40 protein-coding genes (1 of these 40 only partly in view) are annotated in these 52,776 nt (G+C 65.3%); 14 read left to right on the forward strand and 26 right to left on the reverse strand.

What is annotated here, in order from left to right; all coding sequences use genetic code 11:
- Nucleotides 1-1,428, reverse strand: the 5' portion of a protein-coding gene (locus D1Y85_RS09255) for a sensor histidine kinase (protein ID WP_124150741.1). Its footprint begins 363 nt before the window's first position; the window shows 1,428 of its 1,791 coding nt (coding positions 1-1,428); it begins with the start codon at nucleotides 1,426-1,428; its stop codon lies beyond the left edge, outside the window.
- A gap of 424 nt (nucleotides 1,429-1,852) precedes the next feature.
- On the opposite strand from D1Y85_RS09255, the gene D1Y85_RS09260 reads away from it, so the two are divergent.
- The 4 genes from D1Y85_RS09260 (at nucleotide 1,853) to D1Y85_RS09275 (ending at nucleotide 11,674) form a co-directional block, all read left to right on the forward strand.
- On the forward strand, nucleotides 1,853-3,055 hold the full coding sequence (locus D1Y85_RS09260) for an ammonium transporter (protein WP_124150742.1): 1,203 nt from the start codon (nucleotides 1,853-1,855) through the stop codon (nucleotides 3,053-3,055).
- Between the two features lie 791 nt (nucleotides 3,056-3,846).
- Nucleotides 3,847-5,235, forward strand: coding sequence for an MdtA/MuxA family multidrug efflux RND transporter periplasmic adaptor subunit (locus D1Y85_RS09265; protein ID WP_124150743.1), 1,389 nt, complete (start codon nucleotides 3,847-3,849; stop codon nucleotides 5,233-5,235).
- 6 nt (nucleotides 5,236-5,241) lie between these two features.
- Nucleotides 5,242-8,373, forward strand: a complete 3,132-nt coding sequence (locus D1Y85_RS09270; RefSeq protein WP_124150744.1) for an MdtB/MuxB family multidrug efflux RND transporter permease subunit — start codon at nucleotides 5,242-5,244, stop codon at nucleotides 8,371-8,373.
- Between the two features lie 4 nt (nucleotides 8,374-8,377).
- Entirely contained in the window at nucleotides 8,378-11,674 is a 3,297-nt protein-coding gene (locus tag D1Y85_RS09275; RefSeq protein WP_124150745.1) for an efflux RND transporter permease subunit, read from the forward strand.
- A 171-nt stretch (nucleotides 11,675-11,845) separates the two neighbouring features.
- Here D1Y85_RS09275 and D1Y85_RS09280 read toward each other — a convergent pair whose 3' ends face one another.
- Together D1Y85_RS09280 and D1Y85_RS09285 are read right to left on the reverse strand one after the other, a co-directional pair.
- The gene (locus D1Y85_RS09280; protein WP_246024839.1) at nucleotides 11,846-12,388 is read right to left on the reverse strand and encodes a peroxiredoxin; all 543 of its coding nucleotides are present in this window, start codon (nucleotides 12,386-12,388) and stop codon (nucleotides 11,846-11,848) included.
- A 188-nt stretch (nucleotides 12,389-12,576) separates the two neighbouring features.
- Nucleotides 12,577-13,911 carry an EAL and HDOD domain-containing protein gene (locus D1Y85_RS09285; RefSeq protein WP_124150747.1) on the reverse strand — a complete coding sequence of 445 codons (1,335 nt, stop codon included), beginning with the start codon at nucleotides 13,909-13,911 and terminating at the stop codon, nucleotides 12,577-12,579.
- A gap of 348 nt (nucleotides 13,912-14,259) precedes the next feature.
- Here D1Y85_RS09285 and D1Y85_RS09290 point away from each other — a divergent pair, with 348 nt between their 5' ends.
- Together D1Y85_RS09290 and D1Y85_RS09295 are read left to right on the forward strand one after the other, a co-directional pair.
- Complete coding sequence (locus D1Y85_RS09290; protein WP_124150748.1) at nucleotides 14,260-16,128, forward strand: putative bifunctional diguanylate cyclase/phosphodiesterase; 1,869 nt, start codon at nucleotides 14,260-14,262, stop codon at nucleotides 16,126-16,128.
- Nucleotides 16,129-16,176: 48 nt separating this feature from the next.
- Nucleotides 16,177-17,622, forward strand: a complete 1,446-nt coding sequence (locus D1Y85_RS09295; RefSeq protein ID WP_124150796.1) for an HDOD domain-containing protein — start codon at nucleotides 16,177-16,179, stop codon at nucleotides 17,620-17,622.
- Nucleotides 17,623-17,748: 126 nt separating this feature from the next.
- Here the strand turns inward: D1Y85_RS09295 and D1Y85_RS09300 are convergent, their stop codons facing one another.
- The 15 genes from D1Y85_RS09300 to hpnI form a co-directional block, all read right to left on the reverse strand.
- On the reverse strand, nucleotides 17,749-19,068 hold the full coding sequence (locus D1Y85_RS09300; protein WP_124150749.1) for an EAL and HDOD domain-containing protein: 1,320 nt from the start codon (nucleotides 19,066-19,068) through the stop codon (nucleotides 17,749-17,751).
- A gap of 525 nt (nucleotides 19,069-19,593) precedes the next feature.
- The gene (astE, locus tag D1Y85_RS09305; RefSeq protein WP_124150750.1) at nucleotides 19,594-20,634 is read right to left on the reverse strand and encodes a succinylglutamate desuccinylase; all 1,041 of its coding nucleotides are present in this window, start codon (nucleotides 20,632-20,634) and stop codon (nucleotides 19,594-19,596) included.
- Nucleotides 20,618-21,958: an N-succinylarginine dihydrolase gene (gene astB / locus D1Y85_RS09310; RefSeq protein ID WP_124150751.1), complete on the reverse strand. Its 1,341-nt coding sequence runs from the start codon at nucleotides 21,956-21,958 to the stop codon at nucleotides 20,618-20,620. Before astB ends, astE begins: the two co-directional genes overlap by 17 nt.
- Before the next feature lie 9 nt (nucleotides 21,959-21,967).
- Nucleotides 21,968-23,431, reverse strand: coding sequence for a succinylglutamate-semialdehyde dehydrogenase (gene astD, locus D1Y85_RS09315; RefSeq protein ID WP_124150752.1), 1,464 nt, complete (start codon nucleotides 23,429-23,431; stop codon nucleotides 21,968-21,970).
- A gap of 10 nt (nucleotides 23,432-23,441) precedes the next feature.
- Nucleotides 23,442-24,467, reverse strand: coding sequence for an arginine N-succinyltransferase (gene astA, locus D1Y85_RS09320; protein ID WP_124150753.1), 1,026 nt, complete (start codon nucleotides 24,465-24,467; stop codon nucleotides 23,442-23,444).
- Complete coding sequence (gene aruF / locus D1Y85_RS09325; protein WP_124150754.1) at nucleotides 24,464-25,543, reverse strand: arginine/ornithine succinyltransferase subunit alpha; 1,080 nt, start codon at nucleotides 25,541-25,543, stop codon at nucleotides 24,464-24,466. The genes astA and aruF overlap by 4 nt, the downstream gene beginning before the upstream one ends.
- A gap of 38 nt (nucleotides 25,544-25,581) precedes the next feature.
- A complete protein-coding gene (locus D1Y85_RS09330; RefSeq protein WP_124150755.1) occupies nucleotides 25,582-26,796 on the reverse strand; it encodes an aspartate aminotransferase family protein in 1,215 nt (404 codons plus the stop codon).
- Nucleotides 26,797-26,964: 168 nt separating this feature from the next.
- On the reverse strand, nucleotides 26,965-27,936 hold the full coding sequence (locus D1Y85_RS09335) for a GlxA family transcriptional regulator (RefSeq protein WP_246024840.1): 972 nt from the start codon (nucleotides 27,934-27,936) through the stop codon (nucleotides 26,965-26,967).
- A gap of 175 nt (nucleotides 27,937-28,111) precedes the next feature.
- Complete coding sequence (locus D1Y85_RS09340; RefSeq protein ID WP_425466909.1) at nucleotides 28,112-28,882, reverse strand: ABC transporter ATP-binding protein; 771 nt, start codon at nucleotides 28,880-28,882, stop codon at nucleotides 28,112-28,114.
- Nucleotides 28,883-29,060: 178 nt separating this feature from the next.
- Complete coding sequence (locus D1Y85_RS09345) at nucleotides 29,061-30,041, reverse strand: patatin-like phospholipase family protein (protein WP_124150757.1); 981 nt, start codon at nucleotides 30,039-30,041, stop codon at nucleotides 29,061-29,063.
- A 15-nt stretch (nucleotides 30,042-30,056) separates the two neighbouring features.
- A complete protein-coding gene (bamE, locus tag D1Y85_RS09350; protein WP_124150758.1) occupies nucleotides 30,057-30,626 on the reverse strand; it encodes an outer membrane protein assembly factor BamE domain-containing protein in 570 nt (189 codons plus the stop codon).
- A 101-nt stretch (nucleotides 30,627-30,727) separates the two neighbouring features.
- Nucleotides 30,728-31,768, reverse strand: a complete 1,041-nt coding sequence (locus tag D1Y85_RS09355) for a lysylphosphatidylglycerol synthase domain-containing protein (protein WP_124150759.1) — start codon at nucleotides 31,766-31,768, stop codon at nucleotides 30,728-30,730.
- Nucleotides 31,765-32,661 (reverse strand): hopanoid biosynthesis-associated protein HpnK, encoded by an 897-nt coding sequence (hpnK, locus tag D1Y85_RS09360; RefSeq protein ID WP_124150760.1) that lies wholly within the window; start codon nucleotides 32,659-32,661, stop codon nucleotides 31,765-31,767. The genes D1Y85_RS09355 and hpnK overlap by 4 nt, the downstream gene beginning before the upstream one ends.
- The gene (gene hpnJ, locus D1Y85_RS09365; protein WP_124150761.1) at nucleotides 32,661-34,082 is read right to left on the reverse strand and encodes a hopanoid biosynthesis associated radical SAM protein HpnJ; all 1,422 of its coding nucleotides are present in this window, start codon (nucleotides 34,080-34,082) and stop codon (nucleotides 32,661-32,663) included. Before hpnJ ends, hpnK begins: the two co-directional genes overlap by 1 nt.
- A 103-nt stretch (nucleotides 34,083-34,185) precedes the next feature.
- Nucleotides 34,186-35,433, reverse strand: coding sequence for a bacteriohopanetetrol glucosamine biosynthesis glycosyltransferase HpnI (gene hpnI / locus D1Y85_RS09370; RefSeq protein WP_124150762.1), 1,248 nt, complete (start codon nucleotides 35,431-35,433; stop codon nucleotides 34,186-34,188).
- 709 nt (nucleotides 35,434-36,142) lie between these two features.
- On the opposite strand from hpnI, the gene D1Y85_RS09375 reads away from it, so the two are divergent.
- Nucleotides 36,143-37,138: an LLM class flavin-dependent oxidoreductase gene (locus tag D1Y85_RS09375; RefSeq protein WP_124150763.1), complete on the forward strand. Its 996-nt coding sequence runs from the start codon at nucleotides 36,143-36,145 to the stop codon at nucleotides 37,136-37,138.
- Between the two features lie 117 nt (nucleotides 37,139-37,255).
- Nucleotides 37,256-37,768, forward strand: coding sequence for an MFS transporter (locus tag D1Y85_RS27480; RefSeq protein WP_342773459.1), 513 nt, complete (start codon nucleotides 37,256-37,258; stop codon nucleotides 37,766-37,768).
- Between the two features lie 149 nt (nucleotides 37,769-37,917).
- Here the strand turns inward: D1Y85_RS27480 and D1Y85_RS09385 are convergent, their stop codons facing one another.
- Both D1Y85_RS09385 and D1Y85_RS09390 read right to left on the reverse strand, forming a co-directional pair.
- Nucleotides 37,918-38,274, reverse strand: a complete 357-nt coding sequence (locus D1Y85_RS09385) for a SpoIIAA family protein (RefSeq protein WP_124150764.1) — start codon at nucleotides 38,272-38,274, stop codon at nucleotides 37,918-37,920.
- Nucleotides 38,275-38,395: 121 nt separating this feature from the next.
- Complete coding sequence (locus D1Y85_RS09390; protein ID WP_124150765.1) at nucleotides 38,396-38,740, reverse strand: putative quinol monooxygenase; 345 nt, start codon at nucleotides 38,738-38,740, stop codon at nucleotides 38,396-38,398.
- 225 nt (nucleotides 38,741-38,965) lie between these two features.
- Here D1Y85_RS09390 and D1Y85_RS09395 point away from each other — a divergent pair, with 225 nt between their 5' ends.
- On the forward strand, nucleotides 38,966-39,592 hold the full coding sequence (locus D1Y85_RS09395; protein WP_185218938.1) for a TetR/AcrR family transcriptional regulator: 627 nt from the start codon (nucleotides 38,966-38,968) through the stop codon (nucleotides 39,590-39,592).
- Nucleotides 39,593-39,855: 263 nt separating this feature from the next.
- Here the strand turns inward: D1Y85_RS09395 and D1Y85_RS09400 are convergent, their stop codons facing one another.
- Nucleotides 39,856-40,941: an alpha/beta fold hydrolase gene (locus D1Y85_RS09400; protein ID WP_124150767.1), complete on the reverse strand. Its 1,086-nt coding sequence runs from the start codon at nucleotides 40,939-40,941 to the stop codon at nucleotides 39,856-39,858.
- 492 nt (nucleotides 40,942-41,433) lie between these two features.
- Here D1Y85_RS09400 and glgC point away from each other — a divergent pair, with 492 nt between their 5' ends.
- The 4 genes from glgC (at nucleotide 41,434) to D1Y85_RS09420 (ending at nucleotide 46,022) form a co-directional block, all read left to right on the forward strand.
- Nucleotides 41,434-42,699, forward strand: a complete 1,266-nt coding sequence (gene glgC / locus D1Y85_RS09405; protein ID WP_124150768.1) for a glucose-1-phosphate adenylyltransferase — start codon at nucleotides 41,434-41,436, stop codon at nucleotides 42,697-42,699.
- 214 nt (nucleotides 42,700-42,913) lie between these two features.
- The gene (gene glgA, locus D1Y85_RS09410) at nucleotides 42,914-44,386 is read left to right on the forward strand and encodes a glycogen synthase GlgA (RefSeq protein WP_124150769.1); all 1,473 of its coding nucleotides are present in this window, start codon (nucleotides 42,914-42,916) and stop codon (nucleotides 44,384-44,386) included.
- A gap of 175 nt (nucleotides 44,387-44,561) precedes the next feature.
- Nucleotides 44,562-45,425 carry a pyridoxal kinase PdxY gene (gene pdxY / locus D1Y85_RS09415; protein WP_124150770.1) on the forward strand — a complete coding sequence of 288 codons (864 nt, stop codon included), beginning with the start codon at nucleotides 44,562-44,564 and terminating at the stop codon, nucleotides 45,423-45,425.
- Between the two features lie 135 nt (nucleotides 45,426-45,560).
- A complete protein-coding gene (locus D1Y85_RS09420) occupies nucleotides 45,561-46,022 on the forward strand; it encodes a hypothetical protein (protein ID WP_124150771.1) in 462 nt (153 codons plus the stop codon).
- A 40-nt stretch (nucleotides 46,023-46,062) separates the two neighbouring features.
- Here the strand turns inward: D1Y85_RS09420 and D1Y85_RS09425 are convergent, their stop codons facing one another.
- Nucleotides 46,063-47,988: a DUF3857 domain-containing transglutaminase family protein gene (locus D1Y85_RS09425; RefSeq protein ID WP_124150772.1), complete on the reverse strand. Its 1,926-nt coding sequence runs from the start codon at nucleotides 47,986-47,988 to the stop codon at nucleotides 46,063-46,065.
- A 309-nt stretch (nucleotides 47,989-48,297) separates the two neighbouring features.
- Nucleotides 48,298-49,548 carry an aspartate aminotransferase type Ic gene (locus D1Y85_RS09430; protein WP_124150773.1) on the reverse strand — a complete coding sequence of 417 codons (1,251 nt, stop codon included), beginning with the start codon at nucleotides 49,546-49,548 and terminating at the stop codon, nucleotides 48,298-48,300.
- Between the two features lie 119 nt (nucleotides 49,549-49,667).
- Here D1Y85_RS09430 and D1Y85_RS09435 point away from each other — a divergent pair, with 119 nt between their 5' ends.
- Entirely contained in the window at nucleotides 49,668-50,537 is an 870-nt protein-coding gene (locus tag D1Y85_RS09435) for a LysR substrate-binding domain-containing protein (RefSeq protein WP_124150774.1), read from the forward strand.
- A gap of 14 nt (nucleotides 50,538-50,551) precedes the next feature.
- On the opposite strand, the gene D1Y85_RS09440 is transcribed toward D1Y85_RS09435, so the two are convergent.
- From D1Y85_RS09440 to D1Y85_RS09450, 3 genes are all read right to left on the reverse strand, one after another.
- Nucleotides 50,552-51,208: a hypothetical protein gene (locus tag D1Y85_RS09440; RefSeq protein ID WP_124150775.1), complete on the reverse strand. Its 657-nt coding sequence runs from the start codon at nucleotides 51,206-51,208 to the stop codon at nucleotides 50,552-50,554.
- A gap of 233 nt (nucleotides 51,209-51,441) precedes the next feature.
- Nucleotides 51,442-52,137, reverse strand: a complete 696-nt coding sequence (hutC, locus tag D1Y85_RS09445; protein ID WP_124150776.1) for a histidine utilization transcriptional repressor HutC — start codon at nucleotides 52,135-52,137, stop codon at nucleotides 51,442-51,444.
- A 19-nt stretch (nucleotides 52,138-52,156) separates the two neighbouring features.
- A partial coding sequence (locus tag D1Y85_RS09450; RefSeq protein ID WP_185218939.1) for an aromatic amino acid lyase occupies nucleotides 52,157-52,776 on the reverse strand: 620 nt, incomplete at its 5' end.

The raw sequence follows: 52,776 nt of genomic DNA on the forward strand, positions 1-52,776 counted from the left end.
CTGAAAAAGCCGCGGCAGGGCGATTTCGGGAATACCTAGCCCGTTGTCGCGGACGTAGAAAATCTGCAGCGATTCGACGCCAGGCGGTGCGGACGCCGTGCCGATTTCGACTTGCCCATCGCGGGCGGGGTCCAGGTAGTTGAGCGCATTGCCGATCAGGTTCCCGAAAACCTGTTCGAGCGCCGTCGGATCGCCCCAGACATCGGGCAACGGACGCACACGCACCTGCGCGCCGCGCGAGCGGATCGAGCCGTGCATCGCATCGACGACGCGCTGCACCAGTTCCCCCACGTTGACGCGCTGCCGCCGGTACTCGACGCGCCCCACGCGCGCGAGGCGCAGGAGCGCGTCGATGATGTGCGACGCGCGCAGCACGGCGGTCTGCAAATACCGCAGCGCTTCGCCGATTTCCTCGTTGATGAGGTGCTCGACGCGCTCGCGCGCCTGCGGCGCGAGCGACGAGCGCGCGACCAGTTTGCGAAGGTCGTCGAAGGCATGGTGCAGCTCACGCGAAAAGCCCTGGAGATTGACGAGCGGCGCCCGCAGATCATGCGACACGCTGTGGATGAACATCTCGTTTTCCTGCGTCTGCTGCCACAGCGTTTCATTGATGCGCGCGAGCTGGTCCGCACGGCGCGCAAGGTCCGCCTGGAAGCCGATGCGCATACGCTCGGCTTCGATCAGACGCTGGCTGATCTGATGTAGCGTGAGGTCGAGTTGTGCGATTTCATCGTTGCCGCCCGTGAACGGCGCGAGCGGCTCGTTGCCCGCGATACGGCTCGCATTATCGGAGAGCGCGTTGAGCCGGCCGCGCACGCCGCGCGTGAAGAGCCACACCGACAACGCGACCAGCACGATCGACCCCAACACGGCCGCCATCACGAGCGTCTGCTGGCGGGCACGCGCGGCTTCGGCCACCGTCACGCGCATGACATCGAGCCGCCGCTCCTCCGACTGGAACGACGTAATCTGCGCACGCACGTGGTCGAGGACGTCGGTGTCCGCGAGCAGGCGAAAGCGCTCGGTCAGTTCGTGGCGCCGCTTCGCGTGCAACAGGTCCTGCATCCGGTCCGACCACTGCCGGTAGTTCTCCACGGCCTGGCGGATCTGCACCGCGCGCTCCACCTGGCCGGGATTATCCGAGACGAGTTCGACGAGACGGTCGATGCGCTGATCGACGTCCATCCACATGGACTCCGGTGTCCTGAACTGGATGTCGCCGGCCACCACGGCCCCGCGCAGCCTCACCGACTCGATCAGGACCGGCTCGAGCACGCGCCCCGCCTGCGCGAGCACGTCCTGGCTGTGCTGACTGGCGCGATCCGCCGCTTGTGCATCGGCGTCGGCCTTCACGATGCCCGATAACAGCGTCAGTTCGAAAACGGCGGGAATCGCGATCAGCAGAAACCCTTTCGTCGTTAGTCGCATGCAATGAGCGGGTTCGGGGATCCCGGAAGGCGTAGTGACCAGGTCCGGCCATTATGTCGGCGTTTGCGCCCCATGTGGGTTCTGCGTGAGGGGGACGGGACCCGCTGCAGTCGCCTGCGCCCTCGGCATTTTTTCGATTTCCCGACATCGCATGATTTGAGAAAGGTAAATCGAAACAATCGCCCCGCTCTGGCGCATGACCTCACCATGTTCGCGCGTCGGCACAGGAATTGTGCTGACATGCCCCGCGCGCGACGCCCGTCGCGCATGATCATCGCCCGGAGACAACCCTCCGGCATCCGCCGCGGTGCACGCACGCACCGACGCAATGCCATGCACCATGGTCCGCCTCACCGCTTTGGCGCAGCGCTGGCCCGTATCTTGCTCAGATCGCCCTCTTTTCGGGCAACCGCAGGACACAAGGATGGAAAATCTCAAGACAGGCACCGACACGCTCTTTCTGCTGCTCGGCGCCGCCATGGTGCTCGCGATGCACGCGGGGTTCGCGTTCCTCGAACTCGGCACGGTGCGCAAAAAGAATCAGGTCAATGCGCTCGTGAAGATCCTCGTCGATTTTTCGGTTTCGACGATTGCCTACTTCTTCATTGGCTACACGATCGCCTACGGCGTGCAGTTCTTCTCGCACGCCGACGTGCTCGCGCAACACGACGGCTACGCCCTCGTGCGCTTCTTCTTCCTGCTCACTTTCGCGGCGGCGATCCCGGCGATCGTGTCGGGCGGCATCGCCGAGCGCTCGAAGTTCCATCCGCAGCTCTTCGCGACGTTCGTGCTCGTCGGGTTCATCTATCCGTTCTTCGAAGGCATCGTCTGGAACGGCCGGTTTGGCATTCAGAACGCCATCGCCCAGTTTTTCGGCGCACCGTTTCACGACTTCGCGGGCTCGGTGGTCGTGCATGCCTTCGGCGGCTGGGTGGCGTTGCCGGCCGTGATCCTGCTCGGCGCGCGCCACGGGCGCTATACGCGAGACGGGCGCATCGCCGCGCACCCGCCTTCGAGCATCCCGTTTCTCGCGCTCGGCGCGTGGATACTCGCGGTGGGCTGGTTCGGCTTCAACGTGATGAGCGCGCAGAGCATCGACAAGATCAGCGGCCTCGTGGCCGTCAACTCGCTCATGGCGATGGTGGGCGGCACGCTCGCCGCCTGGTTCGCGGGCCGCAACGACCCCGGCTTCACGTACAACGGACCGCTCGCGGGGCTCGTGGCCGTATGCGCCGGATCGGACATCATGCATCCGCTCGGCGCGCTCGTGACCGGCGCGATTGCGGGCGTGCTGTTCGTCTATATGTTCACGTGCGTGCAGAACCGCTGGCGCATCGACGACGTGCTCGGCGTGTGGCCGCTGCACGGCCTGTGCGGTGCGTGGGGCGGCATCGCGGCAGGGATCTTCGGCATGCGCTGGGCGGGTGGCATCGGCGGTGTGTCGTTCTGGGCGCAGGTGGTGGGGACGCTCGGTGGCATCGCTGTAGCGACGCTCGGCGGGACGATCGTGTACGGCGCGCTCAAGCGGGTGGTGGGACTGCGCCTCGATCAGGAAGAGGAGTACAACGGCGCCGATCTCTCCATTCACAAGATCACGTCGATGCCGGAGCGGGAAACCGTCGCCTGAGGCAATCGTCACTGACTTGCGGGTGGGCCGTCGCGGCATTGCGCGGCGGATCTACCCGTCTGCTGGGCGCTCGCAGACGGTTTGTCTCGCGTCTATAGGCGAAAAAAAGGGCGAAAAAAAGGCGTCACGCGTGAGCGTGACGCCTTAAAAGTTCTAGCCATTCCGAGGGCCGTGCTAGAACCTGAGAGACGAAATTCGACGGACACCGAGGCGGTGCTTCACCGAAATAATGCAAATTGCATATCTCATGGCGAATCAAAATCCCGCACAAAGCGAGACTCCGTCAAAACATGTTCGCATTTTTTACGCCTGAACTAGCCGCGTCAAGCGAAATCTCGCCAGAATACGCGATCCATCAAGCATAATTCATTTTTTCCCAATCACCCGCTATCCCCTCTTCCTTTCCGCGGCCCGGCACCCCTCGTAGATAACACCAGACGGTCTTGCGCCGACAAAATGACGGCGGCCCATGTAACGGCCGTAACGTCTCGAAAAATAGGCGACTGGACGCTGACGGAAGTGCCGACTAGCATCATGCTTTTTGGCTGCGCGACCAACGCGCCGCCTGCTCCCACTTCGGCTGCCCTCGTCCGCCACGCCACCCGCCGCCTCTTTCCAGCGCGCGCCCGATTGCTGTGGTATCTGACACCCACCTTGCACGTGACTCGCGTAGCATCGGCAACCCGCGGCGGCGCAGGCAGGCGCAGCCCATAGCGCCATAATCCTTACCCACGCGCGCGGCCCGCGCCCGTGTGAAACTGCACAACCCGACCGCTGTTACGACCTGACCGATGGATCATCAAGAAAAGCACCCGGAACCGCCTCGTCGAGAAACGCCGCCCCGCGCGCCGCGCCGCCCGCGCGGCAAGCTGATTGCGCTCGCCGCCGTACTGATCGTCGCGGGTGTCGTGCTGGTGCGCTGGCACCCGTGGAACAAGGCGCTCCAGGGCACAGCCGGCGCCAGCGCTGCGAGTAGCGCAGGCGGCGCGAGCGCACGCCGCGGCGGGCCGGGTGCAATGGCCAACATGCCGCAACCCGTGAGCGTGGCGGCCGCCGCGCACGGCGACATGCCCATCGTCATCACGGCCCTCGGCACGGTCACGCCGCTCGCCGACGTTACGGTGCGCACGCAACTGTCCGGCACGCTGCAAAGCGTGAACTTTCAGGAAGGCCAGATGGTGAAACGCGGCGACGTGCTCGCCCAGATCGATCCGCGTCCGTACCAGATCTCGCTCGCGAACGCACAAGGCCAGCTCGCGCGCGACGAGGCGCTGCTCGCCACGGCGCGGCTCGACCTGAAGCGCTATCAAACGCTGCTCGCGCAGGACTCGATCGCGAGCCAGCAGGTGGATACCCAGGCGTCGCTCGTGAAGCAATACGAGGGCACGGTGAAGTCCGATCAGGCGAACATCGACACCTTCAATCTCGACCTCACCTACGCGCGCATCACTGCGCCGGTTGCGGGCCGCGTCGGCCTGCGTCAGGTCGATCCGGGCAACTACGTGACCCCGGGCGACACCAACGGCATCGTCGTCCTCACCCAGTTGCAGCCGATCAGCGTCATTTTCACGACTTCCGAGGACAACCTGCCGGCCATTCTCAAGCAGCTCCGCGCGGGCACGACGATGCCCGTCACAGCGTATGACCGCAGCAACACGACGCTGCTCGAGAACGGTCACCTGCAGACCATCGACAACCAGATCGACACCACCACGGGCACAGTCAAGCTGCGCGCCAGTTTCCAGAACCCGGACGAGATGCTGTTCCCCAACCAGTTCGTGAACGCGCGTCTGCTCGTCGACACGATCCACGATGCTGTGATCGTGCCGACCTCGGCGGTGCTCAACGGGTCGCAAGGGCAGTACGTCTATGTCGTGAAGCCCGACAACACCGTGACCGTGCGAATCGTGAAGGTTGGCCCCGTGAACGGCGAGCGCACCAGCATCGCCTCGGGACTCGACGCCGGCGAGCGCGTCGTGACGGACGGCTCGGACCGCCTGCGTGAAGGCTCGAAGATCACGATCCCCGCCGGGCATCCGCATGGCGCGTCGGGAGCCAGGGGCGCCCGGGGTGCTTCGGGTGCCTCGGCCCCACACGGCGCCTCGGGCGCACACCACGGCCATCGACAGGCTGCTTCTCAGCCCGCGTCTCAGCCCGCCGCGCAGAGCGGCGCGCAATAAGCCAGCATGAATCCTTCCCGCGTTTTTATCCTGCGGCCGGTCGGCACTGCCTTGCTGATGGCCGCGATCATGCTGGTCGGCCTCGTCGCGCTGCGTTTCTTGCCGCTGTCGGCCCTGCCCGAAGTGGACTACCCGACCATCCAGGTCCAGACCTTCTACCCGGGTGCGAGCCCGGACGTGATGACGTCGGCGGTGACCGCGCCGCTCGAACGCCAGTTCGGGCAGATGCCGTCGCTCAACCAGATGTCGTCGCAGAGTTCGGCGGGCTCGTCGGTGATCACGCTGCAGTTCAGCCTCGATCTGCCGCTCGACATCGCCGAACAGGAAGTGCAGGCCGCGATCAACGCAGCCGGCAACCTGCTGCCCTCCGACCTGCCCGCGCCGCCGATCTACGCGAAAGTGAATCCGGCCGACGCGCCGATCCTCACGCTCGCGATCACGTCGAAGACGCTGCCGCTCACGCAGATCCAGGATCTCGCGGACACGCGCCTCGCGCAGAAGATCTCGCAGGTGGCGGGCGTCGGTCTCGTGAGTCTCTCGGGTGGGCAGCGGCCCGCCGTGCGCATCCAGGCGAATCCGCGCGCGCTCGCGGCCTACGGGCTGAATATCGATGATCTGCGCACGACCATCTCGAACCTGAACGTCAACACGCCGAAGGGCAACTTCGACGGTCCGACACGCTCGTACACGATCAACGCAAACGACCAGCTGACCGACGCGAACGCCTACCAGAGCGCCGTGGTGGCCTATCGCAACGGCCGTCCGGTCATGCTCACGGACGTCGCGAACATCGTGCAGGGCGCCGAAAACACGAAGCTCGGCGCGTGGGTGGACGGCACGCCGGCGATCATCCTGAACGTGCAGCGCCAGCCGGGCGCGAACGTGATCCAGGTCGTGGACAACATCAAGGCGATCTTGCCGCAACTGCAGGAATCGCTGCCCTCGGCGCTCGACGTGCAGATCGTCACGGACCGCACGACGACCATTCGCGCCTCGGTGCGTGACGTCCAGTTCGAACTGCTGCTGTCGGTGGTGCTGGTCGTACTCGTGATGTACCTGTTCCTCGCGAACGTCTATGCCACGATAATTCCGAGCCTCTCGGTGCCGCTCTCGCTGATCGGCACGCTCGCCGTGATGTACCTGTGCGGCTTCTCGCTCGACAACCTCTCGCTCATGGCGCTCACGATCGCGACGGGCTTCGTCGTCGACGACGCCATCGTGATGATCGAAAACATCTCGCGCTACGTCGAGGACGGCGACAGCCCGCTCGAAGCGGCGCTCAAGGGTTCGAAGCAGATCGGCTTCACGATCATCTCGCTCACGGTTTCGCTGATCGCGGTGCTGATTCCGCTGCTCTTCATGGGCGACGTGGTGGGTCGGCTCTTCCACGAATTCGCGATCACGCTTGCGGTGACGATCGTGATTTCGGCCGTGGTTTCGCTCACGCTCGTGCCGATGATGTGCGCGAAGATGCTGCGCCACACGCCGCCCCCCGAAAGCCACCGCTTCGAAGCGCGCGTCCACCAGTTCTTCGAATACGTGATCGACCGCTATGGCGTAGCGCTCCAGTGGGTGCTGAATCATCAGCGCCTCACCATGCTCGTATTCCTCGCGACGCTCGTGCTCACGGGCCTGCTCTACGTGGTCGTGCCGAAAGGCTTCTTCCCCGTGCAGGACACCGGCGTGATCCAGGCGATCACACAAGCGCCGCAGTCGGTGTCGTATGGATCGATGGCCGACCGGCAACAGGCGCTCGCCGCGGAAATCCTGAAGAACGAGAACGTCGAAAGCCTGACCTCGTTCATCGGCGTGGACGGCACGAATATCACGCTGAACAGCGGCCGCATGCTGATCAACCTGAAGCCGCGCGACGATCGCGACGCGTCGGCGAGCGAGATCATCCGCGAGCTGCAGAAGAACGTCGCGCACATTCCCGGCGCGACGCTTTACATGCAGCCCGTGCAGGACCTCACGATCGATTCGACGGTGAGCCCGACGCAGTATCAGTTCATGCTCACGACGCCGAACATCCAGGACTTCACCACGTGGGTGCCGAAGCTCGTGCACCGGCTCGAACAGGTGCCCGAACTCGCCGACGTCGCGACCGACCTGCAGGACCAGGGCCAGTCGGTATTCGTCGAGATCGACCGCGCGAGCGCGGCGCGCTACGGCATCACGCCCGCGACCGTCGACAACGCGCTCTACGACGCGTTCGGCCAGCGCATCATTTCGACGATCTTCACGCAGTCGAACCAGTACCGCGTGATCCTCGAAGCCGATCCGCAACTACAGCACTACACCGACGCGCTGAACGCGATCTACCTGCCCTCCTCGACCTCGACGTCGGGCCAGGTGCCGCTTTCGGCCATCGCGAAGTTCCATGAGCGTCCCGCGCCGCTGCTCGTCACGCACCTCTCGCAATTCCCGGCCACGACCATCTCCTTCAACCTCGCACCCGGCGCCTCGCTCGGCGCGGCGGTGAAGGCGATCGAGCAGGCGGAGAAGGAAGTCGGGTTGCCGGCGTCGTTCCAGACGCGCTTCCAGGGCGCGGCGCTCGCGTTCCAGGCGTCGCTCTCGAATGAGCTTTTCCTGATCCTCGCGGCCATCGTGACGATGTACATCGTGCTCGGCGTGCTCTACGAGAGCTTTATCCACCCGATCACGATTCTCTCGACGCTGCCATCGGCCGGCGTCGGTGCGTTGCTCGCTCTGATCCTGACCGGCCACGATCTCGACATCATCGGCATCATCGGCATCGTGCTGCTCATCGGCATCGTCAAGAAGAACGCGATCATGATGATCGACTTCGCGCTCGAAGCCGAGCGTCAGGAAGGCAAGCCGCCGCGCGAGGCGATCTATCAGGCGTGTCTGTTGCGCTTCCGCCCGATCATGATGACGACGATGGCGGCGCTCCTCGGCGCCCTGCCGCTCATTCTCGGCAGCGGCGCAGGCTCGGAGTTGCGCCGGCCCCTCGGCATCGCGATTGCCGGCGGCCTGATCGTGAGCCAAGCGCTCACGCTCTTCACGACGCCCGTGATCTACCTCGCGTTCGACTCGATCGCGCAGCGCGTGAGGAAGCGCTTCGGCGGCGGTTCGCCCACGTCCGGCGCGGCACCGACCCCCGACGCGGAGCAATGACGCGATGAACCTGTCCCGCCCGTTCATCGCCCGGCCCGTCGCGACGACGCTGCTCGCGCTCGGCATTGCGCTGGCCGGCATCTTCGCGTTCACGAAGCTGCCCGTCGCGCCCTTGCCGCAGGTGGACTTCCCGACCATCTCCGTGCAGGCCTCGCTGCCCGGCGCGAGCCCCGAGACCGTCGCAACGAGCGTCGCGAGTCCGCTGGAGCGGCACCTCGGCAGCATCGCCGACGTGAGCGAAATGACCTCGCAGAGTTCGGTCGGCACGACGCGCATCACGCTGCAGTTTGGCTTGAACCGCGACATCGACGGCGCCGCGCGCGACGTGCAGGCCGCCATCAACGCGGCGCGCGCAGACCTGCCTTCGAGCCTGCGGCAGAACCCGACGTACCACAAGGTCAATCCCGCCGACGCGCCGATCCTGATCCTCGCGCTCACCTCGCCGACGCTTTCGGCGGGCCAGCTCTACGATTCGGCGGCGACGGTGCTGCAACAGTCGCTCTCGCAGGTGGATGGCGTGGGCGAGGTCGATGTGAGCGGCTCGGCCAATCCCGCCGTGCGCGTCGAACTGGAGCCGCACGCGCTCTTTCACTACGGCATCGGCCTCGAAGACGTGCGTGCGGCGCTCGCCTCGGCCAACGCGAACAGCCCCAAGGGCGACATCGAATTCGGCCCCCAGCGCTTCCAGCTCTACACCAACGACCAGGCGAGCAAGGCGAGCCAGTACAAGGACCTCATCGTCGCCTATCGCAACGGCGCGGGCGTGAAGCTTTCGGACGTGGGCGAAGTGGTCGATTCGGTGGAGGACCTGCGCAACATCGGCCTCGCGAATGGCAAGCGCTCGGTGCTTGTGATCCTGTATCGCCAGCCGGGCGCGAACATCATCGAGACGGTGGACCGCGTGATCGCGATGCTGCCGCAACTGAAGGCGTCGCTGCCCGCCGACGTCGACGTGACGCCCGCGTCCGACCGGTCGGTGACGATCCGCGCGTCGCTCAAGGACACCGAACACACGCTCATGATCGCGGTGGCGCTCGTCGTCATGGTCGTATTCCTGTTCCTGCGCAACTGGCGCGCGACGCTCATCCCCAGCGTGGCCGTGCCGATTTCGATCATCGGCACCTTCGCGGCGATGTATCTGATGGGGTTCTCGCTCGACAACCTCTCGCTGATGGCGCTCACCATCGCGACGGGCTTCGTCGTGGATGACGCCATCGTCGTACTGGAGAACATCTCGCGTCACATGGAGAACGGCGTGCCACGCAGGCAGGCCGCGCTCCTCGGCGCGCGCGAAGTGGGCTTCACGGTGCTATCGATCAGCGTCTCGCTCGTTGCCGTGTTCCTGCCGATTTTGCTGATGGGCGGCATCGTCGGACGGCTTTTCCGCGAGTTCGCGCTCACGCTGTCGCTTGCGATCGCGGTATCGCTTGCCGTCTCGTTGACGCTCACGCCGATGATGTGCTCGCGCCTGCTCGAAGAGCGGCACGAGAAGAAGGCCGAGGGCCGCTTCGCACAGTGGCTCGAGCGCGGCTTCATGCGCATGCAGAACGGCTATGAGCGCACGCTCGGCTGGGCGCTCGCGCATCCGTTCCCGGTCCTCCTCACGCTGATCGCAACGATTGCGCTGAACGTCGCGCTTTACGTCATCGTGCCGAAGGGCTTCTTTCCGCAGCAAGACACGGGGCGCCTCATCGGCGGCATCCAGGCCGACCAGTCCACGTCTTTCCAGGCGATGAAGGTGAAGTTCGCGGAAATGATGCGCATCGTGCAGGCGAATCCGGCTGTCGATTCGGTCGCGGGATTCTCCGGCGGACGCGCCACGAACTCGGGTTTCATGTTCGTCTCGCTCAAGCCGAAGAACGAGCGCAAGCTCTCCGCCGACCAGGTGATCGCGCAACTGCGCGGCCCGCTTTCGCAGGTCGCGGGCGCGCGCACCTTCCTGCAGTCGGTGCAGGATATCCGGGTGGGCGGCCGGCAGTCGAATGCGCAATACCAGTTCACGCTGCTCGCCGACAACACGGCAGACCTGTACAAGTGGGGGCCGAAACTCACCGAAGCCTTGCAGGCCCGCCCCGAACTCGCGGACGTGAATTCGGACCAGCAACAAGGCGGACTGGAAGCGATGATCAACATCGACCGCGCGAGTGCCGCCCGCCTTGGGATCACACCATCGCAGATCGACAACACGCTCTATGACGCGTTCGGCCAGCGCCAGGTCTCGACCATTTACAACCCGCTCAACCAGTACCACGTCGTGATGGAAGTCGCGCCGAAGTACTGGCAGAGCCCGGACATGCTCAACGAGATCTGGGTGAGCAAATCGGGCGGAACGGCGAGCGGCGCGCAGAGCACCAACGCGACCGCGGGCACGGTGAGTGGACCCGCCGCTGGCTCGGCGAGTAGCGCGACCACAAGCGCGGCGACGACCGCAGCCACCGTCGCCGCCGATTCCGCGCGCAATCTCGCGAACAATTCGATCGCGGCGAGCGGCAAGTCGGGCGCCTCGTCGGGCTCGGCCGTCTCCACGTCGAAGGAGACGATGGTCCCGCTTTCGGCCATCGCCTCGTTCGGGCCCGGCACGACACCGCTCTCCGTGAATCACCAGAGCCAGTTCGTCGCTTCGACGATCTCGTTCAACCTTCCGCCAGGCAAGTCGCTCTCAGACGCAACCCGGGTGGTCTACGACACGATGGCCGAGATCGGCGTGCCCCGGACGATTCACGGTAGTTTCCAGGGCACGGCGCAGGCGTTCCAGCAGTCGCTCGACAACCAGCCGCTCCTGATCCTCGCTGCGCTCGCCGCCGTGTACATCGTGCTCGGCATTCTCTACGAGAGTTACATCCATCCGCTCACGATCCTCTCGACGCTGCCGTCCGCGGGCGTCGGCGCACTGCTCGCGTTGCTGCTCTTCAACACCGAATTCAGCATCATCGCGTTGATCGGCGTGATCCTTCTGATCGGCATCGTGAAGAAGAACGCGATCATGATGGTGGACTTCGCCATCGATGCGTCGCGCAAGGGTCTCAATTCACGCGACGCGATTTATCAGGCCTGCCTGCTACGCTTTCGCCCGATCATGATGACCACGTGCGCGGCGCTGCTCGGCGCGCTGCCGCTCGCGTTCGGGCGCGGTGAAGGCGCGGAACTGCGCGCGCCGCTGGGCATCTCCATCGTGGGCGGGTTGATCGTGAGCCAGATGCTTACGCTCTACACCACGCCGGTCGTCTATCTCTACATGGACCGGCTGCGTGTCTGGTGGGAAAAGCGGCGCGGACGCGGCGCCTCTGTGGCGGCACAATAAATGTCCGCGTGACGTGAGCAAGAGCAGCTTCAGGGCTGCCCTTTCCAATGCCGGGATGGGCTGCACTGCGCCTCCACCGCGAGCATGAAACCGCGGGCTCAAACGAAAGCGGCGCGCGGATAATCCGCGCGCCGCGAAAAAACAGCGTGAGGGCAAGCGCCCCCGCAACGCCTACTGCTGCGGATGCTGCGCAGACCACTCCCTCAATGCACGCAAGGTGTTCTCGACGTGCTGGTCGGGTGCGAGGCTCGTGTATTCATAGATGATCTTGCCGTCCGGCGCGATCACATAGGACACGCGGTTTGCCATCGCTTCGTGCATCGGCATCGAGGCGTCATAGGCCTTGATGATCTTCGAATCTTCGTCGGCGGCCACCGGGAATTTGCTGCGGCACTCGCTCACCGAGAACTTCGTCAGCGTTTCGATGTTGTCGTGCGAGACGCCGATCACCGTGGCGCCCAGTTTCTTGTATTGATCGACGGCATCGGCAAATTCGTGCGCTTCGATCGTGCAGCCCTTCGTGAAGGCGGCCGGATAGAAGTACAGCACCACCGGTCCCTTCTTCAACTGATCGGCGAGCGAATACGTGTAAGTTTTGCCGCCGAGCGACGCCTGTGTCGTGAAGTCCGGCGCCGGATCGCCCGGCTTGAGCGTGGCCTCGGCGCCAGGCGCAAACAACCCGAGTCCAGCGCTCACGAGCGCCGCAGCGCCCATTGCGGTAAATCTGGATTTCATGTCGATCGTCCTCTCCAAATTTCGCCGGTCTGGCGCGCGGCCCGCGCCATGGCGACCAACGATAGTCCATTGGATCATACAAATGCGCCGCGCGCAGAACGGCAACCTGCCGCCAGACTGCTTTCAGGCTTGCTTCCAGCCCCTTCGAGGCCTTTCCATTCTGTCCGTCAGTTGTCGGCGCAGACCGAGAACCAGGCGCCCGCCCACAGGTTCAGCTCGCCGACGAGTTGTGGCGTGAGCGCCGCGAACGCCCCACCCGCCTCGGTCGCGATCGCCTGCGCCGCGCCGTGATCGCCGCGCTCGACGCTCAGTGCCACGCGCAGCAGCGTCCCCAGTTCGCCCTCGTGGCCGTCCACCGCACGACTGATCGCGGGAGCGAGGCCGAGGCGCTCTAGCGTGTGCGCCGGCGACGAGCCGACCAGCACGTGGACCAGCGAAAAAATACCGGTCATGAACGCAGCATCGGCGAAATCCGGATCGTTCGGGTACAGGCTGCGGGCCGCGAGTTCCATGAAGTGCGAGCGCGTGCCCGCGAGTTGCACGAGCGGGTCCGAACCCCATGGCAGATCGCGGCCACTTGCGTACAGCAATAATTGCGCCCAGCGCGCGATCTGACGCGTGCCCGCCGCGAGCACGGCTTCGCGCAGCGACGATATGGGCCGCGCGGGCGCGTAGGCACTCGAATTGACGAGCCGCAGCAGCTGCACGACGACACCCGGGTGGCCGCGCAGCTCGCGTTCGAGTTCGGCCACGCCGACGTCGCTCGCCACTAGCGCAAGCAGCCGCACGAGTGCAATCCGCGACGGGCGCACGGACGGCACGCTCAGCACCTCGGGTCGCGCGAAGAAGTAGCCCTGAAAGAGATCGAAGCCGAGCGAACGCGCGAACTCGAAGTCTTCGCGCGTCTCGACTTTCTCGGCGATCAGCGTCTTGCCCGCCGCGCGGATCGTCGCCACGAGTTCAGGCAGTGTGTCGCGTACGGTCTGCAGGAAGTCGATCTTGACGATGTCCGCGCACGGCAGCGCCTTGACCAGGTTGTCGGTCATCGCGCTCACGTCGTCGAGGGCGATGCGATAGCCATCGCGGCGCAACAGCGCGATACGCGCGCTGACCGCCTCGTCGAATTGAACGTGCTCGAGCACCTCCAGCACGAAGCGGCCGGGGGGCAACAGATGGATCGTGTCGTCGAACAGCAGTTCGCGGCTGACGTTCACGTAGCCGTAGTGCCGGCCGAGCGCCGCGGGCACGCCGAGCTGCCCCATCGTGCGCGTCATGACCTGGGCGGTCGCGAGCCGGTCGTCGAGGATGTCTGCGCTGTTGTCCGCCCCGCTGCGAAAGAGCAGCTCGTAGGCGGTGAGCGCGCCGCTGCGGTCGAGGATCGGCTGACGGCCGAGATAGACGTACGGCTGCCCGGCCAATGCGGGCTGCCGGACGCCCTGGCCGGCGACGCCCTGCGCCGCAATAGCGGGCGGCCTGCCTGTCGCGGACGATGATTCGGACATGACGGATGACTCGTACAGTTGAAAAGACCCTTCACGCGGCATCCCACGCGGCCGGTTGCTCCGGCCGCGCACCGCACGCCGCGCGTATCCACCGCGCATGGCGTCCGGCGTTCCGGCCCGCGCAACTTTAACCGAATCCGCGGGCCCGCGGTGCACCACCCTACCGCCGTATTGCACTGCAACGGTTTTTCACCGGTCGCACTAAAGATTTCTGTCCTTCGGTCGATAACTCGTTCTGATGGGCGGTTTTAGACAGTCCCGGGCTGCCTGCAAGGCGTGCCGGGGGCGTCCAGCGAACGACACATGCCACGTAAAGGCTGCATGGAACAAGGGTTGTCAGCGACAGACATGGAAGCGAACAGGAGCACGGCGTCCCGCCCGGGTTGGGTGCGTACGGTCGTCGACCGCCTTCGCGGGTTCGGCCGGCGCTCCGGCGACAGCCCCGGCGATCCGCTCGCCCACACGCCCCAAAAGCCGGCGCCCGCCTATCCGGACGCCGTCTCGCACTCGTTCGAGGAGACCGCGAGCGCCGTCGATTTTCTCGTCCACCTGGACCGGAACCTGCGTTTCCTCTACGTTTCCGATTCGAGCCTGCGTTTCTCGGCCTATCACCGCGAATTCCTGCTCGGCGCCACCCTGCACGACATCGTCGCCCCGGATCACCAGACGCGCCTCGACGCCCTGTTCGAGCGCGCGGCCATGACGGGGGCCGTCGAGAGCGACACCGTCGATCTCATGAAGGCGCTCACCTACCCGCTCGCCGTCGAGTTGCGTGTTCAGCGTGCAACCTACGCGGGCAAGGACGGCTTCGCGGTGGCGGGCTTCGACGTGTCGTCGTGGCAACGCGCCGAAGAGCGCCTCACACATGCGCTGCACCACGATCCGCTGACCGGTCTGCCGAACGAGACGGCGCTCGTACCGGCACTCGAGCGGCTCCAGGCCGAAGCCGACCAGCGCGGCGTGCCGGTGGCGCTCCTCCTGCTCGACCTCGACGACTATCAGCGTGTGAACCGCGCGCTCGGCTACGAGGCGGGCGACGAGCTGCTGCGCGAGACCGCGCGGCGCCTGAGCCACCTCGCGCTGCAGGGTGAACTGATCGCGCGCACAGGCAGCGACGAATTCGCAATCGTCATCACGCCGCCGGCCAATTCGCCCGCAGGCGCCGTTCGCGCCGCGGCCGAAGAGCTCGCGCGCCGCCTGCTCACCTCGATCCTGCAGCCCTACACGTTCCGCAATCAGCCGGTCCATCTTTCGGCCAGCATCGGCATCGCGTTCTATCCGGACGAGCGCTCGGCCGACGGCGAACTCGCGCTCGCGGACACCACACCGCTCATCCGTCGCGCCGACCAGGCGCTGCAGCGTGCGAAGGCCGCGGGCGGCAATGAGCTGATGCTGCACGTCCCCGACAACGACCCCACCGACGCCCAGCGCCTGAAGCTGGAGTCGGACCTCTACGACGGCGTGCGCAACGGCGAATTTTCGCTGCACTTCCAGCCCATCACGAGCAGCGCGTCGCGCGGCGTCGTGGGCGTCGAGGCGCTGATCCGCTGGCAGCACCCGCTGCACGGGCTGGTTCCGCCATCGACCTTTATCCCACTTGCAGAATCCGTCGGCCTGATTAATTATCTCGGCAACTGGGTGCTGAAGGCCGCCTGCATGCAATTGATCCAATGGGACGAACGGGGTATTTCGTTGCAGTACGTGGCGGTCAACGTGTCACCGCAGCAGTTTCGCAACCCGCGCTTCAAGGAAAGCGTGGAAGAGGCGATCAAGCTGACCGGGGTCGATCCGGGCCGGCTGGTCTTCGAGATCACCGAAAGCCTGCTCATGCAGGACCCGCAGCACGCCAAGACGCTGCTCGAAGAACTCACGGCGCTCGGCATTCGCTTCGCGGTCGACGACTTCGGCACCGGCTATTCGAGTCTTGCCTACCTGCAACGCTTTCCGTTGTCGAAACTGAAGATCGACCGCAGCTTCGTCGAGAACCTGCTAACCTCGCGCAACGATCAGGCGATCGTGAATGCGGTGGTGGGTCTCGCGCGCACGCTCGAACTCGAAATCGTCGCCGAGGGCGTCGAGACCGAACCGCAGCGCGAACTGCTCACGCAGATGGGCTGCGACCATATACAGGGCTGGCTGGTGTGCAAGGCACTGCCCTCCGAGGAACTCGCGCAGCGCTTCGAATCGAGCGCGCTCCACGTCCACGAGGTGCATTGATGGCAGTAACCCAACAGGCAGAGCTTTCGCGGAATTAACATGGTTCAGATGGTAAAGGCAGTCCTGCTCGACCGGTTGTGGGCGCGCATGAACGAGCGCGGCGACTTCCCCATGCTGTCACAGTCGCTGCGTACCACGGTCGCCGCAATGGCCAACCATGACTACGACTTCAGCGCGCTCGTGCAGATCGTGCTCTCGGACTTCGCCCTTACGCAGAAAGTGCTGCGCCTCGCCAACTCGGTCATGTACATGGCGTTCGGCGGCAACATTACGACGGTCACGCGCGCACTGATGGTGCTCGGCATGGACGCGGTGGGCCATCTCGTCGTGGGCCTGAAGATCGTCGATCACTTCCATCACTCCGCGCCGCGCCGCATCGACGCAAAACTCGAACTGAACCGGACCATGCTCTCGGGCTCCGTCGCGCGCAAGCTCACCGAGCACGGCGACCTGCGGGTGGGCGAAGAAGCCGTGGTTTGCACGCTGATGCGCCAGGTGGGCAAGCTGCTCGTCGTGTTCTACCTCGACGCCGAATGGGATGAGATTCGCCGCGCGTGCGACGGCGGCGCGACCGAGGACGAGGCATGTATTGCCGTGATTGGCGTCACATTCGACGAACTCGGCAACGAAGCAGCCGTGCGCTGGCGCCTGCCCGACACGATCCGCGAAGGCATGGGCGCGTACGATCCGCTCGCCGACGAATCGCGCCAGACGCAGTGGCTGCGCGCCATCACGAACTATTCGACCGACGTTGCGCGCGTGCTCACCACGGCGGATATCACCGAAGAAGCACGCGAATCGCACATCGCCGAGCTTGCGAATCGTTACGGCCGCGTGCTGTCCACCGATCCCGAAGTGCTCGTTCAGATGAGCCTCGCGCTGGCGAAGGAAGAGACTGACGACGGCCTGATGCGCGAGATCATGGAGTTGCGCGCGAATGCCGACGCCATTGCGCGCGAGTCGCTCGACCCCGAGGCGCGCATCGCGGCCGGCGTGGAAGATCTGCGCGCGCTGCCGCCGGACAGCCCGTTCAGCACGGCGCTCACGCTCGCAAACGAAACGGTGCTGGCAGGACTCGGTTTTGCACGCACTGTCGTGTTCGTGCGCCAGGGCGTGAATATGTTTGCCGCACAGCACGGCTTTGGTCCTGGCGTCGAGGAGGTGCTGCCGAACCTTGGCTTCAACGCCGCATTCCAGCCTGATGTGTTCCATCTTGCGATTGCGAATTCGGTGGGCATCTTCATCGAAAACGCTCGCGACCCGAAGATGTTGCCTCGCCTGCCCGCCTGGTACCGCGAAACATTCGACGACGCGCGCGCGTTCGTCCTGCTGCCGGTCGCCGTGCGCGACGAACAGCCGGTGGCTCTGCTCTATGGCGACTGGACGATCTCGCAGGAACCCCGGCGGATCTCCCAGACGGAAATGAGCGCGCTCAACGAACTCGCGAACGAGCTTGCGAGCTTCTTCGCCCGCAGCACGGCCGACGCCGACTGAGGATCCCGCCCGCCAATCTGCGCCGCGGCTACCCACACGCGCGGCAATAAAAAAGGCGGCGCTACGCGCCGCCTTTCCTTCGCCTGATACTCTGCAACCGTGCGGCAACTGCCCGCCAACGTTTGCTCACTCGTCCAGTCTTTCGAGCCCAGTCGCTTCTGTGGCGCGGTCCGCCATGCCTGCCCATTCGGCCGCATCGAGTCCGATTGCCGCTACTGCTGCGGCATCGAGCGGCGCGAGCTGCCCGCATACCTCGTCGAGGCGCGTCCAGTCCGCGCGTTCCAGCGCCTCTGCCGCGCTGAGCAACTGACCGAGCACACCGTCCCGGTTCAGGATGGCCGCGCGAATGGGTCGCGCGAGCGTAAGCATGTCGATGGTCGCTTCGAGCGGGCCGCCAAACACGGCGTCGACGCACGAGAACACGCCCGCGAGAAACGCCGCATCCTGCTCGGCGATCCTCGCCTTCGACAGCTGGTTCGCGGCGAGTTCCATGAACCGCGCGCGCGTGGCCGCGAGTTGCAACAGCGGGTCGTCTTCCAGCGACACCTTGCGCCCGTCTGCGTAGAGCAGCAGTTGGGTCCAGCGCGCGATGCGGTCGGTGCCCGTCGCGTTGATCGCCTCGCGCAACGTGGTCACCTTGTGCCCGATGCCGAAGCTCGATGAATTCGCGAGCCGCATGAGGTGCATCACGAGCACCGGATTGAGCTTGAGCTCGCCTTCGAGCTGTGCGACGGTTGGCTCGGACGCGAGCAGTTGCAGCAGATTCAGGAGCGCCTGGCGCGGCGCGCTCGCGCGGCGTGCACCTTTGTGCGGTCGCGCGAAAAAGTAGCCCTGGAAGCGGTCGAAGCCGAGCTCATGCGCGAGATCGGAGTCGGCCTGGCTTTCCACGCCAACGGCCACGAGAATCTTGCCGGCGGCCTTCAGCACGCTGGCGAACTTGGACAGCAGCGCGGGCGCGATCTGGTTCAGATCGATCTTGACCGCCTCCACGTAGGGAAGCAGCTTCGCGAACGACTCGTCGGCCTCCGTGACGTGATCGAGCGCGAAACGGTAGCGGCGCCCATGCAGCTGGATGAGCCGCGAGACGACCTCCGGATCGGAGCCGATGTCGGGCGGCAACTCGAACATCACGCGTGAGGGGGGCAGGCCCAGCAGCGCGTCGTCAAACAGAAAGTCGCGCGTGACGTCGAGCCAGGCCGCGTGCCCGGTCAACGCACCACGCACGGCCCGCGCCATGAATGCCGAGACTAGCGCCTTTCCCGGACGGCCGGGCTTTTCTGGATCGTCCCGCTGGTCGATGACGCGTGGCAGCAATTCGAAGCCGCACAGCATGCCCTCCCGGTCCAGCATGGGCTGGCGGGAAAAATAGACGTCGTACTGATTCACTGCCAGATCGCCTCCCGCGGCGCCAGACATGGGCGGCCGATCTGCGGCGTTAAAGCTCATGGGGTCCCCCGCGAAGCGCCGGTCACGCGCCGGAGCCTGGTTTTTCATTTCATCGTTGTGCGGTAAACGCGCGCATCATGCACGCAGCTTCCGCTTTTCGCATATCAATTCTATCCTGGCAAATAAGACAGGGCATACGGGAAATACGCAAAAAACCGGAATATTTTCGCGTGTGTCGCATTGTTCGGACACCGCTTGCGGAAGCCGGTTCGGCCCGCCGGGCGAACGACGCCAAGGCCAGATTTGACAAATTACTTCGGCATGCGAATTAACGCAGGAAAAATCACCTGAACGCTTCGCGCTCGTACGGGTTTCCTGGGCCCTACCCTGTGGCACGCCCACGCGCTTGCCCTCGAACGACGTGACGGTCGGCAGGAGCGCACCGCCGTTCTGTACTGCCCGATCGCTGCGCCCATATCGCGGCTCACGCAGATGCCTCAGGGGTGACGCATCGCGCGATGCGAACTGGAGCAATCCGCGGGCAACGGAAACGGGCTGCACTTCCTGAACCCATGCAGCCGTGCGTCACGCAAGCGACGCGAGCGTCGCACCGCTCGTCTCGACAACGAGCAAGCCGGCGCGCAGCCCGGGCTTGACGTCGGGATTGGGAAACACGATGCGCTCCTCCGCGTGGCCGACGACGTAGCGATAGTCGCCGTCATTTGCGAGCAGCGTGCCGCGCGCGAACGGCGTGAAATTCGGTACGTCGGCCGCGACGTGCATCTCGAACGCAGCGCTGTGCTTCGTGATCTGGCCGATCACCGTGAATACGCGCGGCATCGGCGCCTGCGCGTCGGGCGCCGTGCCGGCGACCAGACGGCGCACCGCGGCGTCCGCGTTCGCAAAGCGCGCGAGATCGTTGTGACCGAACGGTTCAACCTTGCCGAGTTCGAGCGTGCAGGCCGTTGCGCCGCAGTGGCCGGCGGTGAACGACGAGTACGTCACGCCCCTCTCGGTGTGAAGCAGCACGCACGGGATACGCGCGTCGGCGAGCCACGCGAACAACGCGCGCGACGGCGGCGCGACCGTATATGGCACGAGCGCGAACTGCTCGAACGCCGAGGCGCGGATCGCCGTATGCATGTCGAAATGCCAGCGCGCGTGCGGTTCGCTCGACGCAATCGAAAAGAAGCGCTCTGCGTACACCTCCAGCGCAGCCGCGCGCGGCGCTTCCGCGCTGCCGGTCATGCTCCCGCGAGCGGCGCCGAACAGGCGGTTCAGATCGTCGTCGAGATAGCGGCGACCGGCGCGCATCGCGCCTATGTTGCCGAGCACCACGAGCAGTCGGCAGGCTAGCATCGCGCGCCCCACCGCGATATCGGCGACGAGTTGTGACAGCAGTTCGATCGGCGCCGTTTCGTCGCCATGGATGCCAGCCGAAAGCAGCACGCTGGGCGTTTGCGCGTCCACTCGTTCGGGCTCGAACTGCAGCACGCCGTCGTCGAGCCACTGCCAGGTAGCGCCCATGCCGCATCGTCCATGCGCGTCTTCGGCACTCGCCGGTCGGGAAAGCGCCAGCGTGTAGCCGAGAAAATCCAGCGGCAACGATTCAGCGCTGGAAGTCATAGAGCGAGCCGAGGCCGAGAATTTGCGTGAGTTCGTCGAGTGCCGTGCGCGACTCGACGAGCAGCGTCGGGTCAGTCAGATCCTGTGGCGCGAGGCGGTCGCGATAGTGCTTTTCGATCCACGCATCGAGACGCGTGAAGAGCGCATCGTTGATCCAGACACCCGGCGCCACCGCTGCGCGCTCTGCATCGTCCAGCACCACGCGCAGGCGCAGGCACGCAGGCCCGCCACCGTTCTTCATGCTCTCGCGCAAATCGAACGTCAGCACTTCGCCGATCGGACCAGGCTTTGCAACGAGTTCGTCGAGATAAATGGCCACACGCGGATTTTCGCGGCACTCCTGCGGCACGACGAGTATCTGCGAGCCATCCGCGCGGCTCAGCAACTGACTGTTGAAGAGATACGACGACACGGCGTCCGCGACGCTCACCTGCGCATCCGGCACCTCGATCACGTCGAATGCCGCGTCATGTTTTGCCAGCTTCGCGCGCAGTTCGTCGTACACGCCCTTTCGCTCCACGAAGGCACGCTCGTGGCAAAACAGCGTGGTGCGGTTGCCCACCGCGATCACGTCGTTATGGAACACGCCCGCGTCGATCACCTCGGGATTCTGCTGGGCAAATACGACTGTGTCCTCGGTGAGGCCGTGGCGCTGCGCCACGGCGCGGCTCGCTTCGAACGTCTGCCGGGCCGGGAAGCGCTTCGGCTCCGGTCCGTGGCGATATTCACTGCGCCCGTACACGAAAAATTCCACGCCGCGCGCGCCGTATTGCGCGCAAAAACGTGTGTGATTCGCCGCGCCTTCGTCGCCCAGTGCGGGTGTGCCCGGTAGTGCTTCATGCACCATGAAATGCGACGGGTCCGCGAAGATCGCGCCGAGCGTGCGGTGGGTCGCCTCGTGCTCGATCGCGCGATGCAGCTTGCTGCACAGATTCGCGGGGGTGAAATGAACGCGGCGGTCGGGCGTGTCGGCGGACGGGCTCACCGTCGCTGCGTTGGCGGTCCACATCGCCGACGCGGAGCTTGCTGCCGCGAGCAGTTCGGGCGCCTCTTTCGCCGCCTTTGCGATGGCCTCGGCATCCTTGCCGCTGAAGCCAAGCTCGCGCAGCAGCCGGATCGACGGCCGTTCCTGAGGCGGGAGCACACCCTGGGCGAAACCGAGATCGGCGAGACGCTTCATCTTTCGGAGTCCCTGGCGTGCAGCGGCCTTCGGGTTCGCCACGGAATGCTCGTTTTTCTGTGATGCGACATTGCCGAACGACAGACCCGCATAGTTGTGGGTAGGGCCGACGAGTCCGTCGAAGTTGGCTTCAAGGGTTTTCATCGTCGATCCTCAGAAGTGAAGGCCCGGCGAAACACTCGCGGGCATCTGCAATTGCGCGCTTTCCACCGAGGCCATCGGGTAAGCGCAGTAATCGGCTGCGTAGTACGCGCTCGGTCGCTGATTGCCCGAGCGGCCCGTGCCGCCGAACGGCGCGCCGCTCGACGCACCGTTGGTCGGGCGATTCCAGTTCACGATGCCCGCGCGGATCTCGCGTGAGAATTGCTGCCAGAGTGCGTCGTCGTCGGCAAGGAGACCCGCCGAGAGGCCGAATGCCGTGTCGTTGGCTCGTGCGATCGCCTCGGCGAAGCTCGCGTAGCGGACGACCTGCGCGAGCGGGCCGAAGTGTTCTTCGTCGGGCAAATCCGCCACGCCGGTCACGTCGAGAATCGCTGGGCTCACGATGCCAAGCGACGCGTCGCGCTGCGTCATCGGCAGCAAAGCGCGTGCGCCGCGCTCCAGCAGCATCGATTGCGCGGCAACGAGCTTCGCCGCCGCGCGTGACGAAATCACCGCACCCATGAACGGCTGCGGATCGGCGTCGTATTCACCCACCGCGATGCGCTCGCTCACCTCGACGAAGCGCGCGAGGAAACGGTCGCCGAACTCACCAGCCGGCACGAGGATGCGGCGTGCGCACGTACAGCGCTGCCCCGCCGAAAGAAATGCCGACTGGATCGTGTGATGCACGGCGGCATCGATATCCTCGACCGGCGCGACCACAAGCGGATTGTTGCCGCCCATCTCGAGCGCGAGCACGATCTCGGGACGCCCGCCAAACTGCCGATGCAACAGCGTGCCCGTGTCCGAACTGCCCGTGAAGAACAGGCCGTCGATCTGCCGGTGATTCGCGAGCGCAATGCCCGTGTCGCGTTCGCCCTGCACAAGGTTCAGCACGCCCGCAGGCAATCCCGCTTCGCGCCAGATTTCCACGGTCAAGCGCGCAACGTCGGGCGCGAACTCGGACGGTTTGAACACCACGGCGTTTCCGGCAATCAGCGCGGGCACGATGTGCCCGTTAGGTAGATGGCCCGGGAAGTTATACGGCCCGAACACGGCGACGACGCCATGCGGACGATGGCGCAGCACAGCCACGCCGTCGGCCATCGGCGTGCGCTTTTCGCCCGTGCGCTCGCCATAGGCCGCGATCGAGATCGCAACCTTCGCGGCCATCGATGCCGCTTCGGTACGCGCTTCCCATAGCGGCTTGCCGGTCTCGCGCCCGATCGCGTGCGCGAGTTCCTCCTTGCGCTCCGTGACGAGCGCCGCAAAACGCTTGACGATCTCGCAGCGCGTCTCGAACGGCGTCAGCGACCAGTCGCCGAACGCGCGACGCGCAGCTTTCACGGCGCGATCGACATCGTCAGCCGTTGCAGCGTTGCCACTCCACACCTTCGCGCCGGTGCCGGGGTTATGCGAGGCGAACGCGGGGCCCGAGGCCGCACACCATTGCCCGTCGATGAAAAGTTCGTTCATGATGTCCCCGTTAGTGCTTTTGTGCGCCGCCGAGCACGCGCACCTCATCGCCCGCCGCGACGTTCAGCGCCAACGCCTCTTGCGCATTCAGCGTGAACACACCGTCGTGAACGACGCCCTCGGCGAAACCCACGCGGAAGTCGGAAAGCGATGTGTTCGATACGAGCGAACGCCCGCCATCGGCGGCGTCGCGTTCACCGATTTCGACCGGCACGACCCTGCTCTCGCGCACGGTGCGCAAGTCGGCGATGTGGCATTCGAGCACCGGACCCGCATCGAAGATATCGACGTGGTTCTCGTAGCGCAGGCCTTCCGCTTCGAGCATCCGTCGTGCGGGAATCGTGTCGGCGTGCGTGAGACCCACGCACGCCTGCGCTTCGTCGGGCAGCAGTTCGACGTACACCGGGTGGCGCGGCATCAGTTCAGCGAGAAAGGCCTTGCGGCCGTGCGAACTGAGGTAATCGGCGGCGTTGAAATCAATCTGGTAGAAGTGCGAACCCACTGCGCGCCAGAACGGAGACGTACCGCTTTCGTCGAAATGGCCGCGCAGTTCCGCGCAGATTCGCTCGGGGAAGCGGTCCCGGAACTGCGCGATGAACATGAAGCGCGAGCGCGACAGCAATCCCCCGATGCCGCCCGTGCGGAAGCGCGGCGAGAGAAACAGCGAGCACACCTCCGCGTAACCCGTGAGGTCGTGCGAGATGTTCAGCGCGCGCATGCGCGTCCAGATGCCGAGATCCTGGCTCGCGTGCACCACCGTGCTCACGCGATAGTTGTAGAACGGCTGCTGCAGGCCCACTGCCGTTTCGATGCCGCAGACGCCCGCCACGTCGCCCGTCGCCGTGTCTTCCATCACGAAGAAGTAACCCGCTTCATGTGGCGCGGCATGTCCCGCCAGCGTGCGCCTCGTGCGCGCGATGCGCGCCATCAGCGCGTCGCGGTCCGGCTTGAACGTGGTGAGGCCGGGACCCGTTTCCCCGGCGAGCGCGACGAGCGCGTCGACATCGCCCGTCTGCACGACGCGAACCACGATCATTGTGCGTCTCCCATCGATTGATCTTCCTTTTCCGGCGTCTCGCGCCATAGCGGCGCGACGCGTACGAGGTCGCCGTCCTGTACGTCTAGCGCAGCGCGCGCGGCCGCGTCGAGCGGGGCGTCGGTGCGTGCCCTGTGGTGCTCCGGTCGCGGCGGTTGCGCGGCGAGCACGCAGCGGAACTCGCCCTCGCGCTGGCTTGCGACCATGTACGACGTGCCCGCCGCCGCGCTCGCCGCCTCGCGCACCATGCGGCTCTCGTTTTCCGACACCGATGTCGTGCGATCGACCTGCGCGGTCAACACCGGACCCGCGTCGAAGATATCGACGTAACGGTCCGGTTCGAAGCCCTCTTCCAGATGGATCTCGTAGGCGAGCAGCGCACTCGCATCGGGCTCGCCGAGCACGCGCTGCGCGGCTTCAGGCAACAGCGGCACATAAATCGGATACGCGGGCATCACTTCGGCGATAAACGTGCGGCTGCGCCCGCCCGATGCCATTTCGATGTCCTTGAAATCACGCCCGAAGAACTTGCGCCCCACCGCCTCCCAGAACGGCGAGACGCCCGCATCGTCGGTGACGCCGAGCAACAGCGTGAACACCTCGGACGTAAAGCGCCGGCGATTCATCGCCACGTACATCATGCGTGCGCGCGAGATCAGGTGCGCGGCAGCGTCGCCGCGCAACGACGGGTCGATATAGAAGCCCGCGAGACGACTTTTGCCGGTCAACTCATGCGACATCTGCAGTGCGTGAATCTTGCGGTTCACGTGCAGTTCGCGCGATGCGTGGATCAGCGCGTCATTGCGAAACGCGTAGAACGGCTCGGCGTAACCCGCCGACGCGACGAGACTCGACGTGCCGACGAGCCGCCCCGTGGACGCATCCTCGAGCACGAAGAGATAGAACTCCTCGCCGGGAAAATCGACTTCGGCGCGAAACGAGTCCTCGGAGAGCGCGATGCGCGCCTCGAGCGCCGCGCGGTCATGCGGGAGCGAATGCAACACAGGCTGCGCGGTGCGCGCCATATGGGCGATGGCATCGAGATCGGCCAGTCGGGCGGGGCGAACGAAGAGCATCGTCGGTCCTGTTGATCAAAGCGTCAGGCGGTTTCGGGTCAACGGCCGAGGACGTCTTCAAACGCCTGTTCGAGGCGCGCGAGGCCTTCGGCGAGATCCGCTTCCGGAATGATGAGCGACGGCGCGAATCGCAATACGTCCGGACCTGCGATCAGCATCATCACCCCGCGATTCGCGGCCGCTGCGAGGAAGTCCTTGGCGCGGCCCGCATGACGCGACGTCAATTCCGCGCCGATCAGGAGGCCCTTGCCGCGCACCTCGCGGAACACGTCGAAGCGCTCGTGCAGTTCGCCAAGCCTCGCGCGGATCCGCTCACCGCGTTGGCGCACGCCCGCGAGCACCGCGGGATCGCTCACGAGATCGACCACCTTGCCCGCGATCGCCGCCGCAAGCGGATTGCCGCCGTAAGTCGTGCCATGCACGCCCGGCTGGAAGTGCGCGGCAATGGGTTCGGTCGTGAGCATCACACCGATCGGGAAGCCATTGCCGAGCGACTTCGCGCTCGTGAGGATATCGGGCGTCACGCCGGTGTCCTGATACGCGTAGAAGTGACCCGTTCGTCCGACGCCGGTCTGCACTTCGTCGAAGATCAGTAGCGCGCCGTGCGCGTCGCAGGCTTCGCGCAGCGCACGCAGGAAAGCCGGATCGGCGGGGATCACGCCACCCTCGCCCTGCACCGGTTCGACGATCACCGCGCAGGTCTTCGGGCCGATCGCGGCGCGCGCGGCCTCGATGTCGTTGTACGGAAGATGGCGGATACCGGCCGGCACAGGGCCGAATCCCTCCGAGTATTTCGGCTGCCCGCCCACGCTCACCGTAAAGAAGGTGCGGCCATGGAACGACTGCTCAAACGAGATGATCTCAAACTTGTCTTCGCCGAAACGCTCGAACGCGGCGCGGCGCGCGAGTTTGAGCGCGGCCTCGTTGGCCTCGGCGCCCGAGTTCGCGAAGAACGCGCGGTTGGCAAACGTGAGCGCTTCGAGCTTCTGCGCAAGACGCAGCACGGGCTCGTTCGTGTAGCCGTTGCCGATGTGCCAGAGCTTGCCGCCCTGCTCGTTCAGCACGCGCAGCAATTCGGGGTTCGCATGACCTAGCGCCGTCACGGCAATGCCGCCCGCAAAGTCGATGTAATCGCGGCCCTCGCTATCCCACACGCGCGAGCCGAGGCCGCGAACGGGCACGAACGGCGCGGGAGAAAAACACGGCACCATCACTTCGTCGAAAGTCTTGCGGGTCACATGCTGGTCGTTCATGACGGATCCTCTCAGCCTCGGAATGCGGACGGTGTGCACCGGGCTCTCGCCCTGCGCGTCGATGACAGGAGCAGTGTAGGCAACCGTGCGCCAAACGTCTTGCGCGTGCGCGACACGTTCTTTCGAGGTCTGCCTGGGCGCGGCGCAGACCGTCGCGCTCAGTTGCGCTCAGTTGCGTTCCGGCGGCTCCACAAGCACGCCTTCGCGCGACCCGGACTCTACGGCGCCATGCTGGCGTTCGATCCAGTTGCGACGGTCCTCGCGCGGCGTCACACCAAAGCGCTCGCGATACGCGTTCGAGAAATGCGCCGCCGATGAAAACCCGCAAGCGAGGCTGATCTGCACCACCGACTTGCTCGTGCGCCGCAGTTGCGAGCGCGCTTTCGACAGACGCAGTCCAAGGTAATACTTCGACGGCACCGCGCCGAGATACTGCTTGAAGAGCCGCTCCAACTGCCGCCGCGAGATGCCGACGAGCGCCGCGATGTCGTCGGTGGTGAGCGGATCCTCGATGTTCGCCTCCATCAACTGCAGCGCGTCGTTCAGGCGCGGATGGCGCTCGCCCGGCGCGGTCACGAAGGGGATGCGCTGGCGCTCGTCGCCGCTCTTCAGCGTGCTCGCGCCGAGCACGTCAGCGATACGCTCCACGAGTTCGGGGCCGTGGTCGCGACCGATCATGGCGAGCATGAAGTCGAGCGTCGCCTGCCCCCCGGCACAGGTCGCACGATCGCGGTCGATCTCGTAGATGTGCTGCGTGACGATGGTCTGCTCGAACTGCTCGGCGAACTGCTGGTACGTCTCCCAGTTCGCCGCGACGCGATAGCCCTGCAACTGGCCCGCCATCGCGAGCCACCAGATGCCGTGATGGATGCCCATGACGAGTGGCGTGCGCTGGCCCACGCGCGCGAGGCTCGCGAGAAAAGCGCGATGCTCGGCAAACGGCTGGAAGCGCTCGGTAACGACGATCAGCCAGTCGCATGCGAGCGTGTCGCCAAACGCGGCGTCGGCCGGCCATTGCGCACCGCCCGATAGCGGCACCATGCGACCGCTCCACGACACCATCTGCCAGCGGTAAAGCGCGCGACCGTCGATCTCGTTGGCGAGATTGAGCGCGTCGACGACGGGCCCGACGCCCGACATCGACACGGGCGGCAGCGCGACGATCGCAACGTGTGTGGTGCCGCCCGCAGGCGCGCGCTCGGTGGATGCAGCCGTCTGCGGCGAACCGTCGGGTACCGGAGAACTGAAAGAACTGGAGGAATTGACGGAGCGGGTCATCGAGGGCGTGCGGGCTTCGGGCGCAATGGCTGCACCTTCACTTGAGGCTGCCAGAAAGGAACTGTCGAAGCCGCTCGCTCACCGGATTGACGAGCACGTCCGCGGGCGAGCCCTCTTCTTCGGTGCGGCCCTGATGCAGGAACATCACGTGATTCGACACGTTCCGCGCGAAGCCCATCTCGTGCGTCACCACGATCATCGTGCGCCCCTCTTCCGCGAGCTTCTGCATGACTTTCAGCACTTCACCCACGAGTTCGGGGTCGAGCGCCGAGGTCGGTTCGTCGAACAGCATCACGTCGGGATGCATTGCGAGTGCGCGCGCGATCGCCACACGCTGCTGCTGGCCACCCGAAAGATGCGACGGATACTGCTTCTCCACGCGCGGCGCGAGCCCGACCTTCTCCAGATATTCGCGCGCGCGGTCCTCAGCCTCGCGTCGCGGCAGGCCAAGAACGTGCACGGGCGCCTCGATAACGTTCTCGATCACGTTCATGTGCGACCAGAGATTGAAGTGCTGGAACACCATCGCAAGCTTTGTGCGAATGCGCTGGAGCTGCTTGTGGTCGGCCACGTCGAGGGCGCCGTGGCGATCGACCTTCGTGCGCACGGTCTCGCCGTCCACGATGATCTCGCCCGCATTCGGCCTTTCGAGGAAATTGATGCAACGCAGGAACGTGCTCTTGCCTGAGCCACTGGCGCCAATGATGCTGATCACGTCGCCTTTTTTCGCATCGAGCGAAACGCCCTTCAGGACTTCGTTATCGCCATAGCGCTTGTGGATGTCGCGCGCCACCAGCTTGCTCGACATGCCTTGCATCGCGGACGAGGTCCAGGTTGGGCTCCGGGTGGGGCTCCGGGTTGGGCTCGAATCGGACACGGTCGTCTCCTCAGGATTTCCAGCCGTCACTGTACCGCACCGCCTGGCGCGCTAATACCGCAGGTGCGCCTGGCACGGCATGCCGCATGTGCCGCATCCTGAACCCGCTCTATTCGATCCCGAGTTGCGCGCGGATCGCGGGCAGCATGTACTGCACGGCCGCGCGTCCTTCCGCGATGGCAGGCCCGGCGCGATGAAAGTCGAACAGACCCATGCCGCCGAGGCGTGGCTGGATCAGCACGTCGGCGGGTTCGCCGGCAAGACGGCTGCGCGTGATCCGCACCTGCATGATGTCGATGCTTTGCGCGACCGAACTGAGCAGCGACGGCACGCGCGCACTGGGCGGCGGAGCGACGCGCACGTCGGCGCCGTTCGTCGCGCCGCGTCCCGAGGGCTGGAGCCAGCGAGGAAAACGCTTACCGTTGCGGCGCAGCAGCACGTGCGGTTCGTCGCTCGCCGCCGGTTCAACCTCCTCTGGCGCCTCGCGCAGCACCGTGTCGATCGCACCGCCCAGGTCGCGACCGTTCAGGATGTCGTGATTGAGATCGATGGCAATCACACAATCGGCGCGCATGGCCCGCGCGGCCGATACGGGCACCGGATTGCTGAGCCCGCCATCCACGAGCCACACGCCGTCGTGCCAGATGGGCGTAAAGAGACCCGGAATCGCGATCGACGCGCGCACTGCGTCCACCACGCCGCCGTCGCGCAGCCAGACCTCGCGGCCCGTGTCGAGTTCGGTCGCGACGGCCGCGAACGGCAGCTGCAACTCGTCAATGCCGCGCCCGTTGAACTGATTCGCGAACACATCGATGACCTTGCGACCGCCCAGCAGCCCACCCGAGAAGCGCACATCGAGCAGCCGCACGACCGTCTGCCACGTGAGATGGCCGACCCACTCTTCAAGCCAGTCGAGGTCTCCGTTCGCATAGACAGCGCCGACGAGCGCGCCGATCGACGTGCCGCACACGACGTCGGGTTTGATCCCGGCCTCTTCGAGCGCGCGGATCGCCCCGATATGCGCCCAGCCGCGCGCGGCTCCCCCGCCGAGCACGAGGCCGATACACCGGTTGCGCCGCCGGTTCATCATGCGATCCCCCGCGTGTCAGTGCCCACGGATCACGTCCGAGCGCGAAGTCGTGGTGACCCGGCCGTCCGGTCCGAAATGCACGTTGAAAAATGCCTCCTGCTCGACCCCGCCTTCGCGCCACTTCCAGCTCCACACCGTCTCTTTCTTGAGCCGGAACGCCGCCACCTGACCGGGCTTGCCGAGCATCTGGCGCACCTCGTCCTGGCTCATGCCGATCCGGATTTTCGCGAAGTTTTCAGCGACGAGTACCTGGGTGATCGCAACAAGCCGCCCGTTCGGCCCGATGTCCACCATGTAGGTGTTGAGGCCCGCGGGGCCGCGCGGATATTCGAGGCGGCGCGAGAAGTCGTCGAAAACGCGCTCGGTTTCAGGCTTGCCCATCTGCCGGCGCACGTCGTCGAGCGTGGAGACGCCCGGCGTCAGGCCCTTGAGCAAGAGCACATCGGGTTTGACGGAGTCGAAGAATGCCTTGAGTGTCTGCCACATGGAGTCGATCTGGCGGTCCTCGCAGCCGCCGAGCGCAACCGCCGCCAGCATGGCGATGACGACGACGAAAAACCGCGTCTCGTGTAATTTGAGTTTCATGGTCCGGCTACCGCACTCATGCAAACGAACGCCGATGCACACTTGCAGGCGGGGGGACTGCCCCGCAGCGCCGCGCGCGCTTCCTTCCTGCAATGTACCGCCTACTGCACTTCTTCGTGTTGCCTGGACGATACGGCGTCGCGCGCGAGCGTAGCGCCACTGCGCAGAAAACGACGCGTGCGCAGAATTTCCGCGCCTTGCCAGGAAACGAGCGCGAGACAGCCGAAGACGACTTCACGCATCCGCTTGACGAGTGCGAGTGACAGCGCCACGTCGTGCCCAACGCCGAAAAGCTGTGCGAGCAGCACCACCGCGGCCTCCTGGATGCCAAGGCCTGCGGGCACCATGAACGCCGCGTGGCGCGCGGCCTGGGTCAGTGCCTCGATGGCGAGCGCGCCCTCGATCGACACCTGGAAACCGAGCAGGCGCAGCGCCAGCCAGGTTTCGAAAGCCCCGACCATGTAGCCCGCCAGTTGCCAGCAGAAGGTACGGAACATGAGGCCGGTGCGCGACATCAGCGCGTCGATGTCCCGGTCGAGCTGATGGCCGTCGATGCCGACCACGAGCGGATGCGCTCCACCGAACATGCGCCCCGCCCAGCGCTCGATCGCGTGAAAGATGCCGCCGCGCCGCAACAGCACGACCGCGATGACCGGCAGCGGCGCCGAGAGCAGGAGCGCGAGCCCGATCGTGACAATGGTGCGCATCGAGCTGCCATCGCCGGTCGCGGCGACGATCAGCACCAGGCCGAGTGCCGAGAACGCGTACTGCACGGCGATCGTGATCATCACTTCGACGATCACCGTCGCCGTGACGAAACTGCCGTCGCGCATGCGCCAGCGCGCGAGCCGGATGCCAACCAGTTCCCCGCCCACGCCCACCACGGGCAGAAGCCGGTTGACGGCCTCACGCACGGTGGCGATCCACAAGAGGAAGCCGATCGGCAAGCGCTTCGCGAGCAACAGGCGCCAGCCCTGCGCGTCGAGCAGCAGTGGCAGCACGTGGAACGGGATGAGCCAGAGCAGCGCAGGACCCGCCATGCCGATGCTGCGGATGACGTCATGCGCGCCGTTGTGGACGACGAGCGCAATCAGGATCGCAATCCCGACCGGCAAGCCGAGCCATTGGATCCACTTCATCACGCCCCTGCCTCCTGCGCCGGCGCGGACGAACCGGATCGACCCGGACCGCCGAAAAACACGTCGGTGAAACCGCCATGGCGCACGCCCGCCGCTGCGAGCGCCGCCGCAACGCGCGGCGAGACGAGCGCATCGAGTTCGTCGGCGTGGCGATAGGTTTGCATCGACGGGGTAATGGCGCCCTCGCCCGCAACGGCAGGATGGCAGTAGATCTCGCCGACGCCCTGCGCCGGCAGATTCGCGATTGCGGAGAGCAGCACGGCCTCGTCCATCGCGCCGGTTTTAGCCATGCCCACGACGAAATCGTTGTGCGCGATGCCCGCGCGGGCGAGCCGCGTGCGCACGAGATGAAGCCAGGGCTTGAGCGCGAGCGGCGCGCCCGCTTCCAGCGGCAGGCGCATTGCACGCAGCCCGAAGTCGCGGCCGATCTCGAGAATCAGCGAAAGCACGGTGGGATGCAGATGGAAATGCTTGTGCGTGTTGACGTGATCGAGCGCGAGCCCGGTCGCGGCAAACGCCTCGAACTGCGCGCGGATCTCCTTCGCGAGTTGCGCGCGCACGTGCGGCAGAAAGAAGAAGCGCACGCCGTCGAGCGCCATGTTGTCGCCGAAGCGGCCGTTTTCGTCGACGAGCGCGGGAATCTGCACGCGCGGCAGCATCGACGCACCGTCTGCCAGCACGAGATGCAGACCCACGCGCAAGCCCGGCAGACGCCGCGCACGTGCTACGGCATCGGCGGCCGCGGGGGCCGCCACCATCAGACTCGCCGCATCGAGCACACCCTCGCGATGCCCGCACTCGACCGCGGCGTTGACCCGCTCGTGCAGGCCAAAGTCGTCGGCGGTAAAGATCAGCGCGCGCCGATCCTCACCACTGCGGCGAGACGGCCCAACCATCACGCCTCGTGAGCGCGCAGGAAGCGGAAGAACTCCACGCCCTCGCGCAGGCGGCGCTTCATCATGTCCCAGCTCGTGAGCATTTCGCGCACGATTTCCCAGATCTTCGAGGGCCGGAAGTAGAACTCGCGATAGAACTTTTCGAGGTTGTGATAGATCTCGTCGCGCGTGAGGTGCTTATAGCCGATCGCTGCGAGCTGCACACCTTCGCGGGAAACGAGGTTGATGACCTTGTTCTCCGCGAGCCAGCCGTTCTCGACGGCCTGCTTGTAGAGCACCGTGCCCGGATACGGCGCGGCCAGCGACACCTGGATCGTGTGCGGATTGATTTCCTTCGCGTACTCGATCGTCTTCTTGATGGTTTCCTGCGTCTCGCCCGGCAGACCGAGGATGAAGGTGCCGTGGACCTTGATACCGAGCTTCTTGCAGTCCGCGCTGAAGCGTCGCGCGAAGTCCGTGCGCACGCCCTTCTTGATGTTCACGAGGATCTGGTCATCGCCCGACTCGAAGCCGACCAGCAACAGGCGCAGGCCGTTTTCCTTCATGACCTTGAGCGTCTCGTACGGCACGTTCGCCTTCGCATTGCACGACCACGTCACGCCGAGCTTGCCGAGCCCGCGCGCGATTTCCTGGACGCGCGGCAGATCGTCGGTGAAGGTGTCGTCGTCGAACATGATCTCCTTGACTTCAGGCATGTTGTCGCGAATCCACTTCACTTCTTCGATCACGCTCGCCACCGAGCGCGTGCGGTAGCGATGGCCGCCCACCGTCTGCGGCCACAGGCAGAACGTGCAGCGCGACTTGCAGCCGCGACCCGTGTAGATCGAGACGTACGGGTAGTTCAGGTAGCCGATGAAGTAGTTCTCGATCTTCAGATCGCGCTTGTAGATCGGAGCGACGAACGGCAGTTCGTCCATGTTCTCGATCATCGGACGATCTGCGTTGTGCTCGATCGAGCCGTCCTTCGCGCGCCAGCTCAAGCCCTTGATTTCGGGGAACGGCTTGCCCTCGGCCACTTCCTTGCAGGTGTAGTCGAATTCTTCGCGGCAGACGAAGTCGATCGCCGCGGTCGCGGCGAGCGAGTTGTGCGCATCGACTGCGACCTTCGCGCCCACCATGCCGACGAGGATCGACGGCTTGCGCTTCTTGAGGTCTTCCGCGAAGAGCGCATCGGTCGGGAACGACGGCGTGCTCGTGTGGATGATGACGAGATCGAAGTCGTCGGCGATCTTGAGCGTCTCATCGACGGAGAGGCCATCGGCCGGTGCGTCGAGCACGCGGCTGTCCGGCACGAGCGCCGCGGGCTGCGCAAGCCACGTCGGATACCAGAACGAACGGATCTCACGCTTCGCCTGATAGCGCGAACCTGCGCCACCGTCGAAGCCGTCGTAGGACGGGGCCTGCAAAAACAGCGTTTTCATGCGATGAAAGCTCCGGCAACCCGGGGTGTATCGGGCAAAAGTGAAAATTTAAAAATTAAACGCGGCGCGCGCCGCCCTTGCGGCACGCGCGACAAACCTGAAATCAACGGCCGTCGGACACCTCGACGGCCGGACGCTGCCCGGACGCCGCGACGCCCGCATTCGCCACCGGCACGCGCACGCCCCGCCAGACCACATGCGAGCCGAATCCGGCAGCGAGCCATTGCAGCATGAGCAGCGTGTCGCGCAGCGGTACGAGCGGCAAATCGCGCCAGAACGTGCGCCAGCTGGCGCTGCTTCGTGCGTGCAGCACCGAACGCGCGATGATACCCCCTATCGTGCTCAAACCGAGCGCGGCCATGGCGGCAGAAGTGGTACCGGTGCCCGCGAGCGCCGGCGAGGCGCCCGAGGCAAGCGCGAATGCGAGCACCGCGCCGAACACGATCCACGGCGACGTGAACGTGATAAAGAGCGAGGCGAAGCCCGCCGGATTCACTGAGCGGATCGTGCGCATCCAGCGCGTCTCGCGCAGCCACAACGCCCCGAAGGTCGGCTCGATGACGTCGGTGGCGACGACGACGGGCGCGAGCACCGTCGCGAGGCCATGGTCGCGCGCGAAGCGGGCGAGCAGATAGTCGTCGGCGAGGCAGTCCTTGAGCGAGGCGAAACCGCCGATGCGCTCAAGCGTCGCACGCGAAAGCGCGAGCGTCGCACCGAAGCCGAACGCGCGCGAGCCCGTGCTATGCGCGACGCGCACCGAGGGCGCGAACCATTCGTTGATGAAAAGCGCGCCGACGCGCGGCCAAAAGCCGCCGACGCTGCGTGCGTAATAGAGACAGGTGACCACGCCGACCGAAGAATCGGCGAGCGGCGCCGTGACGATATCGAGGTAGTCGGGCTCGACGGCAATATCGCTGTCGGCGACGATCAGCGCGTCGTAGCGCGCACGCGCCGCCAGGTTGATCAGGTTGCTGACCTTGAGGTTACTGCCGTAGACGCGCGCGTCGATGACGAGTTCGATGTCGTGCCCCGGATAGGCGGCCTGCAACTGGCGCACAACGGCAATGGCCGGATCGGTGGGCGACGAGACGCCGAAAAGCAGCTGAAAACGCGGGTGGTTCTGTTCGCAGAAGGTCGCGAGATTTTCGTAGAGACGCGGTTCGGCCCCACACAAAGGCTTGAGCACGCTCACGGGTAGCGGCTTGCTCGCACGCGCGCGCCGCGCCGCTGCGCGCACCTGCGACGCGGAGCCGTGGCGCGGCATCGTCAACGCGGCAAAGACGGCGTAGAGCGTCACCACACAGCACAGCGCGATCGCGAGCCACCAGACCAATGGCAACTGCACCGTCATGCGAGCCCCCCCGGCAGCTCGATCCGCATGGCCCGCTTCTGCCCGGCGGCGGTTCCGGTGGTTCCGGACGTTCCGATACCTACGCCGCTCGCTTCACCCGCGTTGGTCAGATCAGGCGAATCGCCTAGTACCATTTACACAACCCTGAATTTCGGAAAAAAACAAACGCACAGCCGCGCAGCAACGCGTGTTCCCAACCGGAAACTGGCCGCAGGAATGCGCCTTGGCGGATGCAGCGGAACTTGGCGGGCTAACTGATCAAGCAGTAACGGAAATATGCCGTAACATGCGAACTGCTCGCGCCCCGGTTCGGCGCGGAAAAAAATTGTATCAGCAACCTCCCCGGCCCGCTTCAGGGCACGCAGCAAAACTGCTTCTCACCGTTGCAAATACGGCAAATATTTCAGCTTTCGAGCAGTTCGCCTCTGTTTAGCGGATTTTTTGAAATGCGATTGAAAATAAATTGAAATATCCGTTCGACGAATCCGCATCAAAACCGCTCGGCAAATGTTGCCGGATTCGAATTTCAACTCTCCCCACTCACCAACCGCGGCAACCTGTCGCATAGCGTAACCATGCCGACGACATGGGCTCCGGTTCGGCGTCGGCAGGCACCGGGACGCTCGGGCACAATGGCCGGACCTCACGCGCGGCTTGCGTCGCCTCAGGGCGGCCAACCCGGCCGGCGCCTCACAAAACACGAAACACCATGATTCCGTTCTCCGTCCTCGATCTCTCGCCGATTCCCGCCGGCTCTAACGCCGGTGCCGCCTTGCGCAACACGCTCGACCTCGCCCAGCACGCCGAACGCTGGGGCTACCGTCGCTACTGGCTCGCCGAGCATCACAACATGGCGGGCATCGCCAGCGCTGCGACGTCGGTCGTGATCGGCTACGTCGCGGGCGGCACGCGCACGATCCGGGTCGGCGCGGGCGGCATCATGCTGCCGAACCACGCGCCGCTCGTGATCGCCGAGCAGTTCGGCACGCTCGAATCGCTCTACCCCGGGCGCATCGATCTCGGGCTCGGCCGCGCGCCCGGCACCGACCAGACGACGGCGCGTGCGCTGCGGCGCGACCTGCAGTCGAGCAGCGATGCCTTCCCCGACGACGTCGTCGAACTCCAGCGCTATTTCTCAGCGCCGGTGGAGGGCCAGCGCGTGCGCGCGGTGCCCGGCGCGGGACTCGGTGTGCCGCTCTATATCCTCGGGTCGAGCCTGTTCGGCGCCCAGATGGCAGCGGCCATGGGTCTGCCCTTCGCGTTCGCTTCGCACTTCGCGCCGGACCACCTGCTGACGGCGTTGCGACTCTACCGCTCGCAGTTCCGGCCGTCGGCCACGCTCGCCAAGCCTCATGCGATCGTCGGCGTCAATGTGTTCGCCGCCGCCTCCGACGATGAAGCCCGCTTCCTGTTCACGTCGCTTCAGCAGCAGTTCATCAACCTGCGGCGCGGTACGCCGGGGCAACTTCAGCCACCTGTCGAGAAAATCGAGGCGAATGAACTGGAACTCGCGGGTGTCGCGCACTCGCTCGCGTGCTCGGTGGTGGGCGCGCGCGATACCGTGCGCGCGGGGCTCGCTTCGGTCATCGAGCAGACCGGCGCGGACGAGCTGATCGTCACCGCGCAGATCTACGACCATGCCGCCCGGCTGCGTTCGTTCGAGATCACTGCGGAAGTGCGCGAGGAGTTGGGCACGGGGCGGTGAGCGGCGCTGGTTTGGGTGGTGCTACCGTAGGTGCCATCCCTTCATTGTTGCGCGAGTACGTCCAGCTAAGGCGCCGCACCTGCACCGGCATGCTCTGGTTTTTTTGCGTTCAACCTGGTGTGGGTCGGGCTCGCCATCCGTCTCGCTCAACCACCGTACGGCCTGAGTGCCGCGGCAATTGGCTCATATAGCCTCGCCGGCGTGCTCGGACTCGCTGTGACACGCATCGCGGGACGACTCACCGATCGATTCGGTGGCCGTGCAGTCATCCGCTATGGATTGGCTGTGTCGGCAATTTCAACCCTGGTACTCGACGTTTCGCTCGGTCGACCAGGCTGGTTAGTCGTTTCGCTTGCAACGTTTGATGCGGGCTGCTTTGCCGCTCAGGTTGCGAACCAGGCGGGTGTCGTCGCGATTCAGCCGGCTCGCGCCGGTGCGTTGAATGCGGCATACCTGACCCTCTACTACGGGGCCGGAGCCTGCGGCGCCGTGGCGGCCGGGATACTCGTCGAACTTGCCGGCTGGGACGTGATGATGGTCGTGGCCGCCATCGCAATCACGGCGGCAGCATTGGTCAATATGACGTCGGCCACGATCAACGTGCCAATAGAATCGACGCGGACCGGTTGAGCGGACCTGCCCCTGATCGCGCTGCCGTACGTTGGGTAAGCCGGTCGGCGAACGAGAACAACCAGCGACCAGGTTCGGACAAAAGCCGTTGGGTGAGGACGTCCGAAAGTGGTCGACCACGGCCCGAAGCGGTCGTCGGGTAGCGACGTTCAGGCATTGATCCAGGCTCGCGCCTGTTCCAGCTCGCTAACATGGAACGCCTTGATTTCAGCCTTTGTAAAGAACCGCGCCAGATGCATCGAGGCGTGAATCCAGGCCGCGTCGGCCACTACCGCTGCGCGCGTTACCTTGCGGGCGACGGAGACGCCGAGCGTCAAATCCGTCCACAGCGCCTTCGGCTCGATACCGCTGAAATGCTCAATGCGTTCGAGGACACGGGTCTTTCCGTTCCGTTCAAGATCGCCACGCATGCGCTCGATGGCTTCACGTAGTTCGAGGTCGGTGATTTTGCCTTCGACGGATATTTCGATGACCGACGAATCGGGGATGGTGTGATAAAGGATCATGGTGGGACCCCTGGTCAGGGAGGCGTTACACGCTCAGGCACGGATGAGTCTGGCGTTCGATGACTTCCCCATAGTACCCCTTTCCACGCGCCCGGTTAGGTTCACCTGGCGGCCATCTTTTTTAGTCGCCGCCTTCCAGCACGTCCGTGAGGTAGGCGACATCCTCTGCCTCGGAGAGCGGTGTTGCCAGATGTTCGCCAAAGAGCGCCAGAGCCTCCTTCGTGTAGGGTTGCTCCCAGTGCCAATCCAGCGCGGCCTGATCCTTCCAGCGCTCATACACCACGTATCTGTCTTCGCTGCCCTTCACCTTGAACATCTGGAACTCGTTGTTGCCCGGCTCCATTCTCGTGAGGCGGATGCCCGGCACCATCGTCTCCAGCACCTTCCCGGCCGAGCCTGGCTTGAACTGGAGGTTGAGCATCACGATCACTTCGCCGGATGCGGTCGTTTGGGTGTTTGGGTTCATGGCTGCGGATCCTCCGGCTGCGGCCGGTCAAGATCGATGATGGCCAGTGGTGACATGTCACTCTCCTGTCTGGTTGCTTGTGTGTTGTTGAAACGACAACTTACAACGATACCCATCGGTATCGTGTTGCGGCAGTATGATACTGATCGGTATCATTAGTCAACAGGGCAATCCGAAATGCTCCGGCCGGATGACCGGCAGCTCTCCCAATCTCCAGGAAACATGATGGTTCACGCACTTTCGCCTCGCGAACGCATCATCGAAGCCGCGCAGTCGCTCTTTTATCGTGAGGGCATTCGCGGCATAGGTGTCGAGGCCATTGCCTCAGCGGCAAACACCAACAAAATGGCGATCTATCGCCACTTCGATACCAAAGACGATCTGGTCGTGCATTGGCTGACCTCCGTTGCCGACGAGTACGAGCAGATGTGGAGTCATTGGGAAAATATGCATCCTGGGGATCCGGCATCGCAACTCAAGGCGCTGGTCCTTTCCGTGGTGCAACGCCTTCGCAGCGAAGGAAATCGAGGGTGTGCTCTCGCGAACAGCCTCGCGGAACTTCCCGACGAGCACCATCCCGCTCGCAAGGTGATCGACCAGCACAAGAAAGCTCAGGTGCAGCGCATTCAAGCCCTTTGCAGCGAGGCCGGGTTAGAAAATCCGGAACATTGCGCGATGGTCTTGCATCTGTGCTTTGAGGGTGCACAGGTGGCGGCGCAATCTTTAGGCGCAGATCTTGTGGCTACGCACCTGGAGGCTTTAGTCGACGCGATGCTGGAGGCACGGGGCGTGGCACGCCCCTGGAATGACGCAGGAAGCCGCCGACATAGCAAGGCTCCTGGTAAGAAGTGATGCGTTTGTCAAGGTGAGAGCGTTCTTGTCATACGCCCGTTGCATGGACGTCCGTTTGCAGGATGGAGCCGGCATCTGAGCGTCGCAACCGCAGAACGAGCGGGGGCCAGAAATAAACCGATCCGCCCGCGCGAAAGTCCCCGCCTGGAGCTTAGGCAAGCCGTGAGAGGACCGGGCGAGCCACGAGACTCGCCCGCTTGAGCTGACGCGACAGCGTCACCGTATGCGGCGCGACAGTGCGCTGCGTGGACCCATTTGATCGCTCAGTTGCTTTTCGGCGCCGCCGCCAGCCAGTCCAACAGCGCCTTATGAAATGCCTGTGGGTCCTGAATCTGCGGCGCGTGCCCTAGCTCCGGGAATTCCACCAAGGTCGCGTGCGGAATCGCTTTCGCGGCCGCCTTGGCGAGTTCCGGGTAATGACCGAGCTTCGCACGCACATCCGGCGGCGCAAGGTCCTTACCGATCGCGGTCGTGTCCTTGTCGCCGATCATCAGCAGCGTCGGCATCTGCAACTGGCCGAGTTCATAAACGACCGGCTGCGTGTAGATCATGTCGTAAAGCAGCGCGGAGTTCCACGCGACGATCTGCTTGCCCGGTCCGCGATACATACCCGCGAGCATCTGCACCCATGGTTCGTATGCGGCATTCCATTGGCCCGCGTAGTAGGTCGCTTGCTCGTAGCGGCGGATACTGTCGGCCGTCGTCTTCAATTCGCGCGCATACCAGTCGTCGACCGATAGCGACGGCACGCCCTTCGCCTTCCAGTCCTCGAGCCCTATCGGGTCGACCAGCACCAGTTGCTGCGTCTCGCCCGGGTACATCAACGCATAGCGGATCGCGATCATGCCGCCGGTCGAATGGCCGATCATCGTCGCGCGCTCGACGCCGAGCGACTGCAGCAGCGCATGCGTGTTGCGCGCGAGTTGCTGGAAGGTGAACTGATAGCCCTCCGGCCTGCTCGACGTTTCCGTCTGCAACCCGTTTGGCGTTGGCCTGAGGGGAGCGGCGACCTTGCTCGATTTGCAGAAACCGATCTGATCCGGCGCGATCACACGGTAGCCCGCATGGGTCAGTTCGTCGATTGTCGCGTCCCAGGTGGCGGCGCAGAAGTTCTTGCCGTGCAGCAGCACGACCGTGCGGCCATTGGGGTTCACAGGCTGCACGTCCATGTACGCCATATGCAGCGACTGCCCCTGCGACGTGAACGCGAATTCGTGAACCGTATGCGGATAGCTGAAGCCCTCGAGTTCGGGGCCATAGGCGGGACCGTCGTCGGCGAAAGCGGCATGGCAGAACGCAGCGGCACAGCACGCGGCGGCGAAGGCGGAAAGCTTGCGGATCAAGGTCATGAGCGGGTCAGTTGGACATTCGTCGGATCAGTCTGTTGAGAACGTGGCTGGATGCGCTGTGCCGGGCAAGCCGCGGCCCCGGTCTGCGACGGCAGGACCGCCGTACCTCGACGCAAGATAGTGCCGCATGGCCCGACGGCGCGCACGCATCGCCCGCGATTCTAGCCTCCAGCGCTCCCGCCGCCTTGTCCCGGAGCGTCCATGCGCCGCCGCTCATGTTCACGGTGCGCCGCTGACTGATCGACGACATGTGCTCGCGATTCGCACTGCGCGCCATTCGGTGCTAGAACACATATTGCAGGCGAACAGCGACGCCGGCGGCGCAGGCAGGCACAACGCGAACGCGCCGGCTCATCCGGGGGCATAAGGTGGAGCAACGACCATCTTTCATGGGACCGGAGTAAGTGCTCTGCATGGGGCCGGAGTAAGCGCTGAAGCGCTAACTCCGACCGACAGCTAAAGCGCCAACTCCGGTCAACACAGGAGACGCCCATGGACACTCCGGCAACCCGCACCGATCTGCAACGCGCGACACTAGCAATCGTGCTCGCGGGCGGACGCGGCACGCGGCTCGGCCCGCTCACCAACAAGCGCGTCAAACCGGCCGTCTACTTCGGCGGCAAATACCGCATCATCGATTTCGCCCTGTCGAATTGCCTGAATTCGGGCATCCGGCGCATCGCCGTCGTCACGCAGTACAAGGCCCATTCGCTTCTGCGCCACCTGCAACGCGGCTGGGGCTTCCTGCGCGGTGAGTTCAACGAGTTCCTCGACCTGTGGCCCGCGCAGCAGCGTGTCGAAGGCGCGCACTGGTATCGCGGCACCGCCGATGCCGTCTACCAGAACCTCGACATCATCCGCTCCATCGCACCGAAGTACGTGGTCGTGCTGGCCGGCGACCACGTCTACAAGATGGACTACACGCGCATGATCGCCGACCATGCAGCCAGCGGCGCCGACTGCACCGTGGGTTGCATCGAGGTGCCGCGACTCGAAGCGCGCGCGTTCGGCGTGATGGCCGTCGACGAGTCGCGCCGCGTGACCGGCTTCGTCGAAAAACCCGACGATCCGCCCGCGATGCCGGGCCGCCCCGACATCGCGCTCGCCAGCATGGGCATCTATGTGTTCGAGACGGCCTACCTCATCAAGCTGCTCGAAGAGAACATCTCGATGTCGGCGACCGATCACGATTTCGGCAAGGACATCATCCCGCGCGTGGTCACCCAGGGCCACGCGATCGCGCATCCGTTCAGCCTCTCGTGCGTCACTTCGGACGCCACCACCGAGCCGTACTGGCGCGACGTCGGCACCATCGACGCCTACTGGTCCGCGAACCTCGATCTCGCGTCGACAATACCCACACTCGATCTCTACGACCGCACCTGGCCGATCTGGACCTACCAGGAACAGTTGCCGCCCGCGAAATTCGTGCGCGACCTGAACGGCCTGCAGGGCTCGGGCACGAACCTGATCGTCTGCGGCGGCTGCGTCATCACGGGGTCGCAGATTTCGCGCTCGGTGCTCTCGTCGAATGTCGTCGTGAAGTCGTTCTGCAACATTGCCGAGGCCGTGTTGTTGCCACAGGTGACGGTCGGCGCGAGTTCCCGCCTGCGCACGGTCGTGGTCGATCGCGGTTGCGAAATCCCGGACGGCACCGTGATCGGCGAAGACCCGGCGCGCGACGCCGAACGGTTCTATCGCACCGAGAGCGGCGTCGTGCTGGTCACGCAGGAGGCGCTCGCGCGCCTGCGGGGATGAAGCACGCGGCGGCGTGCACGCCGATCGATGTGCGCGACGTGGGCGCTCGCCGTGTTTCAAGCAGCACGCGAGCGCCCCGCCGCCGCTGGCACGAGCGCGAGTGCGAGGCGCAACGCAGGCACGGCTCATCGGGCGCGCGGTGCGCCGGCGCGTCTGCAGCGAACCCGAACCAACCCTGAACCGCGTCGCCCAGCACCGAGAGGACACCCGAGCGATGACCATCCGCGTCCTGCATGTAGCTAGCGAGCTCTATCCGCTCCTGAAGACCGGCGGACTCGCCGACGTCACCGCCGCCCTGCCCGCCGCCCTGATCGAACAGGGTGCCGACGCCCGTCTGCTGCTGCCGGGCTTCGCGAGCATCGCGCAGGGACTCGCCGATCTGCATCCCGTGGCGCGGCTCGAACGCACGTTTGGGGCGCCGCAGGCGTCGCTCGAACTAGGCCGCGTCCCAGGGAGCGATCTGCCCGTCTACATGATCCGCGCCGACGCCTTCTACTCGCGCCCCGGCAACCCGTATCTCGACGCCGAGCACGTCCCCTACGGCGACAATGCCCAGCGTTTCGCGCTGCTCGGCTGGGCGGCCGCGCAACTCGTGCAGCACGCCGATCCCGCATGGGCGCCGCAGATCGTGCAGGCGCACGACTGGCACGCGGGCCTCGTTCCCGCCTACCTGCGCGCCGCGGCGCGCGAGCGCGGCCTGCCGCACGGCCGCTCGCTCGCGCGTACGGTCTTCACGGTTCACAACCTCGCCTACCAGGGCATTTTTCCCGCACAGCAGTTCGCGAATCTCGGCCTTCCCAGCGATTTCTTCGACATGCACGGCGTCGAGTTCTACGGACAACTGTCGTTTCTGAAAGCCGGTCTCTACTACGCCGACAAGATCACGACGGTCAGCCCGACGTACGCACGCGAGATCCAGACGGTCGCCCAGGGCGGCGGCCTCGAAGCGCTGCTGCGGGGCCGCTCGCACGATCTCGTGGGGATCCTCAACGGCGTGGACTACACGGTCTGGAACCCAGCCACCGATGGATCGATCGCCATGCATTATTCCGCCGGCCACATGAGCGGCAAGTTGCGCTGCAAGACGGCGCTGCAGGCACGCCTGAAGCTGGCGCAGAAACACGACGCACCGGTGTTCGGCGTGGTGAGCCGCCTCACCGAACAGAAGGGCCTCGATCTGCTGCTCGGTGCCCTGCCCGAGATCGTCTCGCGCGGCGGCCAGCTCGTCGTGCTCGGCACCGGCGATGCGAGCCTCGAACAGGGCTTCACGCGCGCTGCGCGCCAGCACCCCGACGCGGTCGCGGTCGAACTCGGCTTCGATGAGACGCTCGCGCATGCGATCGTCGCAGGCTCCGACGTGATCGCCGTGCCTTCGCGCTTCGAACCGTGCGGGCTCACACAGCTCTACGCGCTCGCTTACGGCGCGCTGCCACTCGTGCATCGCGTCGGCGGACTCGCGGACACCGTCGTCGACGCGTCGCTCGAAAATCTCGCCGATGGCCTCGCCACCGGTTTCGTGTTCGAGCGCTTCGAACCGGACGCGCTCACGGCCGCGATCCGCCGCGCCTTCGCGCTCTATGCACGCAGCCACGACTGGCGCGACACGCGCACTCACGCGATGCAACAGGATTTCGGCTGGGCGGCTTCGGCCCAGCGGTATCTCGCGCTCTATCGCGAGTTGCTCTGAATTCCGCACTCGCCACACTCGTCGCACTCGCCTCGAACACGCTGCCCGCCGCGTACAACAAAGCCTGCACAAGCCAGTCGACTGCACGCGTGGAATTCGGTTATCGTTGTTGCATTGCAATCAACGCGACCCGGGCGCCGTCGCCGTCAGCGAGAGCGAATCCAGCGGATCAACCATGATCAACGTCCTGAGCATCCAGTCGCACGTCGTGTTCGGCCACGCCGGCAACAGCGCCGCCGTGTTCCCGATGCGGCGGCTCGGCATCAACGTCTGGCCGCTGAACACCGTGCAGTTCTCCAATCACACGCAATACGGCCACTGGACCGGCAGCGCGATCGACGCACAGCAGATGTCCGACCTCGTCGACGGCATGGGCGCCATCGGCGCCCTGCCGCGCTGCGACGCCGTGCTCTCGGGCTACCTCGGTGCGCCCGAACAGGCCGAGGCCGTGATCGACATCGTGCGCGCCGTGAAAGCAGCCAACCCGCACGCACGCTATTTCTGCGACCCGGTGATGGGCACCGCCGACGGCTGCAGTGTGGCGCCGGGTATCGAGGCATTCCTCGTCGAGAACATGCCCGAAGTGGCCGACGTGTTGATGCCGAACCACGGCGAACTGCAACGCCTCGTCGGCCGCGAGATCGAAACCACCGAGGAAGCGGTCATCGCGTGCCGGGAGGTGCTTCGGCGCGGCCCCGCGTTGATGCTCGTGAAGCACCTGCTCGACCGCAACAGCCCCGCCGACCGTTTCAACATGCTCGTCGTGACCCCAGACGAGGCGTGGGTCGCACAGCGTCCGCTCTATCCGTTCGCGCGGCAGCCCGTCGGTGTCGGCGACGTGACAAGTGCCGTGTTCGTCGCGCGGCTGATGCTCGGCGACCCGCTGCGCCACGCGCTCGAGCACACGCTCGCCGCCGTCAACGCCGTGGTCAAGACGACGTGGGACGCGGGCCGCTACGAGCTCGAGATCGTCGCCGCACAGGATCAGATCGCGCGGCCGCGCGAGTGGTTCGACGCGTGGGCCGTCGATACGGTTTGACATAGCCTCGCCGAGACACGGCGCGCCCGCACACGCGCGGGCGGCATACGGCGTGCTGCATTCGGCCCGCTCGCTCAACCAGAGCCTATAATGCCGGCCGCGCGCCTTGCGCACCACGATTGAAGAGATTGACCGATGTCCCACCCTATCCGCAGCGAACAGGAAGAACATTTCGAGCAGCTTTGCCTTGACGTCGACGCCGGCGTGACGCACGAGCAGGAAGCCATCGAATACTTCGAGACGCAAACCCACGAACCCGACTTCGACGCAGCAATCTGGCTCGACATCGCGCTCTATCACGCGCCCGAAGTGGCGCGCGGCATCATCGATTTCGTCGACGAAAGCGACCGCGCACGCAGCGACATCGCCCAGACGATCGCTGACAACCTCGACATTGCATACGGCGACGACGACTGCGAGCGTTTCACTGAAACGCTGCGCTTCGCGCTGGCTAACGGCGTGCCGGTCGATTTCGACGTGTTGCTCGACGGCTGCAACCGCGCACTCGACGATCTCGAAGACTGGGCCGACGAAGACACGAAGGGGCCGCTCGTCCAGCTTCGCGAAACGCTGATGGAAATGCAGAGCGGTCATTGAGCCGCCCGGCGCCATTCCCTTGACGCCGCTCGGTCACTGATCACCCGCCCTGCGCGCGCACAACGATTTGTGCGTGCGTATCGCGCTGGATGCGTACCAGCGCGTCGCGCATCTGCGCGAATTCCTCCGCCGAGCACATCTGATGACCGAAGCGCGCCGTAAGGTGGCGCAGGATTTGCACCGTGCGCGAGGCCGTATCGAACACGTAGTGCGCCGAATAGGCGAGCGGCGCGTCAGCCGCGCCCTGCACACTCGCATCGTGCGGCATGTCAGTCACGCGCACATTGGCGGGCAACCGGATCTGCGACGACTCGTCGAACTCTCCGCCGATGCAGGTCCACGGCTGTGTGCGGCGCGGCTGCGCGAGCCAGTTGTCGATCTGCGTGGCGATGCCGCCCGAGAAGCTCGATAGCGCAGGCAGCGCCGTGGTGCCATCAGGCCATACGAAATGGTCGAGCGTGCCTTCGGTCGTCGTCGAAAACGGACCCGAGGTCGCGTCGGGCGCGCTCGTCGTGATGCGTGCCGTGCCGTTGAGTCCTGTCTGCCGCAAACGTTGCGTCGCCAGCTGGTGCGCGGCCTCGCGCGTCGCGCGGCGAAACGTGTTGCGTTCGAGTTCCGCAGTCGCGCCGTCGTCCTCGACGTAGTAGCGGTACGTGGCGTCGCCATCACCGCCGACGCCGATCGCGAGCTTCGCGTCGCGCGCATGCGGTTGCGTCGCGGGTGTGCGCACGAGCACGCCGTCGTCCACCAGCAGCGCGGGCCGGTCCATCACACCTGCAGGCAGATAGCCGAACGCGACGCCACCCGATGTCGTATCCGCGAACAGTCCGAGATCGGGCAGCCACGTAACCACGTGATTGATCCCCGCGTCGCCGTAGCCCGGCACTGCGGGCAGCGTATAGACCGGGCCGATGTTCACCAGCGCCGCTTCTGCACGGATGCCCGCCGCCGCCAGCAGCGCGGTGAACAGCGCGACATGGTCCTTGCAGTCGCCATAGCGGTTGCGCAGGATATCGACGGCGCGATGCGGCACGGTCGCGCTCTCACCGAGAAACAGCGCCACGTAGCGGATGTTGAAACGCATCCAGTCGTAAATGCGTGCCGCCGCTTCCCGCGGGCCGTTCGTGCCTGCGACCAGCGCTTGCGCGAGTGCCGCAATCGACGGATCGGTTGCACTCGAATCGGCGGCCGCCTCACGATAGCGCGTGGCAAAAGCCGCGAAGTTGGGCAGGGTCGTCACCATCAGGCGGTCGCCCCAGTTCGCGTAGCCCACCGCGCCCGGTTCGAGCGGCGCATAGGGTCCATGCCGGTAGTCGAACGTGTAGAGCGTGCGGCCATTTTCGGTGACGGGCGGGAGCGCGACATACCCGCGCGCATCGACGTAGAGCGGCACGTCGGCGGGCAGATCGAAGATGAGTCGCTGGAACTCGACGGGCTCGCCCGTCGGTTCGACGGAATACGCAAACGCGCCCCTTTCCAGCGGCTTCGTCCGGCGCTTGCCGAAGGATAGATGCACCCGCGAGCCCGGCTGCACGCCGGGGAAGATCACTGCGCGCAGCACACCCTCGTCGAAGGTCGGCGCGCCCGCCGGGCGCGGCTCCTGCACATCGCGGATGCCCTCCGGGCCAACAGGATGAACCACATCGTCCGGCCCGATGGTTTCGGCCGACAGGTTCGTTATTGTTTCGGCTTCCTTATTGAACCAGACATAGCGCTCTGCCACCTGATCGACGCCAGCAGTCGTGTTCGCACGCATCACATAATCGTCGTGTTCGACGATCGAGCCGTCTTTCTGGACGATGAACAAGTGTACGTCGCGTTCAAGTGTGACCGGTGCCTCGACTATCACGTCGCTCTGGTCGCGTGCGTTGGGTGTTTGTGCCAGCGCCGGTCCTGCAGCAACCGCCAGCGCGAGGCAAAGTGCGCCGGAACCAGGCGACGCAACCGCAAACCTACGCGCGAACATGCTGCCCGCGCACCGCGCCGGGCGACGAGATTGCCGCCAGCCGACGCGCAAGTTGAACTGCACGCCGGGCGCACGACCCGAGCCTGTGGGCGACGTTTTCGGCCTTTTCAACCAACTGGTCGGCGCCGGCGAAAAGCGTCCTTCCGGTCGGCGATCTGACGATTGCGTCGCGCCCTGGCTTTGCGAGCGTGCGTTTCAGTTCAGCGGAGACTGCATGCACCTCGACCTCCGACGACGATAACCACGTCTGTCGTTGTAGCACATCGACGCGCACGGCGCTGACCGCGCCCATCCCCCGCGAACGGCGAATTACGAGGGCGCGCTGCACCCTTCTTCGATCGCACGCAGCAGTGACAGCGCAATACCCTCGGCGGCGAGCCGCACGTCTTCGAGAGACGGATACGATGGCGCGATGCGCAAATGACTGTCCTGTGGATCGACGCCGTACGGGAACGCCGCCCCCGCTGGCGTGAGGATCAGCCCGGCGAGCGCCGCGAGTTCGACCGTACGCCGCGCGCAGCCCGATGGTGCATACAGACTGATGAAATAGCCACCGCGCGGTACGTTCCAGCGCACGCCCGGCACGCGTGAGAGACGTGCGCGAAATACGGCATCGACTGCGTCGAATTTCGGTCTGAGCAGCGCGCGATGTTGCTCCATCAGCGCTTCGAGCGTCGCCCGATCGCGAACGAAACGCACATGACGCAACTGGTTCAGTTTGTCGGGGCCGATGCTGCGAACCGCCGTATGCCGCTGCCACCACGCTACGTTGTGCGGCGACGCTGCGAACCACGCGAGCGCGCCGCCAGCAAACGTCACCTTCGATAGCGACGCAAACATCAACAAGCGATCCGCGTGACCCGCCTCAGTGCAAGCCTGCAACGCGTCGAGTGTCGTGAGCCTTTCATCACCGAGGTGATGGAAGCGGTAGGCGTCGTCCCAGAACAGGCGGAAATCCGGCGCGGCTGTCGGCATCGACGCGAGACGGCGCACCACGTCGCCCGAAAAGATCGCGCCCGTCGGGTTGCTGTAAAGCGGCACGCACCAGATACCCTTGATCGACGCGTCGGCGCGCACGAGTTGCTCCACCGCGTCCATGTCGGGGCCGTCGTCGCGCATCGGCACGGCGATCATGCGCACGCCGAGCGCCTCGCAGATCTGAAAGTGACGGTCGTAGCCGGGCGCCGGACACAGAAACGCGATCTCACCCTGTGCGCGCCACGGGGCACCACTACCCTCGCCCACCGGCACGCCATGGAGCAGCGCGAATACGAGTGCGTCGTGCATCAGTTCGAGGCTCGAGTTGCCCGCTGCGATCACCTGCGCGGCCGGAACGCCGAGCAACGACGCGCCGAGTTCGCGTGCCTCGGGCAGCCCGGCAGGTAGCCCGTAATTGCGGCAGTCGAAGCCGTCACGCGCAAGATGGCCTGTCTCGCGCGCCGTCTCGATCAGCGCCCGCGAGAGATCGAGCTGCTCGGGCGCGGGCTTGCCGCGTGACATGTCGAGGTGCAGTTTCAGTTCCCTGAATCGTTCGTAAGTCAAAGTATCTGGCGACGTCATTAGCATGTCGTTCCGGCCGTCACGCGGCGCGCTCAATGAGTGGAGCCTCAGTATGGCGTCGGCCTTATGTTCAGACAAACGCGTTATATTGATGTTTTGAATCAGTTTTTCTTATATCGATGAAGACCCTCGATCTCGACGTGCTCGCGATGGTCGTCGCCGTGGCCGACGCGGGCAGCTTCGTGCGCGGCGCAACGCTCGTGCATCGTACCCAGGCGGCGGTGAGCATGCAGATCCGGGCGCTGGAAGCGTCGCTCGGCAAGCCGCTTTTCGTTCGCGCGCCACGAAACGTCACGCCCACGCAGGACGGACACACGCTCATCGCCTACGCCCGGCGCATGCTCGCGCTGCGCGACGAAGCGTGGGCCACGCTCGCACATCCGGAGGTGAAGGGGCGCGTGTCGATCGGCGTACCCGACGACTATGCGTCGTCGCTGCTGCCGCCTGTGCTGCGCAAGTTCTCCGCGAGCTGGCCCAAGGTCGAGATCCAGGTGATCGGATTGCCGAGCAGCGCGCTCGCGCCGCTCGTGAAGGACAACAAGATCGATCTCGCCTGTGTGACGCGCATGCGCGGGCTGCCGGGCGAATTCATCCGGCTGGAACCCATGGTGTGGGCCGCGCCGCCCGCGGCCGTCAGCGCGGCAACCGGCCGTGAAATCTGGCGCGAACGCCCGCTGCCCGTCGCCCTGTTCGGCGCGGGCAGCGTGGCGCGCGCGAACGCCATCCACGCGCTGGAGCGCGCGAAGATCGCCTATCGTACGTCGTATGAAAGCCCGAGCCTGATGGGGTTGTGCAGCATGGTCGCGGCGGGACTCGCGATTGCGCCCCTCGCGCGCTGCGCGGTACCGGACACGTTCGTGACACTCGGCCGTGCACAGGGATTACCGAAGCTGCCCGACCTCGAAGTGGTGCTTGCGCGCAGCGCTCGCTCGAACCGGGCGCCGTGTGATTTTCTCGCCGAGCAGATCCTCACGGAACTGCGCGTCTAGCGCGGGCGCGGCGTTCATTCGTCGCCGAGGCGCGCGAGCAGTTCGTAGAGCTTCGACACGTGGCGCAACAGCAATTCTCGATGCTTCTCGATCTGCTCGACCCGGCCCATGAGATCCGCGCAAACACGTCCGTCGGGGTCGGTCGCCGCGATCGCGTCTTCGATTCGCGCGCGCAAGATGTTCGGCTCGACCGGCGGCACGCTCAGATGGCGTTCGAGCCTGCGCACGTCCTGCACGGCCAGATCGCGGATCTTGCGCACGCCCGCCATGCGGCGGTGCGATTCGATGTCGGCCGAGCCCTCGTCGCGTCTGGCCGGCGCGCTCAGACCGAAGATCGGCTCTGCGCGCAACACCGGCGGCTTGCGCACGGGATGCGCCGTACCGCGAAAACGCGCCCGGGGCCGTTCGTTGTCGATCGATTCGCGCGCCGTGGGCGGTACGTCACCCGCGTAATGCGGCACGTCCATCCATCCCTCGGGCAGCCCCGTCACGGCTTCGACGCCGCGCACGAACTCGCCGCTGAAGTCCCGTTGCCCCGAAAGGATCAGCTTCATGTAGCTCGACGAGAACGTCATCATGCGTGCAAGCCGCGTGGCCGCCCCCACCGGGCGGGTCAGTAGCGCAAGATTCGCGCGCCATACGGGCAAGAGCCTAGCGCCGGTATCGTCCATCGACCGGATCCTCCCTCGTTCGTGCGCGCGGCGACATCCCAGCCTGAAGCCGCACCAATGGCGGGGTCCGGGGCGCGCTGTGCCACGATGCGTCGCCATCCGGGCCGGTGAAAGAAGGTTAGCCGTTGCACGCGGCAGTACGCAACCCGCGTGACAAAAAGCGGATCGGCACGAGAGAAAAGGGAACGGATGCCGCTTTACCGGGGCGCAAGCCTGCTGCGTGGCGAGACCCGCTAGAAATGACCCGTGAACCGGTAGCGGCTGCCCGGATGCCAGAGATTCGCGACCGACGCGACAACCCCGCGCGACCACGTGCGCCGGTGCAGCACGAGGCACGGCTCGGCCTGATTCATCGAAAGATACTCGCGCGTGTCGCCCTCGGGCGCGAGCGCCTCGATGCGGTACTCCACGCGTTGCAACGGGGCGACGCGCACGAGATACTGGTTTGGTGTGGTCTGCGTGAAGTCCTGCTCCACGTAGTCGGGCGCCGCGACGGGGCTGACCCAGCGTTCTTCGAGCTGCACGGGCTCGTCGTTCTCGAAGTGCAGCACGCGCGAATGAAACACGATGTCGCTCGCACCAATCTCCATTTCACCGGCGAGCGAGGCGTTGGCGCGCAACGCGCCGATCTCGAGGACGTGTGCGCGATAGCGATGGCCGCGCGCGGCGATCTCGTCGGAGATGCTGCGGATCGCCACGACCGTCGATTCGTACTTCGGCCGCGCGACGAACGTGCCCGCGCCCTGCACGCGCGTAAGCACCTGTTCGGCAGAGAGCTCGCGCAGCGCGCGGTTCACGGTCATGCGCGCGACCTTGAACTCGCGCGCCAGTTCGTTCTCCGAAGGCACCTGGTCGCCCTCGCCCCACTCGCCCGAATCGATGCGCGCGAGGATGAAGTCCTTGATGCCCTGATACGCGGGTGCGTTCATCGCGCGGCTCTCCCGGCGGTTATGCCGCGGCTTCCGATTCGAACCCGAACGGACTGTGCGCCGCAATCGTCCCGCCCTGCACCATCCGCGCGATCGCCGCAATATCCGGCGCGAAATAGCGGTCGAGATCGTAATGCGGCACCTCACTGCGCACGGCCTGCATCACGCGCGCGAGCGCCGGGCTCGTCGGATGCGGCGCGCGCAGGTCCACGCCCTGCGCCGCGGCGAGCAGTTCGATCGCCAGGATGGTCGCCGTGTTCTCCGCGATGTCGGCGAGCTTGCGCGCGGCGAACGTCGCCATCGACACGTGGTCCTCCTGGTTCGCCGACGTCGGCAGCGAATCGACCGATGCCGGATGCGCGAGCGTCTTGTTCTCCGAGGCGAGCGCCGCGGCCGTCACATGCGCGATCATGAAGCCCGAATTCACTCCGCCGTCCTTCACGAGGAACGGCGGCAGCCCCGAGAGCGTCGCGTCGATCAGCAGCGCGATGCGCCGCTCGGCCAGCGCGCCGATCTCGGCGGCCGCGAGCGCGAGGTTGTCGGCGGCAAATGCCACCGGCTCGGCGTGGAAGTTGCCGCCCGAGAGCACTTCGCCCGTGTCCGGGAAGATCAGCGGATTGTCCGACACGGCGTTCGCTT

Source organism: Paraburkholderia dinghuensis (assembly GCF_003837865.1).
Classification (GTDB): domain Bacteria; phylum Pseudomonadota; class Gammaproteobacteria; order Burkholderiales; family Burkholderiaceae; genus Paraburkholderia; species Paraburkholderia dinghuensis.

Excerpts from the sequence above, each read along its gene's own strand:
- D1Y85_RS09260 (WP_124150742.1), top strand. The coding sequence starts at position 1,853 with ATGGAAAATCTCAAGACAGGCACCGACACGCTCTTTCTGCTGCTCGGC.
- D1Y85_RS09265 (WP_124150743.1), top strand. The coding sequence starts at position 3,847 with ATGGATCATCAAGAAAAGCACCCGGAACCGCCTCGTCGAGAAACGCCG.
- D1Y85_RS09270 (WP_124150744.1), top strand. The coding sequence starts at position 5,242 with ATGAATCCTTCCCGCGTTTTTATCCTGCGGCCGGTCGGCACTGCCTTG.
- D1Y85_RS09275 (WP_124150745.1), top strand. The coding sequence starts at position 8,378 with ATGAACCTGTCCCGCCCGTTCATCGCCCGGCCCGTCGCGACGACGCTG.
- D1Y85_RS09280 (WP_246024839.1), bottom strand. The coding sequence starts at position 12,388 with ATGGGCGCTGCGGCGCTCGTGAGCGCTGGACTCGGGTTGTTTGCGCCT.
- D1Y85_RS09285 (WP_124150747.1), bottom strand. The coding sequence starts at position 13,911 with ATGTCCGAATCATCGTCCGCGACAGGCAGGCCGCCCGCTATTGCGGCG.
- D1Y85_RS09290 (WP_124150748.1), top strand. The coding sequence starts at position 14,260 with ATGGAAGCGAACAGGAGCACGGCGTCCCGCCCGGGTTGGGTGCGTACG.
- D1Y85_RS09295 (WP_124150796.1), top strand. The coding sequence starts at position 16,177 with ATGGTAAAGGCAGTCCTGCTCGACCGGTTGTGGGCGCGCATGAACGAG.
- D1Y85_RS09300 (WP_124150749.1), bottom strand. The coding sequence starts at position 19,068 with ATGAGCTTTAACGCCGCAGATCGGCCGCCCATGTCTGGCGCCGCGGGA.
- astE (WP_124150750.1), bottom strand. The coding sequence starts at position 20,634 with ATGACTTCCAGCGCTGAATCGTTGCCGCTGGATTTTCTCGGCTACACG.
- astB (WP_124150751.1), bottom strand. The coding sequence starts at position 21,958 with ATGAAAACCCTTGAAGCCAACTTCGACGGACTCGTCGGCCCTACCCAC.
- astD (WP_124150752.1), bottom strand. The coding sequence starts at position 23,431 with ATGAACGAACTTTTCATCGACGGGCAATGGTGTGCGGCCTCGGGCCCC.
- astA (WP_124150753.1), bottom strand. The coding sequence starts at position 24,467 with ATGATCGTGGTTCGCGTCGTGCAGACGGGCGATGTCGACGCGCTCGTC.
- aruF (WP_124150754.1), bottom strand. The coding sequence starts at position 25,543 with ATGCTCTTCGTTCGCCCCGCCCGACTGGCCGATCTCGATGCCATCGCC.
- D1Y85_RS09330 (WP_124150755.1), bottom strand. The coding sequence starts at position 26,796 with ATGAACGACCAGCATGTGACCCGCAAGACTTTCGACGAAGTGATGGTG.
- D1Y85_RS09335 (WP_246024840.1), bottom strand. The coding sequence starts at position 27,936 with ATGTCGGGCGTCGGGCCCGTCGTCGACGCGCTCAATCTCGCCAACGAG.
- D1Y85_RS09340 (WP_425466909.1), bottom strand. The coding sequence starts at position 28,882 with ATGTCGAGCAAGCTGGTGGCGCGCGACATCCACAAGCGCTATGGCGAT.
- D1Y85_RS09345 (WP_124150757.1), bottom strand. The coding sequence starts at position 30,041 with ATGATGAACCGGCGGCGCAACCGGTGTATCGGCCTCGTGCTCGGCGGG.
- bamE (WP_124150758.1), bottom strand. The coding sequence starts at position 30,626 with ATGAAACTCAAATTACACGAGACGCGGTTTTTCGTCGTCGTCATCGCC.
- hpnK (WP_124150760.1), bottom strand. The coding sequence starts at position 32,661 with ATGGTTGGGCCGTCTCGCCGCAGTGGTGAGGATCGGCGCGCGCTGATC.
- hpnJ (WP_124150761.1), bottom strand. The coding sequence starts at position 34,082 with ATGAAAACGCTGTTTTTGCAGGCCCCGTCCTACGACGGCTTCGACGGT.
- hpnI (WP_124150762.1), bottom strand. The coding sequence starts at position 35,433 with ATGACGGTGCAGTTGCCATTGGTCTGGTGGCTCGCGATCGCGCTGTGC.
- D1Y85_RS09375 (WP_124150763.1), top strand. The coding sequence starts at position 36,143 with ATGATTCCGTTCTCCGTCCTCGATCTCTCGCCGATTCCCGCCGGCTCT.
- D1Y85_RS09385 (WP_124150764.1), bottom strand. The coding sequence starts at position 38,274 with ATGATCCTTTATCACACCATCCCCGATTCGTCGGTCATCGAAATATCC.
- D1Y85_RS09390 (WP_124150765.1), bottom strand. The coding sequence starts at position 38,740 with ATGAACCCAAACACCCAAACGACCGCATCCGGCGAAGTGATCGTGATG.
- D1Y85_RS09395 (WP_185218938.1), top strand. The coding sequence starts at position 38,966 with ATGGTTCACGCACTTTCGCCTCGCGAACGCATCATCGAAGCCGCGCAG.
- D1Y85_RS09400 (WP_124150767.1), bottom strand. The coding sequence starts at position 40,941 with ATGACCTTGATCCGCAAGCTTTCCGCCTTCGCCGCCGCGTGCTGTGCC.
- glgC (WP_124150768.1), top strand. The coding sequence starts at position 41,434 with ATGGACACTCCGGCAACCCGCACCGATCTGCAACGCGCGACACTAGCA.
- glgA (WP_124150769.1), top strand. The coding sequence starts at position 42,914 with ATGACCATCCGCGTCCTGCATGTAGCTAGCGAGCTCTATCCGCTCCTG.
- pdxY (WP_124150770.1), top strand. The coding sequence starts at position 44,562 with ATGATCAACGTCCTGAGCATCCAGTCGCACGTCGTGTTCGGCCACGCC.
- D1Y85_RS09420 (WP_124150771.1), top strand. The coding sequence starts at position 45,561 with ATGTCCCACCCTATCCGCAGCGAACAGGAAGAACATTTCGAGCAGCTT.
- D1Y85_RS09425 (WP_124150772.1), bottom strand. The coding sequence starts at position 47,988 with ATGTTCGCGCGTAGGTTTGCGGTTGCGTCGCCTGGTTCCGGCGCACTT.
- D1Y85_RS09430 (WP_124150773.1), bottom strand. The coding sequence starts at position 49,548 with ATGACGTCGCCAGATACTTTGACTTACGAACGATTCAGGGAACTGAAA.
- D1Y85_RS09435 (WP_124150774.1), top strand. The coding sequence starts at position 49,668 with ATGAAGACCCTCGATCTCGACGTGCTCGCGATGGTCGTCGCCGTGGCC.
- D1Y85_RS09440 (WP_124150775.1), bottom strand. The coding sequence starts at position 51,208 with ATGGACGATACCGGCGCTAGGCTCTTGCCCGTATGGCGCGCGAATCTT.
- hutC (WP_124150776.1), bottom strand. The coding sequence starts at position 52,137 with ATGAACGCACCCGCGTATCAGGGCATCAAGGACTTCATCCTCGCGCGC.